Source organism: Streptomyces sp. SID5469, assembly GCF_009862865.1.
Classification (GTDB): domain Bacteria; phylum Actinomycetota; class Actinomycetes; order Streptomycetales; family Streptomycetaceae; genus Streptomyces; species Streptomyces avermitilis.
Map to the genome: position 1 here is coordinate 8,400,503 of NZ_WWIN01000001.1, position 56,212 is coordinate 8,456,714.

General features: G+C 72.8%; 52 protein-coding genes and 2 pseudogenes (2 of these 54 cut by a window edge). 24 read left to right on the plus strand and 30 right to left on the minus strand.

The genetic code is table 11. The features are described 5' to 3' along the window. Window positions 1–189, minus strand: the start of a protein-coding gene (locus GTY58_RS36550; RefSeq protein ID WP_037647145.1) for a DMT family transporter. It extends 669 nt beyond the left edge of the window; 189 of the gene's 858 nt are visible here — the first part of the coding sequence; the start codon lies at window positions 187–189; the stop codon falls past the left edge of the window. 102 nt (window positions 190–291) lie between these two features. On the opposite strand from GTY58_RS36550, the gene GTY58_RS36555 reads away from it, so the two are divergent. Then, window positions 292–864, plus strand: a complete 573-nt coding sequence (locus tag GTY58_RS36555) for an XRE family transcriptional regulator (RefSeq protein ID WP_037647007.1) — start codon at window positions 292–294, stop codon at window positions 862–864. Between the two features lie 43 nt (window positions 865–907). Further along, window positions 908–1,462, plus strand: a complete 555-nt coding sequence (locus GTY58_RS36560) for a YbaK/EbsC family protein (protein WP_010988437.1) — start codon at window positions 908–910, stop codon at window positions 1,460–1,462. A 55-nt stretch (window positions 1,463–1,517) separates the two neighbouring features. On the opposite strand, the gene GTY58_RS36565 is transcribed toward GTY58_RS36560, so the two are convergent. Beyond that, entirely contained in the window at window positions 1,518–2,693 is a 1,176-nt protein-coding gene (locus GTY58_RS36565; RefSeq protein ID WP_010988438.1) for a cation diffusion facilitator family transporter, read from the minus strand. 77 nt (window positions 2,694–2,770) lie between these two features. Here GTY58_RS36565 and GTY58_RS36570 point away from each other — a divergent pair, with 77 nt between their 5' ends. Beyond that, window positions 2,771–3,148 (plus strand): metalloregulator ArsR/SmtB family transcription factor, encoded by a 378-nt coding sequence (locus GTY58_RS36570; protein WP_010988439.1) that lies wholly within the window; start codon window positions 2,771–2,773, stop codon window positions 3,146–3,148. Between the two features lie 158 nt (window positions 3,149–3,306). Here GTY58_RS36570 and GTY58_RS36575 read toward each other — a convergent pair whose 3' ends face one another. Beyond that, the gene (locus tag GTY58_RS36575; protein ID WP_010988440.1) at window positions 3,307–3,867 is read right to left on the minus strand and encodes an NAD(P)H-dependent oxidoreductase; all 561 of its coding nucleotides are present in this window, start codon (window positions 3,865–3,867) and stop codon (window positions 3,307–3,309) included. Window positions 3,868–3,980: 113 nt separating this feature from the next. Here GTY58_RS36575 and GTY58_RS36580 point away from each other — a divergent pair, with 113 nt between their 5' ends. The 3 genes from GTY58_RS36580 (at window position 3,981) to GTY58_RS36590 (ending at window position 6,407) form a co-directional block, all read left to right on the plus strand. Continuing rightward, window positions 3,981–4,652, plus strand: coding sequence for a TetR/AcrR family transcriptional regulator (locus GTY58_RS36580; protein WP_010988441.1), 672 nt, complete (start codon window positions 3,981–3,983; stop codon window positions 4,650–4,652). A 27-nt stretch (window positions 4,653–4,679) separates the two neighbouring features. Next, window positions 4,680–5,231, plus strand: a complete 552-nt coding sequence (locus GTY58_RS36585; RefSeq protein ID WP_010988442.1) for a DinB family protein — start codon at window positions 4,680–4,682, stop codon at window positions 5,229–5,231. 138 nt (window positions 5,232–5,369) lie between these two features. Continuing rightward, window positions 5,370–6,407, plus strand: coding sequence for a cation diffusion facilitator family transporter (locus GTY58_RS36590; protein ID WP_037647009.1), 1,038 nt, complete (start codon window positions 5,370–5,372; stop codon window positions 6,405–6,407). Window positions 6,408–6,591: 184 nt separating this feature from the next. On the opposite strand, the gene GTY58_RS36595 is transcribed toward GTY58_RS36590, so the two are convergent. Beyond that, the gene (locus tag GTY58_RS36595; protein WP_010988444.1) at window positions 6,592–6,999 is read right to left on the minus strand and encodes a CoA-binding protein; all 408 of its coding nucleotides are present in this window, start codon (window positions 6,997–6,999) and stop codon (window positions 6,592–6,594) included. 209 nt (window positions 7,000–7,208) lie between these two features. Here GTY58_RS36595 and GTY58_RS36600 point away from each other — a divergent pair, with 209 nt between their 5' ends. Both GTY58_RS36600 and GTY58_RS36605 read left to right on the plus strand, forming a co-directional pair. Continuing rightward, a complete protein-coding gene (locus tag GTY58_RS36600) occupies window positions 7,209–7,901 on the plus strand; it encodes a cysteinyl-tRNA synthetase (RefSeq protein ID WP_037647010.1) in 693 nt (230 codons plus the stop codon). After that, complete coding sequence (locus GTY58_RS36605) at window positions 7,898–8,446, plus strand: histidine phosphatase family protein (RefSeq protein ID WP_010988446.1); 549 nt, start codon at window positions 7,898–7,900, stop codon at window positions 8,444–8,446. Before GTY58_RS36600 ends, GTY58_RS36605 begins: the two co-directional genes overlap by 4 nt. A gap of 47 nt (window positions 8,447–8,493) precedes the next feature. Here the strand turns inward: GTY58_RS36605 and GTY58_RS36610 are convergent, their stop codons facing one another. Beyond that, complete coding sequence (locus GTY58_RS36610; protein WP_171033149.1) at window positions 8,494–10,485, minus strand: amino acid transporter; 1,992 nt, start codon at window positions 10,483–10,485, stop codon at window positions 8,494–8,496. Window positions 10,486–10,768: 283 nt separating this feature from the next. Between GTY58_RS36610 and GTY58_RS36615 the strand changes: the two genes are divergently transcribed. The 4 genes from GTY58_RS36615 (at window position 10,769) to GTY58_RS36630 (ending at window position 17,695) form a co-directional block, all read left to right on the plus strand. Further along, a complete protein-coding gene (locus tag GTY58_RS36615) occupies window positions 10,769–11,395 on the plus strand; it encodes a YigZ family protein (RefSeq protein WP_010988448.1) in 627 nt (208 codons plus the stop codon). Between the two features lie 326 nt (window positions 11,396–11,721). Next, the gene (locus GTY58_RS36620; protein ID WP_010988449.1) at window positions 11,722–13,218 is read left to right on the plus strand and encodes a DEAD/DEAH box helicase; all 1,497 of its coding nucleotides are present in this window, start codon (window positions 11,722–11,724) and stop codon (window positions 13,216–13,218) included. A gap of 246 nt (window positions 13,219–13,464) precedes the next feature. Beyond that, the gene (locus tag GTY58_RS36625) at window positions 13,465–14,628 is read left to right on the plus strand and encodes an exonuclease SbcCD subunit D C-terminal domain-containing protein (protein WP_010988450.1); all 1,164 of its coding nucleotides are present in this window, start codon (window positions 13,465–13,467) and stop codon (window positions 14,626–14,628) included. Window positions 14,629–14,695: 67 nt separating this feature from the next. Continuing rightward, a complete protein-coding gene (locus GTY58_RS36630) occupies window positions 14,696–17,695 on the plus strand; it encodes an SMC family ATPase (RefSeq protein ID WP_010988451.1) in 3,000 nt (999 codons plus the stop codon). 18 nt (window positions 17,696–17,713) lie between these two features. On the opposite strand, the gene GTY58_RS36635 is transcribed toward GTY58_RS36630, so the two are convergent. Then, on the minus strand, window positions 17,714–18,160 hold the full coding sequence (locus GTY58_RS36635) for an Lrp/AsnC family transcriptional regulator (RefSeq protein WP_010988452.1): 447 nt from the start codon (window positions 18,158–18,160) through the stop codon (window positions 17,714–17,716). 163 nt (window positions 18,161–18,323) lie between these two features. On the opposite strand from GTY58_RS36635, the gene GTY58_RS36640 reads away from it, so the two are divergent. Together GTY58_RS36640 and GTY58_RS36645 are read left to right on the plus strand one after the other, a co-directional pair. Then, window positions 18,324–18,893: a rhodanese-like domain-containing protein gene (locus tag GTY58_RS36640; RefSeq protein ID WP_037647011.1), complete on the plus strand. Its 570-nt coding sequence runs from the start codon at window positions 18,324–18,326 to the stop codon at window positions 18,891–18,893. Window positions 18,894–18,981: 88 nt separating this feature from the next. Beyond that, window positions 18,982–19,203: pseudogene (locus GTY58_RS36645) on the plus strand (Imm21 family immunity protein); the annotation flags it as partial. Between the two features lie 133 nt (window positions 19,204–19,336). On the opposite strand, the gene GTY58_RS36650 reads toward GTY58_RS36645, so the two are convergent. Both GTY58_RS36650 and GTY58_RS36655 read right to left on the minus strand, forming a co-directional pair. Continuing rightward, a complete protein-coding gene (locus GTY58_RS36650) occupies window positions 19,337–21,028 on the minus strand; it encodes a DUF885 domain-containing protein (RefSeq protein WP_010988455.1) in 1,692 nt (563 codons plus the stop codon). Window positions 21,029–21,090: 62 nt separating this feature from the next. Continuing rightward, window positions 21,091–21,594, minus strand: a complete 504-nt coding sequence (locus tag GTY58_RS36655; protein WP_037647013.1) for an Lrp/AsnC family transcriptional regulator — start codon at window positions 21,592–21,594, stop codon at window positions 21,091–21,093. Here GTY58_RS36655 and GTY58_RS36660 point away from each other — a divergent pair. Further along, entirely contained in the window at window positions 21,556–22,962 is a 1,407-nt protein-coding gene (locus GTY58_RS36660; protein ID WP_237528940.1) for a PLP-dependent transferase, read from the plus strand. The two genes, GTY58_RS36655 and GTY58_RS36660, sit on opposite strands and share 39 nt — an antisense overlap. Window positions 22,963–23,160: 198 nt before the next feature. Here GTY58_RS36660 and GTY58_RS36665 read toward each other — a convergent pair whose 3' ends face one another. The 3 genes from GTY58_RS36665 to GTY58_RS36675 all read right to left on the minus strand — a co-directional run bounded on the left by GTY58_RS36665 (window position 23,161) and on the right by GTY58_RS36675 (window position 28,301). Continuing rightward, the gene (locus tag GTY58_RS36665; RefSeq protein WP_042493978.1) at window positions 23,161–24,582 is read right to left on the minus strand and encodes a GNAT family N-acetyltransferase; all 1,422 of its coding nucleotides are present in this window, start codon (window positions 24,580–24,582) and stop codon (window positions 23,161–23,163) included. Between the two features lie 363 nt (window positions 24,583–24,945). Next, window positions 24,946–26,532 (minus strand): alkaline phosphatase D family protein, encoded by a 1,587-nt coding sequence (locus tag GTY58_RS36670; RefSeq protein WP_037647016.1) that lies wholly within the window; start codon window positions 26,530–26,532, stop codon window positions 24,946–24,948. Window positions 26,533–26,786: 254 nt separating this feature from the next. Continuing rightward, entirely contained in the window at window positions 26,787–28,301 is a 1,515-nt protein-coding gene (locus GTY58_RS36675) for a PLP-dependent aminotransferase family protein (protein WP_078234938.1), read from the minus strand. A 47-nt stretch (window positions 28,302–28,348) separates the two neighbouring features. On the opposite strand from GTY58_RS36675, the pseudogene GTY58_RS36680 reads away from it, so the two are divergent. After that, window positions 28,349–29,137 (plus strand): annotated as a pseudogene (locus tag GTY58_RS36680) (EamA family transporter); the annotation flags it as partial. A gap of 93 nt (window positions 29,138–29,230) precedes the next feature. Here GTY58_RS36680 and GTY58_RS36685 read toward each other — a convergent pair. Continuing rightward, on the minus strand, window positions 29,231–30,061 hold the full coding sequence (locus GTY58_RS36685) for an alpha/beta fold hydrolase (RefSeq protein ID WP_037647019.1): 831 nt from the start codon (window positions 30,059–30,061) through the stop codon (window positions 29,231–29,233). A 259-nt stretch (window positions 30,062–30,320) separates the two neighbouring features. Here GTY58_RS36685 and GTY58_RS36690 point away from each other — a divergent pair, with 259 nt between their 5' ends. Further along, complete coding sequence (locus GTY58_RS36690) at window positions 30,321–31,205, plus strand: RNA polymerase sigma-70 factor (protein ID WP_010988463.1); 885 nt, start codon at window positions 30,321–30,323, stop codon at window positions 31,203–31,205. 250 nt (window positions 31,206–31,455) lie between these two features. Next, window positions 31,456–32,217: a GntR family transcriptional regulator gene (locus tag GTY58_RS36695; RefSeq protein WP_010988464.1), complete on the plus strand. Its 762-nt coding sequence runs from the start codon at window positions 31,456–31,458 to the stop codon at window positions 32,215–32,217. Between the two features lie 226 nt (window positions 32,218–32,443). On the opposite strand, the gene GTY58_RS36700 is transcribed toward GTY58_RS36695, so the two are convergent. From GTY58_RS36700 to GTY58_RS36710, 3 genes are all read right to left on the minus strand, one after another. Then, window positions 32,444–33,601: an ROK family transcriptional regulator gene (locus tag GTY58_RS36700; RefSeq protein WP_010988465.1), complete on the minus strand. Its 1,158-nt coding sequence runs from the start codon at window positions 33,599–33,601 to the stop codon at window positions 32,444–32,446. 99 nt (window positions 33,602–33,700) lie between these two features. Continuing rightward, window positions 33,701–34,363: a response regulator transcription factor gene (locus tag GTY58_RS36705; protein ID WP_010988466.1), complete on the minus strand. Its 663-nt coding sequence runs from the start codon at window positions 34,361–34,363 to the stop codon at window positions 33,701–33,703. A gap of 14 nt (window positions 34,364–34,377) precedes the next feature. Continuing rightward, window positions 34,378–35,556, minus strand: a complete 1,179-nt coding sequence (locus tag GTY58_RS36710) for a histidine kinase (RefSeq protein WP_010988467.1) — start codon at window positions 35,554–35,556, stop codon at window positions 34,378–34,380. Window positions 35,557–35,664: 108 nt separating this feature from the next. Between GTY58_RS36710 and GTY58_RS36715 the strand changes: the two genes are divergently transcribed. The 3 genes from GTY58_RS36715 to GTY58_RS36725 are packed head-to-tail and all read left to right on the plus strand — an operon-like array spanning window position 35,665 to window position 37,815. Continuing rightward, window positions 35,665–36,591: an ATP-binding cassette domain-containing protein gene (locus GTY58_RS36715; protein ID WP_010988468.1), complete on the plus strand. Its 927-nt coding sequence runs from the start codon at window positions 35,665–35,667 to the stop codon at window positions 36,589–36,591. A gap of 3 nt (window positions 36,592–36,594) precedes the next feature. Next, entirely contained in the window at window positions 36,595–37,317 is a 723-nt protein-coding gene (locus GTY58_RS36720; protein WP_010988469.1) for an ABC transporter permease, read from the plus strand. Window positions 37,318–37,374: 57 nt separating this feature from the next. Then, the gene (locus GTY58_RS36725; RefSeq protein WP_010988470.1) at window positions 37,375–37,815 is read left to right on the plus strand and encodes a hypothetical protein; all 441 of its coding nucleotides are present in this window, start codon (window positions 37,375–37,377) and stop codon (window positions 37,813–37,815) included. Window positions 37,816–37,840: 25 nt separating this feature from the next. Here the strand turns inward: GTY58_RS36725 and mug are convergent, their stop codons facing one another. From mug to GTY58_RS36775, 10 genes are all read right to left on the minus strand, one after another. Then, window positions 37,841–38,389, minus strand: a complete 549-nt coding sequence (gene mug, locus GTY58_RS36730; protein WP_078234939.1) for a G/U mismatch-specific DNA glycosylase — start codon at window positions 38,387–38,389, stop codon at window positions 37,841–37,843. Further along, window positions 38,386–39,825 carry an adenylosuccinate lyase gene (gene purB / locus GTY58_RS36735; RefSeq protein WP_010988472.1) on the minus strand — a complete coding sequence of 480 codons (1,440 nt, stop codon included), beginning with the start codon at window positions 39,823–39,825 and terminating at the stop codon, window positions 38,386–38,388. Before purB ends, mug begins: the two co-directional genes overlap by 4 nt. Window positions 39,826–39,884: 59 nt before the next feature. Further along, window positions 39,885–40,235, minus strand: a complete 351-nt coding sequence (locus GTY58_RS36740) for a DUF4326 domain-containing protein (protein WP_010988473.1) — start codon at window positions 40,233–40,235, stop codon at window positions 39,885–39,887. A gap of 21 nt (window positions 40,236–40,256) precedes the next feature. After that, window positions 40,257–41,039 carry an SGNH/GDSL hydrolase family protein gene (locus tag GTY58_RS36745; protein ID WP_010988474.1) on the minus strand — a complete coding sequence of 261 codons (783 nt, stop codon included), beginning with the start codon at window positions 41,037–41,039 and terminating at the stop codon, window positions 40,257–40,259. A gap of 297 nt (window positions 41,040–41,336) precedes the next feature. Next, window positions 41,337–42,350 carry a hemolysin family protein gene (locus GTY58_RS36750; protein WP_010988475.1) on the minus strand — a complete coding sequence of 338 codons (1,014 nt, stop codon included), beginning with the start codon at window positions 42,348–42,350 and terminating at the stop codon, window positions 41,337–41,339. Beyond that, on the minus strand, window positions 42,347–43,693 hold the full coding sequence (locus GTY58_RS36755; protein WP_010988476.1) for a hemolysin family protein: 1,347 nt from the start codon (window positions 43,691–43,693) through the stop codon (window positions 42,347–42,349). The genes GTY58_RS36750 and GTY58_RS36755 overlap by 4 nt, the downstream gene beginning before the upstream one ends. 148 nt (window positions 43,694–43,841) lie before the next feature. Beyond that, entirely contained in the window at window positions 43,842–44,267 is a 426-nt protein-coding gene (locus tag GTY58_RS36760) for a GNAT family N-acetyltransferase (protein WP_010988477.1), read from the minus strand. Window positions 44,268–44,388: 121 nt separating this feature from the next. Further along, on the minus strand, window positions 44,389–45,279 hold the full coding sequence (locus GTY58_RS36765; RefSeq protein WP_010988478.1) for an LLM class F420-dependent oxidoreductase: 891 nt from the start codon (window positions 45,277–45,279) through the stop codon (window positions 44,389–44,391). Between the two features lie 47 nt (window positions 45,280–45,326). Further along, window positions 45,327–47,894, minus strand: coding sequence for an FtsX-like permease family protein (locus tag GTY58_RS36770; RefSeq protein WP_010988479.1), 2,568 nt, complete (start codon window positions 47,892–47,894; stop codon window positions 45,327–45,329). 11 nt (window positions 47,895–47,905) lie between these two features. Continuing rightward, window positions 47,906–48,790, minus strand: a complete 885-nt coding sequence (locus tag GTY58_RS36775; protein ID WP_010988480.1) for an ABC transporter ATP-binding protein — start codon at window positions 48,788–48,790, stop codon at window positions 47,906–47,908. A 228-nt stretch (window positions 48,791–49,018) separates the two neighbouring features. Here GTY58_RS36775 and GTY58_RS36780 point away from each other — a divergent pair, with 228 nt between their 5' ends. Together GTY58_RS36780 and GTY58_RS36785 are read left to right on the plus strand one after the other, a co-directional pair. Continuing rightward, window positions 49,019–49,258, plus strand: coding sequence for a hypothetical protein (locus GTY58_RS36780; RefSeq protein WP_010988481.1), 240 nt, complete (start codon window positions 49,019–49,021; stop codon window positions 49,256–49,258). A 4-nt stretch (window positions 49,259–49,262) separates the two neighbouring features. Further along, window positions 49,263–49,637 carry a hypothetical protein gene (locus GTY58_RS36785; protein WP_010988482.1) on the plus strand — a complete coding sequence of 125 codons (375 nt, stop codon included), beginning with the start codon at window positions 49,263–49,265 and terminating at the stop codon, window positions 49,635–49,637. Window positions 49,638–49,653: 16 nt separating this feature from the next. On the opposite strand, the gene GTY58_RS36790 is transcribed toward GTY58_RS36785, so the two are convergent. Both GTY58_RS36790 and GTY58_RS36795 read right to left on the minus strand, forming a co-directional pair. Then, window positions 49,654–50,340, minus strand: a complete 687-nt coding sequence (locus GTY58_RS36790) for a class I SAM-dependent methyltransferase (protein ID WP_010988483.1) — start codon at window positions 50,338–50,340, stop codon at window positions 49,654–49,656. A gap of 112 nt (window positions 50,341–50,452) precedes the next feature. After that, a complete protein-coding gene (locus tag GTY58_RS36795) occupies window positions 50,453–51,139 on the minus strand; it encodes an alpha/beta fold hydrolase (protein WP_010988484.1) in 687 nt (228 codons plus the stop codon). 114 nt (window positions 51,140–51,253) lie between these two features. On the opposite strand from GTY58_RS36795, the gene GTY58_RS36800 reads away from it, so the two are divergent. Further along, window positions 51,254–53,479, plus strand: a complete 2,226-nt coding sequence (locus tag GTY58_RS36800) for a helix-turn-helix transcriptional regulator (RefSeq protein WP_010988485.1) — start codon at window positions 51,254–51,256, stop codon at window positions 53,477–53,479. Between the two features lie 3 nt (window positions 53,480–53,482). On the opposite strand, the gene bioD is transcribed toward GTY58_RS36800, so the two are convergent. The 3 genes in view from bioD to bioB are tightly spaced (at most 1 nt apart) and all read right to left on the minus strand, a layout consistent with a single transcriptional unit that may run on beyond the window. Continuing rightward, window positions 53,483–54,199, minus strand: a complete 717-nt coding sequence (gene bioD, locus GTY58_RS36805) for a dethiobiotin synthase (RefSeq protein WP_010988486.1) — start codon at window positions 54,197–54,199, stop codon at window positions 53,483–53,485. A gap of 1 nt (window position 54,200) precedes the next feature. Next, the gene (locus GTY58_RS36810) at window positions 54,201–55,490 is read right to left on the minus strand and encodes an adenosylmethionine--8-amino-7-oxononanoate transaminase (protein ID WP_037647024.1); all 1,290 of its coding nucleotides are present in this window, start codon (window positions 55,488–55,490) and stop codon (window positions 54,201–54,203) included. Further along, on the minus strand, window positions 55,483–56,212 hold the 3' portion of the coding sequence (bioB, locus tag GTY58_RS36815) for a biotin synthase BioB (RefSeq protein WP_010988488.1). 437 nt of this gene lie beyond the right edge of the window; the window shows 730 of its 1,167 coding nt (coding positions 438–1,167); its start codon lies off the right edge, out of view — the gene reads right to left on this strand; the stop codon is at window positions 55,483–55,485. Before bioB ends, GTY58_RS36810 begins: the two co-directional genes overlap by 8 nt.

A 56,212-nucleotide genomic window follows, 5' to 3' on the forward strand; every position in this document is an offset into this window, starting at 1 on the left:
GAACCAGAGCTGCGGACCCGCCTCGCTCCAGCCGCCGGTGGCGACGACGACGGCGCCGAGCACGACCACCGCGATCGACTGCGAGACGACGACCACCGTCAGCGCGGGTGTACGTCGGGTCAGCAGTCCGCCGCCGAAGTCGGCCAGGCCCCACAGCAGGCTGGTGGCCAGGGCGAAGAGTGCCGGCAGTGCGGCCATCGGGCGCCTCGCAGTACAGTTCGGTGAACAATCAGGTGCACCACACCATAGTTCATTGCATTGAACTCTGTCATCCAGAATATTGGACGGAATGTGTCGGACCTCGACCTGCTGACTCAGTCCCTGGCGCGCAATGTGAAGCGCTGGCGCACCGAGCGCGGCTTCACCCTGGACACGCTCGCCGCGCGGGCCGGGGTCAGCCGCGGCATGCTCATCCAGATCGAGCAGGCCAGGACCAACCCCAGCATCGGCACCGTCGTCAAGATCGGTGACGCGCTCGGTGTCAGCGTCACGACGCTGCTCGACTACGAGCAGGGGCCGAAGGTCCGTATCGTCCCGGCCGACCAGGCCGTACGGCTGTGGCACACCGACGCCGGCAGCTACAACCGGCTGCTCGCGGGCACCGAGGCGCCCGGCCCGCTGGAGATGTGGGACTGGCTGCTGATGCCGGGCGAGGGCAGCCCCTCCGACCCGCACCCGAACGGCTCGGTGGAGCTCGTCCATGTGACGGCCGGGGAGCTGACCCTCACCGTGGACGGCGTGGTGCACCACGTTCCGACGGGCGCGAGCGTCTCCTTCGAGGCCAACGTGCCGCACAGGTACGCGAATTCGGGTGACGCGCCACTGGAGATGATCATGACGGTGTCGGTCCCGCCGGTGCGCTGAGACGCCGTCCGGGAGGCGTGGGGGCTGCTGTTAGCGTGCCGTCATGCGCGCACCCATCGGAGACTTCGACCACGCCACGCCCGCCCCGGACAGCCTCGACGAACTCACCCGCCCGGTCGCCGACGCCGTACGCCACTGGCGCGGCAGCGTCCCCGCCGACCGGATCGTGTACGTCGACACCGAACCGGAGTGGGCCGACACGGCCGTCTTCCTGGAGCACTACGGCAAGGACCTGCTCGACCGGTCGGCCAACTGCGTGGTCGTCGCGGGCAGGCGGGGCGGCGAGACCGTGCTGGCCGCATGCGTGGTCCTCTCCGCCACGCGCGTGGACGTGAACGGCGCGGTCCGCCGCCGACTCGGCGCGCGCAAGGCCTCGTTCGCCCCGATGGACACGGCGACGGGGGAGACCGGGATGGAGTACGGCGGCATCACCCCGATCGGACTGCCGGGCGGCTGGCCGGTGTTGGTGGACTCGGCGGTCGTCGATCTTCCCTACGTCCTGGTCGGCAGCGGGCGGCGGAGGGGGAAGCTGCTGGTGCCCGGCAAGGCGTTCGCGGAGCTTCCGAACGCGGTGGTGCTGGAGGGGCTCGGGATCTGAGGGTCCGGGGCGGTTCGGGCTTGAGGGTGGGGCGGCTCGGGCTCTGAGAGTCCGGTCAGGCCGCCGTCACCGAGGGATCGGTGTGGTGGGCGAGCGCCAGATGGGGGTCCGTCTCGCCCGGCAGCGGTGCCGGATCGGCGTGCACCAGGGCGGCGGTGAGTCTCGGAACGGCGTGCAGGAGGGCGTGTTCCGCCTCGACCGCGATGTGATGCGCCTGGCGCACGCTCACCTCGCCGTCGACGACGACGGCCACCTCGGCCCGCAGCCGGTGCCCGATCCAGCGCAACCGCAGCTCACCGACGTCGCGTACGCCGGGCACCTCCTCCAGTGCCCGCTCGGCCCGGTCCACCAGCGCCGGGTCGACGGCGTCCATCACCCGCCGGAACACCTCGCGCGCCGCGTCCCGCAGCACCAGCGCGATCGCCGCCGTGATGGCCAGCCCCACCAGCGGGTCGGCCGCCGGCCAGCCGAGCGCGGCGCCGCCCGCGCCCACGAGCACGGCGAGCGAGGTGAATCCGTCCGTACGCGCGTGCAGCCCGTCCGCGACGAGGGCGGCCGAGCCGATCGCGCGGCCCACACGGATGCGGTGGCGGGCGACCCACTCGTTGCCCGCGAAGCCGATGACGGCCGCGAGGGCGACGACGGGCAGATGGTTCAGCGGTCGCGGCTCCAGCAGCCGGTCGATGGCCGCCCACGCGGTGAAGACCGCCGACGCCGCGATGGTCAGTACGATCGCGATGCCCGCCAGGTCCTCCGCGCGACCGTAGCCGTAGGTGAACCGGCGCGTCGCCGCTCGCCGGCCCAGGACGAAGGCGATGCCGAGCGGTACGGCGGTCAGCGCGTCGGCGGCGTTGTGCACCGTGTCGCCGAGCAGCGCGACCGACCCGGAGAGCACCACCACGACCGCCTGGGCGGCCGCCGTCACCCCGAGCACGGCCAGCGAGACCCAGAGCGCCCGCATGCCACGGGCCGAGGACTCCAGGGCGGAGTCGAGCTTGTCGGCGGTTTCGTGGGAGTGGGGGGTGAGGAGGTGGCGCAGACGCGGGAGGAGGGTGGTGGGTCTGTGGTGGTGAGCGTGGTCGTGGGCGGGTGCCCGGTCCGGTCCGTGGTCGCGGGAACGGTCGTGGGGCTGTGCGTCGGGGTGTGCGTGGGGGTGTGCGTGTGCGTGCGTGTGTGCCCGGTCCGGTCCGTGATCGGGGCCGTGGCTGTGGGCTTGGTGCCGGTCGGTCACGTGCGTGGTCCCTTCCGCCGGGCGGGGAGTGGACGCGGTCGCCTCCACGGAACCATTATGTGCGTATGAACGCACGCATGCACCTACCACCTGCGCATGGTGCGCACTCGCGCACGGGCGGCGAGCCCGAGGCGCACCCACGAACCCCCGGCGAGGAGCAGTTCGTACTCGCCGCCGAACTCCTCGCCCTGCTCGCGGACCGCACCCGTCTCGCCCTCCTGCACGCCCTGACTGGTGGGGAGGCGGACGTCTCGACGCTCACGCAGGTGTGCGGCGCGGCGCGTCCCGCCGTGAGCCAGCACCTGGCCCGGCTCCGGCTCGCGGGTCTGGTGAACACGCGCAAGGAGGGCCGCCGCGTGATCTACTCCCTGCGCGACGGTCATCTGCGCCGGGTCGTGGACGAGGCGCTGAGCCTCGCCGACCACCGCCTCAGCGACCGGCCCGCGCATGACTGAGCCGCGGGGCGGCGCCCGTGCCCGTGTCTGGCGGGCGAACGGGTGCCGAACGCGGCGGGGTCGCGCGTGGGCATGCGAGAACGGCCGTGGGCCGAGGCTTTCCGCCTCGGCCCACAGCCGTCGCGCGTATCGGGCCGGCTCGCTCGCCGGCCGGGTGATCAGGCCGCGGCGGGCGCGGCCTGCGAGCTGAGCTGCTCGATGACCTTGGTCAGGCCCTCGACGACCTCGGCGTCGTCGGCCGGGTGGAGCTCTGCGAAGCGGGTCACGGAGCCGGGGATGGACAGCTTGACGTCCTCCAGGACCGTGCCGCCCGCGATGCCCGCGGCCTTGCGGGTGTCGTCCTGCGCCCACACGCCGCCGAACTGGCCGAAGGCCGTGCCGACCACGGCGACCGGCTTGCCGGACAGCGCACCGGCGCCGTACGGGCGGGACAGCCAGTCGATGGCGTTCTTCAGGACGGCCGGGATCGTGCCGTTGTACTCGGGCGACACGAGCAGGAAGGCGTCGGTCGCGCCGGCCGCGGCACGCAGCCGGGCGGCGGCCGCGGGCACGTCGCCCTCGACGTCGAGGTCCTCGTTGTAGAACGGCACGTCGGCCAGGCCCTCGAAGAGCTCGATCTCGACGCCCTCGGGGGCGTGCTTGACGGCGGCCTCGGCGAGCTGGCGGTTGTGCGAACCGGCGCGAAGGCTGCCGACGAGCGCGAGGATACGTACGGACATGAGCTAACTCCCAGGATATGCGGTCAGAGCCAAGCGGACCGGGGTCCGTTTAATGTTGTAGCACCTAAACGGACCGAGGTCCACTTGTCCTGGTGGAGCGCTAACCTGAATCCATGACCCAGCTGCTCCCGCCCTTCCCCGCACCGCAGGACGACCCCGGCGGGCGAACGGACCTCACCCTGACGCCCGGTGGCGAGACGCCGCAGCTCAGGGCGGACGCCGCCCGCAACCGCAGCCGTCTGCTGGAGGTCGCCGCCCGCCTGGCGGCCGAGCGCGGCGCCGCGAACGTGACCATGGAGGCCGTCGCCTGCGGCGCGGGCGTCGGCAAGGGCACGGTCTTCAGGCGGTTCGGCGACCGCACGGGACTCCTCGAGGCCCTCCTCGACCACCACGAGAAGCAGCTCCAGGCCGCCTTCCTCACCGGCCCGCCGCCGCTCGGCCCGGACGCCCCTCCGGTCGAGCGGCTGCGCGCCTTCGGCTCGGCGGTGATCCGCCGCGAACACACGCACAGCGACCTGTACCTGGCCGCCCACGCGGAGGCGGCGCGACGCCACACGGCTCCGCCGTACCAGCTCCGGCTCACCCACGTCTGCCTGCTGCTGCGCCAGGCGCGGACGGAGGGCGACATCGAACTCGTCGCGCACACGCTGCTGGGCTACCTGGACACCATCCTCGTCGACCATCTGCTCACCCGGCGCGGCATGACCCTGGAGCGGGTCGAGGCCGGCTGGTACGACCTCGTCGACCGATGTACGGGCGGGCAGAGCCGATGTAGTACGGGGTGACGCCCCTCCGGCACCGATGATGGGGCCATGACCACCCCGGGCAGAAGAGCCGAGATGTTCGTCGCCGCCGACCGCGATCCCCGCGTCCTCGGCCCCGCGACCGGTACCGAACGCACCCTGCTCGTCGACTTCCTGGCCGCCCAGCGCGCGACGCTTGAGCTCAAGTGCTCAGGCCTGGAGGCGGAGTTGTCGCAACGCTCCGTGGCACCCTCCACCCTCTCGCTGCTCGGTCTGCTGCGCCATCTCGCCGACGTCGAACGCCGCTGGTTCCGTCAGGTCATGGCCGCACAGGACGCGCCGCCCCGCTTCTCCTCGCCGTCCGACCCCGACGGCGACTTCACCGGCGCCGTCCCCGACCTGTCCGTGGTCGCCGAGGCCTGGCGGGCCTGGCGCTCCGAGGTCGCCTTCGCCGAGGACTACGTCGCCGAGGCGCCCCACCTCGACGTCGAGGGCCACGACTCCTGGCGCGGCACCGTCTCCCTGCGCTGGGTCCTCGTGCACATGGTCGAGGAGTACGCCCGCCACAACGGCCACGCGGACCTGCTGCGCGAGCGGATCGACGGGGCGACCGGAGTGTGACGCAACGGTTTACGTTTCCGCAGGTCAGCGGCGTGTTAACGGAGATGACAACGGTCACCGGTGCAGCCTTTGCCGATCAGCACCGCGATGCGTTTGACTGCGGTGGAGGCACCCGACGCGAGGGGGAAGGCGCACGACATGAGCGACCACGGCCATGACCACGGCCCGCACGGCCATACCGGGCACTCCGGGCACTCCGGGCACGCCGGTCACTCCCACGGAGTGTCGGCGGACGCCGACCGCCGGTGGCTGGGGATCGCGCTCGCTCTGATCACCCTGTTCATGGCGGCCGAGGTGGTCGTCGGTGTCGTCGCGAGCTCGCTGGCCCTCATCTCGGACGCGGCGCACATGCTCACCGACGCCGCCTCGATCGTGCTCGCGCTGATCGCGATGCGACTGGCCGCGCGCCCGGCCAAGGGCGGCTTCACCTACGGACTCAAACGCGCGGAGATCCTCTCCGCCCAGGCCAACGGGCTGACGCTGCTCCTGCTGGGTGTCTGGCTGGCGTACGAGGCCGTACGACGGCTCGTCGAGCCGCCCGACGTCGAGGGCGGCCTGATGCTGATCACCGCGCTCGCCGGGATCGTCGTGAACGTGGCCGCCGCCTGGTGCATCTCCAAGGCCAACCGCACCTCGCTCAATGTCGAGGGCGCCTACCAGCACATCCTCAACGACCTGTTCGCCTTCATCGGTACCGCGATCGCCGGCCTGGTCGTCGTCGTGACGGGCTTCGCCCGCGCCGACGCCATCGCCACGCTCGTGGTCGTGGTCCTCATGGTCAAGGCCGGCTACGGGTTGCTGCGCGACTCCGGCCGGATCTTCCTGGAGGCCGCACCGGCCGACGTGGACCCGGACGCGCTCGGCGACAAGCTCGTCGCGCAGGCGGCCGTCGTCGAGGTCCACGACCTGCACGTCTGGCAGATCACCTCGGGGCAGGCCGCCCTGTCGGCCCACGTCCTGGTGCAGCCCGGCAGCGACTGCCACGCGGTCCGCCGCGACCTCGAGGAACTGCTGCGCCAGGACTACGGCATCACCCACACGACACTTCAGGTCGACCACATCCCGGAACAGCTCCTCCAGGTGGCCCTGCGCGGCGACCGGATCCCGCCGGACGGCGCGCCGCACTGCGAGGACGCCCACGGGCCGGTCCACCGGGAGGAGCCGCACGGACACTGACGCCGGCGCGCGGCACAGCGGTAGGCGGTAGGGGGGCGGACGGCCTTGTGCGGGCCAAGGCCCGGGAAGCCTGGGGCGGCGCGCCGGCCGGGGGCCCGGGCCGGCGCTCCGTCCGGCGCAGGGGCCCGGTCTGACGCAGGCACTCGGTCTGACGCAGGGACCCGGTCTGACGCAGGCGCCCGATCTAACGCAGGCGCCCGATCTCGATCGCCGGGCACCGGTCCATCACCATGTCCAGGCCCGCTTCCCGCGTCCGCTCGTACGCCGCCTCGTCGACGACCCCGAGTTGGTACCACACGGCCTTGGCGCCGATCGTCACGGCCTCGTCGGCGACGGGCCCCGCCAGATCGCTGTTGACGAACACATCGACCACGTCGACCGGGAACGGGATCGCCTCCAGGGACGGGTAGCCCTGCTCGCCGTGGACCGTCTCGGCCTTCGGATGCACCGGCACGATGCGCTTGCCGAAGCGCTGAAGGACGTCCGCCACCCCGTACGCCACCCGATGCCGGTTCGAGGACAGGCCGACGATCGCCCAGGTGTCACCGAGCTCGGTCAGGATCTTGCGGGTCGTTGCTGAGTCGCCGTACACGGCCGGTCTCCTTCGACGTCCTGCGGGCTCGTCCCGCACGAGGCTTGCTGTGCCTGGCAACAGCGGGCCGTTCGCCGGGATTCCCCCGGGTGTCGGAGGCGCACACGGGCGCGCCGGTGGGACGCGCGCGCGAGCTTGGACGGCGTACGCATGTCCGGAACGGTCCCCACCTCCCTGCGCCCGAGGGCCCTGGCGCCTACGCTCACCCCGTGCTGCGTATCACCGACGCCGGAACCGGCGAGCCCACCGACGTCCGACCAGGCCTGACCAGGATCCACGCGCATGTGGCGCGGGCCGACACGTCCGCCCTGCGCGTGCTGCTCGTCGCCGACGTGCTCGCCCGTGCCCTCGAACTCGGCGGGACCCCCGTCGTCATGGTCGCCGACCCGCCCGCCGAACTCCGGGCGCGCGCCGACGCGCTCGGCATCCGGCGCGCGGAGACCGACACCCTGGGCGGCGGGCGGATCCTGCACGTGCTCGGTCCCGAGGACCCCGTCGTGGACGGCATCCGCGTCGAGGTCGCCCCGGCGGGCGGTCCGGCCGACTCCGCCGAGTCTGCCGGGTCCTCCTCCGCCGTACGCCTCGCCCTGCTCGCCCACCCCCGCAGCAGCCCCGCCGACCTCGACAGCGGCGCGCTGACCGAGGCTCAGGAGACGCTCGCACGCTGGCGCAAGACCGTCGCCCTGTGGGCGAACCACCCCTCCAAGCCCATCCCCGAACACGTACGGCAGGAACTGCGCGCCGCCTGGGAGGACGACCTCGACCTCCCGGCGGTCCTGGACGTGCTGCGACGACTGGAGGGCGCCGACGACGTGCCGGACGGCGCCCGATTCGAGTCGTACGCCTACGCGGACCGGCTCCTCGGGCTCGAACTCACCCGGGAGATCGGGGCATGGGCATGAACGCGCCGCGCCCCGGCACGGGGCCGCTGCGCAGACTCGTGGTGCTTCGGCACGCCAAGTCCGCCTGGCCCGCCGGGGTTGCCGACCACGACAGACCGCTCGCACCGCGCGGCCGCCGGGACGCCCCGGCCGCCGGACGTGTGCTCGCCGAGGCCGACCTCCTGCCCGACCTCGCCCTGTGCTCCACCGCCGTACGCGCCCGCCAGACCTGGGAGCTGGCCGCGGCGCAGTGGGGCACCCCGCCGGCCGTACGGCTCGACGCGCGGCTGTACGCGGCCGACGCGCCGGACCTGCTCGCGGCGGTGCGCGAAGTGCCCGGCCAGGTGGGGACGTTGCTGCTGATCGGGCACAACCCGGGGCTCGAGGAACTGGTCCTCGAACTGGCCGGGGACGGCGTCGACGACACACTGGACCGCCTCGGCGTCAAGTTCCCGACCTCGGCGATCGCGGTCCTGGCCTGGCACGGCGAGTCCTGGCAGACCCTGGCCCCCGGCACGGCACTCCTGACGGAGCTGACCGTCCCCCGAGGCCACAAGCACCGCTGACCTAGGGCCCGTTGCGCGCGTGGCAGGCGCCACTTCCGGAACAGGCCCTAGCCCACGTGGACCCGGGGCCGGCGTTGCGGATCGGGTTCCGCGCGGCGCAGGACCTCCCGGGTGACCGGGGCGACCTCTCCGTCGCCGAAGACGAGGAAGCGCAGCAGTTGGCTGAACGGGTTGCCCTCGGTCCAGTTGAAGTAGGCGTGCGGGACCTCACCGGTGCGGTCCCGCAGCTGCATCAGGACGGCCGCGATGGTGTTGGGCACGGTCGCGCCCTCCACGCGCAGCCTGCGCACCCCGTGCTTCTCGTCGCCGTGGACGGCCAGATCGGCGGTGAAGTCCGAGGAGTCCGTGACGAAGACCTCCAGGAAGAGCACCGGACGCCCGTCCGGGATGTGGGTCTGCTCGCGCTGGCTGTACTCCTTGGCGCGGTACTCGCGCGTGCTGTGTTCCTGCGGCTCGTTGGCGATCAGCCGGAGAGGCCCGCTCGCCGCGGCCTCGTCGAGGAACCGGGAGGCCGTCTCGTCGAACGTGACGGCGGCGGCCCGCAGTTCGAAGGCCCGGCGCACACGGGAGGCGAACGAGGTGATCAGGATGGCCAGGATGAAGATCGCCGCGATCTTGATGCCGTCCGGCCGCTCGATCACGTTCGTGACCAGCGTGTAGGCGAAGACCGCGGTGATGGCACCGAACCCGGTCGCGGCGCCCCGGTGGCCGCGCTTGTGCACGGCGACCGTCGACGCGAAGGACGCGGAGAGCATCAGGACCAGGACGCCGGTCGCGTACGCGCCGCTCTGGTCGTCGACGTTCGCGTTGAACCACAGCGTGATGAAGACCGCGGCCGCCATGAAGACCAGCACCAGGGGGCGGACCGCCCGGGTCCATTCCGGGGCCATGCCGTACCGCGGCAGATAGCGCGGCACGAGATTGAGCAGTCCGGCGAGCGCGGAGGCGCCCGCGAACCAGAGGATCGCGATGGTCGCGACGTCGTAGACCGTGCCGAAGGCCTCGCCCAGGTGCTGGTGCGCGAGATACGCCAGCGCGCGGCCGTTCGCGGCGCCGCCGCTCCTGAACTCGTCCTGCGGGATCAGGATCGTCGTCGCCAGACTGGAGAGCAGCAGGAAGCAGCTCATGATCACGGCGGCCGTGGTGAGCAGCTTGCGGGTGTCGCGGATCCGGCCCGTCGGCTTCTCGTAGGTGTCCGTGGGGTCGCCCTCGACCTGCGGCATCACCGCGACGCCCGTCTCGAAGCCGGACATGCCGAGCGCCAGCTTCGGGAAGACGAGCAGCGCCACGGCGGCCATCGCGAGCGGAGAGGAGTGTTCCGTCGTCATCGCGTCGGTCCAGTCGCCGATCTTGACCGGGTGGCTCAGCACCTCCCACGCCGAGACGGCCAGAACGACGACATTGAGTGTGAGATAGGTCGCCACCAGCGTCACGGCGATGCCCATGGCCTCACGGAAGCCCTTGAGGAAGACCGCCCCCAGGGCCGTGACGAGGACGAGCGTGATCCAGGTGTTCGCGCCGTGCAGCCAGTGCGGAGCGAACGGATTCTCCACGACGTGCGCCGCGGCGTCGGCGCCGGAGAGCGTGATCGTGATCAGGAAGTCGGTGGCCGCGAACCCGAGCAGCACCAGGACGAAGATCTTCCCCGCCCACCAGGGCAGCAGCCGCTCCAGCATGGCGATGGAACCCTCGCCGTGCGGACTCTCGTGCGCGACCCGGCGGTAGACCGGCAGCGCGCCGAGCAGGGTCAGCGCGACCAGCACGAGCGTCGCCAGCGGCGACAGCAGGCCGGCCGCGAGCGCCGCGATGCCGGGCTGGTAGCCGAGCGTGGAGAAGTAGTCCACACCGGTCAGACACATGACCCGCCACCACCGGTGCCCCGCGTGCCCCTCGTCGGTCGTGGCGTGCGGGCCCGGGTGCCGGGCCGTCTGCTCGCTCAGGCCCTCCAGGAGCCAGGCCCGCCAGCGGGGCGTGGCGGCGGAGGGCCCTGGTTCGTCGGGCTCGGCGGTGTCCTTACTGTCCACCTGCGTGCCGCTCATGCTGCGATCTCCCTGACCTGGGGCCTTCGGACAACGACGAGCGAGTATCCACCACACGGCCGCCCGCACCCCCGCCGGGGGCGACCGGACGGCCCGGACGGACCGGACGGACCGGGCGGACCGGACGGACCGGGCGGACCGGACGGCGCGGCGGCAGTGCGCTGCGCACGCACGCGTGACACGTGCCCTGATCCGGCTGCCGCACGCGCGCGTGCGGTGCGCGTTCGATCCGTGGTGCGATCCGTCGTGCCGCCCCCGCGCGCGCACCGCATACGCTGGCGTGATGCAGGACGAGTACCGCACAGTCGCCCACGCGGGCGTGCACGAGACCGAGATCAACCGCTCCCGCTTCCTGTGCGCCCTCGCCCCGGCGGCCACCGAGCAGGAGGCCCAGGACTTCATCGCGGCCGTCCGCAAGGAGCACGCGGACGCCACGCACAACTGCTACGCGTACGTCATCGGCGCCGGTGCCGCCGTCCAGAAGGCGAGCGACGACGGGGAACCGGGCGGCACCGCGGGCGTCCCCATGCTGCAGATGCTGCTGCGCCGGGACATGCGGTACGTCGTCGCCGTCGTCACCCGCTACTACGGCGGGGTCAAGCTCGGCGCGGGCGGGCTCATCAGGGCGTACGGGGGAGCGGTGGGCGAGGCGCTGGACGTGCTCGGAACCCTCACGCGCAAACGCTTCCGGCTCGCCACGGTGACCGTCGACCACCAGCGGGCCGGCAAGGTGCAGAACGACCTGCGGTCGACCGGACGCACGGTGCGTGACGTGCGTTACGGGGAGGCGGTCACGATCGAGATCGGCCTCCCGGACGCCGACGTGGACGCCTTCCGCTCGTGGCTCGCCGACGCCACCGCCGGCACGGCCGGCTTCGAACTGGGCGGCGAGGCATACGGGGACGCCTAGCGACACAGCGACACAGCGATACAGCGATACAGCGACACAGGGATACGGGATACGGGGACAGTGAACGGGCGCTCCGCCCAGTCGGCGGCCTGTGCTGATTTCCGGAGTCATGGCGACTTGTGTGCATCCCGGCCGGTTCGGGCCGCAGTGGCACGTTCAGGACATTCGCCGTGCGTGGTCATGGCATCATGGGTGAAAAGTAGTACTCCGCCGCGTCGGCGCGGTCGGCTTCTTTTTTTGTCTTGCACCCGGCTCGTTCCTGCAATTCATTCGGCTCGTGCCCGCCGAGAATTCCTCGATGCGTGCCCTGTCGAGGAAGGTTCTCCATGAACCGTTCAGCTCGCACGAACGACCGCTTCTCCAACACCCGTAAGAAGGATGGCTCCGCCGGTTCCGGCCGGGGCGCCCGCTCGGGTGGCAACGGGCGCCGTCCCTCCACACCGCAGGGGGAGTTCGCGTTGCCGGTCACCGTCACGCCGGCCCTCCCCGCGGCTGCGACGTTCGGCGAGCTGGACCTCCCCGCCGAGTTGCTGAAGACGCTCACCAGCCTCGGCGTGAACGAGCCGTTCCCGATCCAGGCCGCCACCCTGCCGAACTCCCTGGCGGGCCGCGACGTCCTGGGCCGCGGGCGGACCGGATCGGGCAAGACGCTCGCCTTCGGCCTGGCGCTACTCGTGCGCACGGCCGGACAGCGTGCCGAGGCCCGGAAGCCGCTGGCCCTGATCCTCGTCCCCACGCGCGAGCTGGCCCAGCAGGTCACCGACGCGCTCACTCCGTACGCCCAGTTGCTGAAGCTGCGGCTGGCCACCGTGGTCGGCGGCATGTCGATCGGCCGGCAGGCGAGCGCACTGCGCGCCGGGGCCGAGGTCGTCGTCGCGACTCCAGGCCGCCTCGCCGATCTCATCGAGCGCAAGGACTGCCGGCTGGACCGGGTGAGCATCACCGTCCTGGACGAGGCCGACCAGATGGCCGACATGGGCTTCATGCCCCAGGTCACCGAACTGCTCGACCAGGTACGCCCCGACGGCCAGCGGATGCTGTTCTCGGCCACGCTGGACCGCAACATCGACCTCCTGGTCCGTCGCTACCTCCATGACCCGGTGGTCCACTCGGTCGACCCGTCGGCGGGCACGGTCACCACGATGGAGCATCACGTGCTGCATGTGCACGGCACCGACAAGTTCGCCACCGCCACCGAGATCGCCGCCCGCGACGGGCGCGTGCTCATGTTCCTGGACACCAAGCACGCCGTCGACCAGTTCACCAAGCACCTGCTGGGCAGCGGCGTGAAGGCCGCCGCCCTGCACGGCGGCAAGTCGCAGCCCCAGCGCACCCGCACCCTGGCGCAGTTCAGGACCGGCGACATCACGGCGCTCGTGGCGACCAATGTCGCGGCCCGCGGCATTCATGTGGACGATCTCGACCTCGTCGTCAACGTCGACCCGCCGAGCGACCACAAGGACTACCTGCACCGCGGCGGCCGTACCGCGCGCGCCGGTGAGTCCGGCAGTGTCGTCACCCTGGTCCTGCCCAACCAGCGCCGTGAGATGGCGCGGCTGATGTCCGATGCCGGCATCAGGCCGCAGATCACTCAGGTCCGCTCGGGTGAGGCCGAGCTGAGCCGTATCACCGGCGCCCAGGCGCCCTCCGGTGTCCCCATCGCCGGCAGCGGGCCGGTCACGGAGCGCCCCAAGCGCGGCGGTGCCCCCTTCCGGGGTATGGGCACTCGCCCGGGCCGCGCCGGTGGTGAGTCCCGCCGGTCCGCCGAGGCCCGGCAGACGGCCGAGGCCCGCAAGGCCGCCCGGATCCGTCGCGGCGCGTAGCCCGAGCGCAGCTGAACGCCCGCGGGACCGCCCGCCCGAACGCCCGTCGGCCGCGCCGCAATTCAGGTCAATGTGGACATCTATGGCTATAGGTGGCGGATGTCAGGGGCGGACCGGGATGTGTGAGGAATCGGGTGCCGACAGGCGTTAGCGTGGTCGGTGCTGACGGTGAGGCCCGTGCTGGTCGGCGCCGGTTCCAGGGGCGTAGGGCGTAGTAAGGGGAAGCATGCAGGTCGGAGCGGTGTCTTGAGGATTCTGCACACGTCCGACTGGCATCTGGGCCGGGCGTTCCACCGGGTGAACATGCTCGGTGCCCAGGCCGGTTTCATCGGCCATCTCGTCACGACCGTGCGTGAGCGCGGCGTGGACGCGGTGGTCGTGTCGGGGGACGTGTACGACCGGGCGGTGCCGCCGCTGGCCGCGGTCGAGCTCTTCGACGACGCCCTGCACCGGCTGGCGGACCTGGGCGTGCCCACGGTGATGATCTCCGGGAACCACGACTCGGCGCGCCGACTGGGCGTGGGCGCCGGCCTCATCGGCCGCGCCGGCATCCATCTGCGGACCGAGGTCTCGGCGTGCGGTACGCCCGTGCTGCTGTCCGACACCTTCGGCGACGTCGCGTTCTACGGGCTGCCGTATCTTGAACCGGCCCTGGTGAGGGACCAGTTCGGGGTGGAGAAAGCGGCCCACGAGGCCGTGCTCGCCGCCGCCATGGACCGGGTCCGGGCCGACCTCGCCACGCGCCCGCCGGGCACCCGTTCCGTCGTCCTCGCCCATGCCTTCGTCACCGGCGGCGAGGCCAGTGACAGTGAGCGGGACATCACGGTCGGCGGGGTGGCCGCCGTGCCCGCCGGGGTCTTCGACGGCGTCGACTACGCGGCGCTGGGACATCTGCACGGCAGCCAGACCATCACCGAGCGCGTGCGCTACTCGGGCTCCCCGCTGCCCTACTCCTTCTCCGAGGCCGAGCACCGCAAGAGCATGTGGCTCGTGGACCTGGGGGCCGACGGCTCGATCGAGGCGGAGCGGGTCGACTGCCCGGTGCCCCGCCCGCTCGCCAGGATCCGTGGGCCACTGGAGGAACTGCTCGCCGACCCCGGGCTGACGCGCCACGAGGAGGCGTGGGTCGAGGCCACGCTCACCGACCCGGTGCGCCCCGCCGAGCCCATGGCGCGACTGACCGAGCGTTTCCCGCACACGCTCAGCCTCGTCTTCGACCCGGAGCGGGCACCGGAGGACCCGGACGTCTCGTACGCGCGGCGCCTGGCTGGCCGCAGCGACCAGCAGATCGCGGAGGACTTCGTGGCCCATGTGCGCGGCGCCGGACCCGACGCGCGCGAACAGGCCGTGCTGCAGGACGCGTTCGACGCCGTCCGCGCCGACGAGGCGGTCCGGGAGGTCGCCCGCTGATGCCCGCGACCGCCGGACACCCACGGCGCCCGGTGCGGCGACCGCACTCGAACACGGAGGGGAGCCGATGAGGCTGCACCGCCTGGACATCACCGCCTTCGGCCCCTTCGGCGGCGCCCAGACCGTCGACTTCGACGACCTCTCGGCCGCCGGGCTCTTCCTGCTGCACGGACCGACCGGGGCGGGCAAGACGTCCGTCCTGGACGCCGTCTGCTACGCGCTGTACGGGGCCGTGCCGGGCGCCCGCCAGAGCGGCCAGGGCATGACCCTGCGCAGCGACCACGCCGCGCCGTCCACCCGTACCGAGATCCGGCTCGAACTCACCGTCGCCGGACGCCGGCTGGAGATCACCCGGCAGCCGCCCTGGGCGCGCCCCAAGAAGCGCGGCGCCGGTACGACGACCGACAAGGCCCAGAGCCGGCTGCGCGAACACGACGCGGCGGCGGGCTCCTGGAAGGACCTCAGCCGCTCCCACCAGGAGATCGGTGAGGAGATCACCCAGCTGCTCGGCATGAGCCGGGAGCAGTTCTGCCAGGTCGTGCTGTTGCCCCAGGGCGACTTCGCACGCTTCCTGCGCGCCGACGCGGAGGCGCGCGGCAAACTGCTCGGCCGCCTCTTCGACACCCACCGCTTCGCGGAGGTCGAGAAGCGGCTCGCCGAGCGGCGGCGGGCGGTCGAGGCCGAGGTGCGGGCCGGGGACGCCACGCTGCTCGCCGACGCGCACCGCATGCAGCAGGCCGTCGGGGACGTCGTCGAGGTGCCGCTGCCCGACCTCGCGCCCGGCGACCCAGGACTCGCCGAGACCGTCCTCACCTGGGCCGCCGTCGCCCGCTCCACCGCCCGCGAGCGGCTGACCCTGGCCCACTGCGCGCGTACGGCGGCGGAGTCCGCGCAGGCCGCCGCCGACCGCGTACTCGACGACGTACGCGAAGTGGCACGCCTTCAGCGCAGGTACACCGAGGCGCGCGAGCGCGCCGCGCTGCTGGAGGAGCGCTCCGACGCCCACCGGGAGGCGCAGACGCGGATGGAGCGTGGCCGCAAGGCCGAGGCGGTGGCCCCCGCGCTCGATCTGCGCGACGCCGCCGAGGCCGAGCACCGGCGCGCGGCCACGGACGAGGCACGCGCGCGCACCGCCCTGCCCGAGACGTTCGCCGACGCCGGCGCGCCCGGCCTCGCGGCGGCGGCCCGCAAGGCGGCCGAGGAACTGGGCGGCCTGGAATCCGCCCGCCGGGCCGAGCGCCGGCTCGGTGAACTCACCGAGGAGCGTGCCTCCCTGGACCGCCAGGAGCGCGCCGACGACGACGTCCTCCAGGACGCCGAGAGCTGGCTCGCCACCTGGGAGGCGACCCGCGCCGACCTCCAGGCCGGCATCGAGTCCGCGCAGGAGGCCGCGACGCGCGCCGAGCAGCTCGCCGTGCGCCGCGACCCCGCCCAGGCCCGCCTCGCGGCCGCCCGTCGGCGCGACCGGCTCTCCCAGGACACGGACGAGGCCCGGGCCCGTGCCCTCGCCGCCCGCGAGCACGCGACGGACGCCCGGGTCCACTGGCTCGACCTGAAGGAACAGTGCCTTCAGGGCATCGCCGCGGAACTCGCCGCCGGTCTCGTCGACGGCGCTCCCTGCGCCGTGTGCGGCTCCCTCGACCATCCGGCGCCCGCGCGGAAGATCACCGGGCATGTCGACCGGGAGACCGAGGAGCGGGCCCTCACCGCCTACCAGCGCGCCGACGAGACGGCCACCGTGGACGAGCGGCGACTCGGCTCCGTACGCGAGGAGCTGGCCGCCGCGACCGCGGAAGCGGGCGACGCGCCGACCGCCCACCTCGCCCAGGAGGCAGCGGAGCTGGAGCGGCAGCATGCCGAGGCGCGCGCCGCCGCCTCCGGGCTGCACACCGCGCGGCAGCGGCTCGCACAGGCCGAGCTCGAACACGAACGGCGGGTCGCCGACCAGCAGCAGGCCGCCCTGCGCGCCGCCGCCCGGGTCTCCCACCGGGACACGATCGACCGGGAAAGGGCCTCGCTGGAGGAGGAGTTGGCAAAGGCCCGGGGCGCCGCCGACAGCGTCGCCGCGCGTGCCGCGCAGCTGGAGCGCCGGACCGCCCTGCTCACGGACGCCGCGGACGCCGTGCGCACGGCCGAGGACACCGCGCAGCGCCTCAAGGACGCCGACGCGCGCCTGGCCGACGCGGCCTTCCGCGCCGGGTTCGACACCCCGGGGGACGCGGCCGCCGCGCTCCTCGACGACGCGGCCCACCGCGACCTCCAACGGCGCCTCGACGCCTGGCAGTCCGAGGAGGCCGCCGTACGCGCGGTGCTCGCCGAGGCCGACACGGCCGCCGCCGCGCGGCAGCCGGCCGCCGGCCTGGCCGCCGCCGAAGAGACCGCCGAGCTGGCCGCCCGGCGGCTGCGGGACACCGCCTCCGCCCAGGACGCGGCCGCTCGGCGCTGCGCCGAACTGGACCGGCTGTCCACGCGCGCGCTCACGTCCGTACGCCGGCTGGCGCCGCTGCGCGAGGAGCACGACCGGGTGGCCCGTATGGCCGGACTGGCCGCGGGTACCTCCGCGGACAACGAGCGGAAGATGCGCCTGGAGTCCTACGTCCTCGCCGCCCGTCTGGAACAGGTGGCGGCGGCCGCGACCGCGCGCCTGCGACGCATGTCGTCGGGGCGCTACACGCTCGTCCACTCCGACGACCGGGCCGGACGCGGACGCAGCGGTCTCGGGCTGCATGTCGTGGACGCCTGGACCGGCCGCGAGCGGGACACGGCGACGCTCTCCGGCGGCGAGACCTTCTTCGCGTCGCTGGCTCTCGCCCTCGGCCTCGCGGACGTCGTCACCGACGAGGCCGGCGGGGTGCGCCTGGACACCCTGTTCATCGACGAGGGATTCGGCAGCCTCGACGACCAGACCCTCGACGAGGTCCTCGACGTACTCGACTCCCTGCGGGAGCGGGACCGCAGCGTCGGCATCGTCAGCCATGTCGCGGATCTACGACGGCGCATCACCGCGCAGCTGGAGATCGTGAAGGGGCGGACGGGTTCGGTGGTACGACAGCGGGGCGGGCTGTGACGCCCGGCGGCCCCGGGGTCAGCGACCCAGCGGGCGTCGGGGCAGCGGTGACGAGTACACGACGCTCGTCGTCACGGACCCCAGAGCGCCGATCTTGCCCGACACCTCTTCCAGATGGCGCATCGAGCGCGCGGCGACCTTGATGACGAAGCAGTCGTCGCCGGTGACGTGGTGCGCCTCCAGGATCTCGGGCGTCACGGCGACGAGGTCGTGGAAGGGCTTGTAGTTCCCGTTCGGGTAGCGCAGCCGGACGAAGGCCAGGATCGGCAGGCCCAGGCTGTCCGGGTCGACGACCGCCGCGTATCCCTGGATCACGCCGGCCTCCTCCAGCCGCCGCACCCGCTCGGTGACCGCGCTCGAGGACATGGAGACGGCACGGGCCAGCTCGGCGAAGCTGGCCCGTCCCTCGCGCTGGAGGACATCGAGGATGCGCCAGTCGGTGGCGTCCGGGGAATACGTGGTCATTCCCGAGGAATAGCAGGGGAATCCCCGGCAGATCAAGAGTGACGCCGTGAATCACTCCTTCAGGACGGGGATCACCGGCCGTAGATTCTCAGCCATGAGGGTCCCGTACGGCCGGAGCAGGCGAACGCACCGGAACGGCGGGGCAGGGAGGGAAGGCACCACGATGACCACCACGACGACGCCCACCACGACGACCCCCACATCGCCCCCGACCGTGAAGGCCCCGACCGTGAAGGCCCCCACCGCGAAGACCGCCACCGCGAAGACCGCCGACAACCCCGTACTCCGCGTCGCCCCCGCCTCCCCGGCCGCGGCCGCCGCCTACTTCGGCGCGAGCCTCGCCTTCCACGCCGACGTGTCCGATGTCGCCACCGCACTGGCGGCCGGCGGCGACCCCGGCTTCGTGGTTCTCGACTCGCGCTCCACCGCGTCCTGGGACCAGGGCCATGTGCCCGGCGCCGTCCATCTGCCCACCGCGCTCATCCCGGAGCAGGCCGAGCAGCTCCTGGACAGGTCCGTACCGGTCGTCACGTACTGCTGGGGCCCCGGCTGCAACGGCGCGACCCGGGCCGCCCTGGCCCTCGCCGAACTCGGCTTCCAGGTCAAGGAGATGCTGGGCGGCTTCGAGTACTGGGTGCGCGAGGGCTTCGAGTACGAGACCTGGGAGGGCCGCGACCACCGCGTCGCCGACCCGCTGACGGCGCCGGTGGACGCGGACGACTGCGGCTGCTGAGGCGACCGGGCGTCGTACCACCGCGGGCGGACCCCGCGACGCACGGACGCCGGAAGGCGGCCGCGGCCCCTGCATGTAGGTTCTGCGCATGGCCAGTTGCACGGATGCGGGTGTCGGCGCGGTCGCGTGGGTGGAGTCGGGCGGCGGCCCGCTCATCGCCGTACCCGAGGTGGTGCTCCCGTTCTGGGCGGGGGCGGACGGCGACGAACTGTCCACCGACTACGACCGCGCCTGCGACGTCGACGCGTTCATCGGCCTCGTCCCTGTCGGCGACACCCGGGCCCTGGTCCTCGGCGACGACCCCGGGTCGTGATGATGACCTCCGGACAGGACGGTTTCAGACGCTGACCGCGGCCGGGCTCGCGCCGGTGACGCGAACCCGGCCGCCGCCGAAGGGCTGCGACAGCCGACGAACCGTCACAGCCGCGACAGCCGACGAACCATCACAGCCGCGACAGTTCGTCGACCAGGTCGTCCAGGCCCAGCGAGCCCTGGGACAGGGCCGCCATGTGCCATGCCTTCGCGTCGAAGGCGTCGCCATGACGCTTCTTCGCGTTCTCGCGGCCCAGCAGCCAGGCCCGCTCGCCGAGCTTGTAGCCGATGGCCTGACCCGGGATGGAGAGATAGCGGGTGAGCTCGCTCTCCACGTAGTCCGCCGGGCGGCTGCTGTGCGCGGCGAAGAACTCCTCCGCCAGCTCGGGAGTCCAGCGCCCACCCGGGTGGAACGGCGAGTCCGCCGGGATCTCCAGCTCCAGATGCATGCCGATGTCGACGATGACGCGGGCCGCGCGCATCATCTGGGCGTCCAGATAGCCGAGCCGCTGCTCCGCGTCCGTGAGGAAGCCCAGCTCGTCCATCAGCCGCTCCGCGTACAGCGCCCAGCCCTCGCAGTTGGCGCTGACCCCGCCGACCGTGGCCTGGTAGCGCGAGAGGTTCTCCGCGACGTGCGCCCACTGGGCGAGCTGGAGGTGGTGGCCGGGGACGCCCTCGTGGTACCAGGTCGACACGAGGTCGTACACCGGGAAGCGGGTCAGGCCCATCGTCGGCAGCCAGGTACGCCCGGGGCGCGAGAAGTCCTCCGAGGGGGCCGTGTAGTACGGCGCCGCCGCACTGCCGGGCGGCGCGATGCGGGACTCCACCTTCCGTACCCGCTCGGCGAGTTCGAAGTGCGTGCCGTCGAGCGCCTCGATCGCCTGGTCCATCAGTGCCTGGAGCCAGTCGCGTACCTCGTCGACGCCCTCGATGTGCGCGCCGTGCTCGTCGAGGTGCGCGAGCGCCACCCACGGGGTCTCGGCGCCCGGCAGGATCTTCTCGGCCTCGGTCTTCATCTCGGCGAGGAGGCGGTGGTACTCGGCCCAGCCGTACGCGTACGCCTCGTCGAGGTCGAGGTCCGTACCGTTGTAGTAGCGCGACCAGCGCGCGTACCGTTCACGGCCGACCGTGTCCGGCGCGCCCTCGATCGTCGGCGCGTAGACGTCGCGCATCCAGTCCCGCAGGGACACCAGGGCCCCGGTCGCGGTGCGCGCGGCCGCGTCCAGCTCCGTGCGCAGCGACTCGGGGCCCGACGCCACGAAGTCCTCGTACCAGCCGCGGCCCTGCCCGTCCGTGTCCGACCACTCGGTGAGCTGCCCGATGAACGTCGCGGTGGGGCGCGGCCCCGCGTACAGCTTGCGCTCCAGGCCGAGGGCGAGTGACTCCCGGTAGCCCGCCAGGGCGGCGGGCACGGCGCGCAGCCGCTCGGCGACCGAGGCCCAGTCCTCGTCCGTGTCCGTGGGAGTGATCGTGAAGACCTCGCGCACCGAGTGCGCGGGCGAGTCCATGTTGCCGACCGCCCGCAGCCCCTCGTCGGCCTCGTGGACGGCGAGTTCCGCGGTGAGGCGCTCACGCAGCAGCCGGGCGCAGCGGCGCTCGATGTCGCTGTCCGCGCCGGGCTGCCGCTCCGCCTCGTCGAGACGTGCCAGCGTGGTCCGCGTCAGCTTCGCCAGGGCCTCGTGGCCCGCGGGCGAGAAGTCCGGCAGCTTGCCGGCGCTTGCCTTGTCACCGAGATACGTACCCGTGACCGGATCGAGGGCGATGAGGTCGTCGACATACGCGTCGGCGACCTCGCGGGGCAGCGGGCTCTTCGTCTCTGACATGCGGACATCCTTATACGGAGAGCTGGTCCGCGTCAGGCCGATATGCCGGGTCGGGCGCGGTGTCAGCCTGATTTCGCCGAGGGCGTGACCTGCGGCCCGGGCGGCAGCAGCGGACCGCAGTCCCACTGCTGGAAGATCAACCGGGTCTCGACCCGGGCCACTTCGCGCTGCGACGTGAACTCGTCGAGGACCAGCCTCTGCAGATCCGCCATGTCGGCGACCGCGACATGGACGAGGTAGTCGTCGGGGCCGGTGAGGTGGAAGACGGTACGCGACTCGGGCAGCGCCCGGATCCGGTCCACGAAGGGGCCCACCAACTCCCGCCGATGCGGCCTGACCTGCACCGACAGCAGCGCTTCCAGCCCCCGCCCCAGTTTCGCCGGGTCCAGTCGCAGTTGATGGCCGAGAATGACTCCCGCGCGGCGCAGCCGCGTCACCCGGTCGAGACAGGTCGAGGGCGCCACCCCGACCTGCGCCGCGAGGTCGCGGTACGTCGTCCGGGCGTCGTTCTGCAACAGCCGCAACAAATGAAGATCCACCGGATCGAGTACGACGGATTCGCCCATGCGCCGAACGTAACACGACCTTCTTCGCCCGGACCCCGGCCGCTGTTCAGGCTTCCCGGCATGAACTTCGGCAGCTACGACACATACGTGGATGAAACCGCGGACGCAGCGGACGCAGCGGACGCAGTGGACGACGGCCGGGGCGCCGGCGGCTTCGGGGGCGGGCCCGCGGTGCGGGCGCTGGACACCGAGGCCGTGCACGCCGGGCGGGACGACCTCGCCCGGCAGGGTCTGCACGCCGCGCCGATCGACCTGTCCACGACCTACCCCTCGTACGACAGCCGTGCGGAGGCGGCCCGCATCGACGCCTTCGCCGCCGACGGCGCGGAGCCGGCCGGGCCGCCCGTCTACGGCCGGCTGGGCAACCCGACCGTGGCCCGCTTCGAGACCGCCCTCGCCCGGCTCGAGGGCACGGACAGCGCGGTCGCGTTCGCGAGCGGCATGGCGGCGCTGAGCGCGGTGCTGCTCGTACGGAACGCCATGGGCCTGCGGCATGTCGTCGCCGTACGGCCCCTGTACGGCTGTAGCGACCATCTGCTGACCGCCGGACTGCTCGGCTCCGAGGTGACCTGGGTCGACCCGGCGGGCGTCGCGGACGCCCTGCGCCCCGACACCGGTCTTGTCATGGTGGAGTCACCGGCCAACCCGACGCTGGCCGAACTCGATCTGCGGGCGCTCGCCCACGCCTGCGGCTCCGTACCGCTGCTGGCGGACAACACCTTCGCCACCCCCGTGCTGCAACGCCCCGCCGAACACGGCGCCCGGCTCGTGCTGCACAGCGCCACCAAATACCTGGGCGGCCACGGGGACGTGATGGCCGGAGTGGTGGCCTGCGACGAGGAGTTCGCCCGGGGGCTGCGCCAGATCCGCTTCGCGACGGGCGGGGTGCTCCATCCGCTCGCCGGCTATCTGCTGCTGCGCGGTCTCTCGACGCTCCCGATACGTGTACGGGCCGCCTCCTCGAACGCCGCCGAACTCGCCCGTCGGCTCGCCGCCGACCCGCGGGTCGCCCGCGTCCACTATCCCCGCATCGGCGGCGCCATGATCGCCTTCGAGGTGTACGGCGATCCCCATGAGGTCATCGCCGGGGTCCGCCTGATCACCCCCGCCGTGAGCCTCGGCAGCGTCGACAGCCTCATCCAGCACCCGGCGTCCATCAGCCATCGCATCGTGGACGCGGCGGACCGCCGGGGTGCCGGAGTGAGCGACCGGCTGCTGCGGCTGTCGGTGGGCCTCGAGGACGTCGAGGACCTGTGGGCGGACCTGGACGGGGCGCTGGGGACGGACCGGCTCCCCGAGACGGCGGGAGCGGGCCGCGAACCGTCGCGGACCGCGCTCCGGCTCCCGGAGCGGGCCGCGGACCGATAGCCCTCCTGGAGCGGGCCGCGGGCCGCGGCCCGGGGACCGGGGGCCGGGGTCGCCCGCCCTCCCCGTCGGGGGTTCGGGAGGTGCCGGGGACCCGGCCACGCACACCGGCCCGGCGCGATGCGCCGGGCCGGTCCGTCCGATCTGCTGCGTACCGCTGCGTACCGCTGCGTAGGACCGGTGCGTAGGGCCGGTGCGCGCCTAGTCCCTCGTGCCGTGCCCGGTGTGCTGCCCCAGCGCCGGGTCGTACGGCGGCTGCGGGGGCACCGCGGCCGCGTCCAGGCGGGCCGTGATCACCAGGGTGCCCTCCTCGATCTGGTAGTCGAGGGGCAGGTCGAGGCCGCGCATCGCGGCGACCATGCCGGTGTTGGACGCCTGCGTGACCGCGTACACGTTCTCGCAGCCCGCCTCGACCGCCATCGCCACCAGACGGCCGAGCAGTTCAGCGCCGATGCCGCGCCGCTGCCAGTCGTCCTCGACGAGCAGCGCGATCTCGGTCTCGTCGCCGTCCCAGAGGAGATGGCCGAGCCCGACGATGCGGCCCGACGCGGTCTGCACGGCGAGCGTGCGCCCGAAACGCGGACTGAGCAGGTGGTTGAGGTAACGGTCCACGTCGCCGAGCGGGCCGTGATAGCGCATGCTCAGCGTGCGCGGCGAGCAGCGCTCGTGCATCGCCTTCGCCGCTGCGAGGTCCGAGACGTCGGCCCGGCGCACGGTGATCGCGCTGCCCTCGGGAAGCTGTAGTACGTCGTGGCTGCGCGGAATGCGCGGACCGAGCCGCGCGTCCAGTTCCACCAGCGCCCGCGCCCGCGCGAACTCCGTCGGGGTGAACGGCAGATACGGCCGCTCCACCGTGATCACTCCGCCTTCCGGCGCCCGTAGCCGCAGCACCGTGCCCTCCAGGGCCCCCTCGACGGGCGCGCCCTCGTTCACGCGGCCGGAGCCGGGGGAGGCGGCGGGCAGCGAGCGGATCGTGCACCGGCCGAGCAACTGCCGCAGTGCGAGCGGGAGTTCCGCCGCGTCCAGCGCCGTGCGGGTGGCCAGTCCGAGCACGCGTGTCGGCGCGTCCACCAGGTCGTGCGCGTCCGCGCGCTCGATCCAGGTCCCGGTGCCGCCGGCCCGCGAGATGGCGTACGTGACCTCCGCCCCGGCCAGCTGCGCCGGAGCACGCAGCAGGAACTCGTCGACCGTGCCCTGCGCCAGCGGATGCGTCTGCAGGCTGAGGATGTCCACCCGCTGTCCGGCCAGCGCCGTGCACAGCGCGGCCAGCGAGCCCGGCTCGTCCTGCACCGTCGTCCGCATCCGCCACAGCACGGTCGCGCCCGCGACCGCGTTCGCGTCGGACGGCCCGGCCTGCTGCCTCTCGGCGGGCGGCCGGGGGCCGGTATCGTCCACCGGCGGGGCGTGCCCAGGGCGCCGTGCCCACCATGTGTGGAATCCGGCCGTCGCGGCGAGCACGACAGCCGTGATCACCAGCAGGGCGGGGCCGTCGGGGGCGTGCCCGATCAGATTGGCCACCGCGTCCGCCACCGCCACCGCCGTGAACAGCGCGGCGAGTTCGACGACGTCCCGCCGCCAGTGGTGGACCGGACGCCCGTGCTTCGCACGGGTCACATCAGACATGTCTGGAGTCATGCAGCCACTGTGGAGGAACGGTGTTGCGTGATCACAAACGCTCTGTGACCGATCGGTAAAGTGTGATTCTGCACCTTTTGTTGTTCTTTTGAATACTTCTTGGCGCCGAGTGTGCGAGCTGCGCGCCCTGTCTGGTCAGAGCGGTGGCGTGGCCCGCAGGAGCGGGGACATACGGCAGCCGCGCACCGGGGGATGACTCCGGTGCGCGGCGTGATGATCGAGAGTACGCGAGTCGGCGGGCCGCCGTCGCACACCGACCGCCGGGCGGATCAGGGGCGGGCCGCGCCAGGTGAGGCGACAAGTCGACGACCGGCCGGGCGAGTTACCGGCTGATGCTCGCCCGCCCCGCTGTCACTGCCCCACGCGCCCCGGCTGCAACACCTGTGTGAACAGCACCGTCCCGTCCTGCTCGCGCAGCCGGACCGTCAGCTCCCCGCTGTCGCCGTCGATGTCGACCTCGCCGAAGAACTGGTATCCGCCGGCGGGAGAGACGTTCGACGCGGTCGGCGCCTTCACGAACACCCGCTCCGGACCGAACGTGTCGTCCAGCGCGCTCGCCGGGAACGCACCGGCGTTCAACGGGCCCGAGACGAACTCCCAGAACGGCTCGAAGTCCGTGAACGCGGCCCGTGACGGCTGGTAGTGCTGTGCCGAGGTGTGGTGCACATCGGCCGTCAGCCAGACCGTGCCGGTGACCCGCCGGTGCTTGATGAACCGCAGCAGCTCGGCGATCTGGAGCTCCCGGCCGAGCGGCGCGCCCGGGTCGCCCTGGGCCACGGCTTCGATGTTCGGCTTCCCCTCGGTCGTGTCGGGCACGACCAGGCCCAGCGGCATGTCCGCGGCGATCACCTTCCACACCGCGCGCGACGTCGCCAGCTCCCGCTTGAGCCACCCGAGCTGCTCGGCGCCGAGGATGCCCTGCGGGTCGGTGGTCTGCCGGCCGGGCGAGTTCGCGTTGCGGTACGTACGCATGTCCAGCACGAAGACGTCCAGCAGCGGACCGTGCCGCACGACCCGGTTCACCCGCCCTTCACCGGCGCCGGGGTGCAGCGTCGAGATGGGGAAGTACTCGCTGAACGCCCGGCGGGCACGGCCGGCCAGGACGTCGACGCTCTTCTCCGTGTAACGGGTGTCCGAGTCCGCGATCACCTCGCCCGGGTACCAGTTGTTCCGCACCTCGTGGTCGTCCCACTGGATGATCGAGGGGACCTGGGCGTTGAACCGCTTGAGGTTCTCGTCGAGCAGGTTGTACCGGAAGTTGCCGCGGAACTCGGCCAGGGTCTCGGCCACCTTGGACTTCTCCTCGGTGGTGATGTTCCGCCAGGTGCCGCCGCCCGGCAGCGCGGCGGTGGCCGAGATCGGCCCGTCGGCGTAGATGCTGTCGCCGCTGCACAGGAAGAAGTCCGGGTCGAGCCCGGCCATCGCGTCGTAGATCCGGTAACCCCCCAGGTCCGGGTTGATGCCCCAGCCCTGCCCCGCCAGGTCGCCCGACCACAGGAAGCGCACCCCGCCGCGCCGCCCGGGCGGCGTCGTGCGGAAGGTGCCGGTGACCGGCTCACCGGTGCGCCGCGGATCGTCCGGGTCGGCGAGGAGCACCCGGTAGTGGATCTGCTCGCCCGCGGGCAGCCCGTGCAGCCGCGTCGTGCCGGTGAAGTCCGTGTTCGCGCCGACGAGCGGGCCCTGCCACCTGCGCGGGCTGCGGAACGCCTCGGTCGCGGAGGTCTCGACGATCATCCGGGCCGGGCGGTCGGACCGTACCCAGACGAGACCGGAATGGGCCGTCACGTCTCCGGCCTGGACGCCCCACCCCGCCTTCGGCCGCCCCGAGAGGGCGAACGCCGGTGCCGAGCCGGGCATGGCGGGCAGAGTCAGGGCCGCCGACGCGGCGAGGGAGCCGCGCAGCACGCTGCGACGGCCCGGCAACGGGAGTAGTGACATCGATGAGCCTCCAGGGACGGATTCCGGCCGGTGTGCAACGCCACAACTACTGGTGCGCCGCAGCGCACATGGAAACCACAAGTGAACAACCGACCCCGGCGCCGACGGAACCGGGGTGACGCGAACGTGTCACGACAGCAGGACGCCGGCCGCGAAGCGCTTGTCGGCGTGTGGCGGTGTGCGTCGGCGTGTGTCGGCGTGCGACGGCCGCGAGGCGCTGGTCGGCGCGCCGTCGACACGGCCCTGACGTCGGGTCAGCCGCGCACCGCGTCCGACATCAGCCGTACCCCCGCACGGATCCGCGCGGGCGGCAGATGCGCGTAGCCCAGCACCAGCCGTACCGCGTCGTCCGGTGCCGTCCCGTACGACGCCAGCGGCCGCACCGCGACTCCGGCCGCGGCCGCCCGCTTCAGGAACCGGTCCACCGGCCCGTACCGATCGGGCAGCGAGGCGATGACATGCAGGCCCGCCGCGATCCCGGAGACCTCCGCCCCCGGAAAGTGCTCCTCCAGAGCGGATACGAGAGTGTCGCGCCGCTCCTTGTAGGCGCGCTGGCAGCGGCGCAGCTGGCGGTCGTAGTCGCCGCCTTCCACGAACCGGGCCAGGAGCGCCTGATCGACGACCGGGTTCCCGAGGTCCATGGTCCGCTTCCGCTCCACGACCTCCTCGGCGATCGAGGCGGGGACGAGCAGCCAGCCGAGCCGCAGTCCGGGGGCGAGCGACTTACTGATCGAACCCGTGTACGCGACATGCTCGGGATCGAGTCCCTGGAGGGCGCCCACGGGGGCACGGTCGTAACGGAAGTCCCCGTCGTAGTCGTCCTCGACCACCAGCCCGTTCACCGAGCGTGCCCAGTCCAGCAGTTCGGCGCGGCGGCGCGCCGAGTAGGCGATTCCCGAGGGGAACTGGTGGGCGGGCGTGGTCACGACCGCTCGTACGCCCGAGTCGCGCAGCGGCCCGGTGGCCAGCCCCTCCTCGTCCAGGGGCAGCGGTACGGTGCCGATGCCGGCCGACGCGTAGAGGGCACTGTGTTCCGGGCTTCCGGGATCCTCGACGCCCACGGTCGTCGTCCCGCGCGCGTGCAGCACGAATCCGAGCAGGGTGGTCGCCTGCGCCACTCCGGAGACGACCACGATCCGCTCGGGGTCCGCGACGACGCCCCTGCGCCGTGCCAGCAGCTCGGCAAGGGCGGTACGCAACCGGGCCAGGCCGCGCGGATCCGGGTAGCCCAGCGCGTGGTGGGGGAGCTCCGCGAGCACGGCGCGGTGTGCGGCCGCCCAGGCCGTACGGGGAAACAGGGACAGGTCCGGAGTGCCGGGCAGGAAGTCCGCGCGGGCACCGGGGGAGCGCGGGGCGAAGTCACGCGCGCGTGGGTGGGCGGCGCGGGCTGCGCCGCCCACCCAGGTTCCGGCGCCCCGGCCGCTGCGCAGATACCCCTCCGCGGTCAACTGCTCGTACGCCTCCGTCACCAGGCCCCGGGACACGCCGAGGTCCGCGGCGAGTTCACGGCTCGACGGCAGCCGGGTCCCGGGCGCGAGCCTCCCGGAGCGGACGGCCGTACGCAGGGCGGCCTGGAGACCGCGCCCACGCGCGCGTGCCGGCGCCGCGGCGGCCGGCAGGAGCAACTCCCAGGCGGCGGCCCACGGTGCGGACCCGGACGACACGGACTCGCCCGCCCCAGACACCTGTCCGGACGGCGCCGGCCCGGACTCGCCCGGCACCGCCCCGAGCCCGCCCGGCACCTCCGCATTGGTCCCCGATGACGTCATGGAAGTGGACCTTAAACCGGACCGGTTCCGTTCGTAGCGTCGCCGTCATGAACGCGACCACCACCCGCGGGGCTCTGCTCGCCGCCCTCGCCTGTGTCCTCGTCGGAGGCTCCTTCACCGCCAACAGCGTCCTCGGCCACTACCCGTACGCGGGCGGCCAGTTCCTGCGCTACGGCCTCGCCTGCCTGCTGCTCCTGCCCCTGGTCGGCCGGGGCGGCACGGCGCCGCTGCGCTGCCTCACGTCCCGTCAGTGGGTACGTCTGGCCGCCCTCGCGGCCGTCGGCATGGTCGGCTTCAACCTCTCCGTGATCGCCGCCGAGCGCTCCGCGGAGCCGGCGGTGCCGGGCGTCTTCGTGGGCTGTGCCCCGGTGGTCGTGGCGGTCGTCATGCCCCTTGTGGAGGGACGCCGTCCGCAACGCCTCGTCCTGTGCGGTGCGTCGCTCGTGGCCGTCGGCGCCTTCACCGTGCAGGGCTGGGGTCGTGCGGACGGTGCGGGGATCGCCTTCTCCTTGAGCGCGCTGGCCGGTGAAGTCGGGTTCGCCGTGCTCGCCGTGCCCGTGCTGCGTCCGCTCGGCCCGAGGCTGCTGTCGGCCGTCGTCTGCGCGATGGCCGCGGCCGAGTCCGCGGCGGTGGGACTCGTCGTGGACGGCACGGCATGGCTGCGCACCCCGGACCGCACCGAGGCCGCCGCACTGCTGTGGCAGGCGGCGGTCGTCACGGTCGTCGGCTTCGTCTGCTGGTACATGGGCATGCAGCGCATCGGCGCCGAGCGCGCGACCCTCTTCTCCGGCCTCATCCCCGTCGCGGCGGCCTGCACGGCGCCCCTGGTCGGCACCGGCTCGTACGGCGCCGTCCAGGCCGCGGGCAGCGGGCTGGTCGGAGCCGGAGTCGCCCTGGGTTCGGGCGCGTTGCGGCGCGGCGCCGGGCGCTCAGCGACTGCCGTCCAGGACGACCCGCGCGACCAGCGCCGGATCGTCGTTCATCGGGACGTGCCCGCAACCGGGCAGCCGCACCAGCCGGGCCCTGGGGATGATCTGCTTCGCCCGCACCCCCTGGCGGCGGACCAGGAGCCGGTCCTTGGTACCCCACGCCACGGTGACCGGCACGGCGGGGATGTCGTCCGTGAACTGGACGGTGGTGCCCGCCTTGAGGGTCTCGGAGAACGCCGCGGCGTTGGCCAGGGCGAGCGTCTCGGCGACGACCGCCTCGGGTGAACGGCGCCCCGGGCGGGCGTAGATGGTGCTCGTCAGCGCGGCGCGGCCGACCGCCGTACGGGACAGCCGCTCGACCACCGGAAGCGGCAGCTGCCGTGCGCCCTGTCGCATCGCCATCAGCACCCCGAAGGCGTACCGCCGCTCGACCGGCGTCCAGAAGCCGGCGGGCGAGAGCGCCGTCACGGACCGCACGAGCTTCTCCCGGCCCAACTCCAGGGCCAGCAGACCGCCCAGGGAGTTGCCCGCCACATGCGGACGCTCGATCCCCAGTGCCTCGCACAGGGCGCCGAGCACGGGCACCACCGTCGACAGGTCGTGCCTGAGCCCGTCGGGCAGCGCGGGGGACTCGCCGAAGCCGGGGAGGTCGACCGCGATGACGTCCCGCTCCGTCGCCAGGATGTCGACGACCGGGTCCCAGGCCTGCCGGTGGTGGCCGATGCCGTGCAACAGAAGCAGCGGCTCGCCGGCGCCCACGCGCGCGTAGGAGACGGTCGCGGTCCGCGGGCCGCGCGGAGAGGGGACACTGAACGAGACCGTGGCGGACATGGGCCGCTCCTTGTCTGGGGACGCACTGACGGACGCTTTCGTAGACAGCTTGTCAGCAACTGCTACCGACGGGTAGCCCCCGGTCACCGTCAACCACGCGCGCGTAGCCCTTCAACGCGCCCTGCGCGCCTCCAGGTTGAACTCCGCGTCCCCGAAGTGCCGGAAGAGGTCCGGGCACGGGTGGACCCCGCGGCCATTGTGCTCCGGCCGACACCGGTTCCGCCTGGACACGGCGGGAGGCGTCGGATGGGATGGAAGCGTGACCACCGACGCCGCGACCGAGGTCTTCGTAGAGCACCGCCCCGTCCTGATGGGTGTCGCCTACCGCATGCTCGGACGGGTGGCCGACGCCGAGGACGTGGTGCAGGAAGCCTGGCTGCGCTGGTCGGGCGCCGACCGCTCCGATGTGCGCGAGCCGCGCCGCTACCTGGTGCGCATCACCACCCGGCTGGCCATCGACCGGCTGCGCCAGTTGCGGTCGCGCAACGAGGCGTACGTGGGGCCGTGGCTGCCCGAGCCCTACCTGACCGACTTCGGCGACACCGTGCCGGACGCGGCGGAGCGGGCCGTGCTCGCGGACTCCGTCTCCCTGGCCGTTCTCGTCGTCCTGGAGTCGCTGTCGCCGCTGGAGCGCGCGGTCTTCGTGCTGAGGGAGGCCTTCGGGTTCCCCTTCGCGGACATCGCGGTCACCCTGGAGCGCAGCGAGGCCGCGGTACGGCAGCTCGCCGGACGCGCCCGCAAACACGTGGACGAGGGGCGGCCGCGGTACGAGGTCGACCCCGCCGAGCGCCGCGACCTGACCGAGCGGTTCCTCGCCGCCGCGGCCGAGGGCGATCTCGAGGGGCTCATGTCGATGCTCGCCCCGGACGTCCGACTGGTCGGCGACAGCGGCGGCCGCGCCCGGGCACCCCGGCGGGTCCTGGAGTCCGCCGACAAGGTCGGGCGCTTCCTCGTCGGCGTCACCCGGAAGGGCGTCGCGGACGTGTCGTTCCGCTCCCTTGAGGTCAACGGCGGTCCGGCGCTGCTGGTCCTGTCCGCGGGCAAGCCCGACAGTGTTTTCCAGCTGGACGTGGCCGACGGCCGTATCCAGTGCGTCTACATCATCCGCAATCCCGAGAAGCTGGTGTCCCTCTCCGCCGGCTAGGGCAGGCGCGTACGACCACGAGGAGCCCCCGTTCTCATGAACGGGGGCTTCCGCTGTGTGACGCGGACATCGCGCGGCGCGAACGCCCTGTGAACGCTCAGCGTCGGCGTACCCGCGCAATCCCCAAGCGATCGAGGATTGGTCTTGACCAAGGGTGGGGGCGGCCCTATGGTCGCAGAGAAAGTGCAACAACCTTTAATAAACAAGGGCGCTAAAAAGCCGCCGGGCCACGGCGATTGCGGAGGACAGGGTGGGGACCACGCAGCTGGAATCGGTACCGGAGCCTAAGTACTGGCATCTCAAGACCGTGCTCAGTGAGGCACTCGACTCCGAGTTCTCGGTGGGCGAGATCCTGCCGAACGAGCGTGACCTCGCGGCCCGCTTCGGCGTCGCCCGCGCCACGCTCCGCCAGGCTCTGGAACAGCTCGAACTGGAAGGCCGGCTCCAGCGCCGCCGGGGTGTGGGCACCACGGTCGCCCCGCCCCGCATGGGGGTGGCCGTCGGGTCCGAGCAGCACACCTGGCCGGGCGCGGCCGGTGACGCCTGGCAGCCCGTGGACTGCACGGTGGCGGCCCCGCCCCCCGCGGTCGCCGGCGTCCTGGAGACCGGCCGGAACGAGCAGGTGCACACCGTACGCCGCTCCCGCGTCACTCACGGACACCCCGTCGCCGCCGAACTGCTCTACATCCCGGACTTTTCGGTGCCCGACCTGTCGGCCATCGACGCACCCTCCGGCGCCGCACGCGCGCGTGCCGTGCTGCGCGAGTTGCAGCGCCTGGAGCTGGAGGGCCAGGACCGGGCCGTGGAGCTGGGCTCGGCCCGCGCCGAGGACGCCAAGGAACTCGACCGGCTGCCCGGCGCGCCCGTCCTCGTCGTCACGACCCGCTTCTTCGCCGAGGGCCGTGCGGCGGCGGTCTCCGTCGCCACGTATCGCGCTGACACATGCCGACTGACCTTCGGTGACTCGGGGGGCGTGGAGATACACCACGACCCGGAGCGCCGGGCTTCCTGAACGGTCCGCGGGACCGGCCACCGAGCCCGCCCGCACCCGCGGCGCCCCGGACAGCCGGACACCCGGTCAGCCGGACAATCCAAGCCGCACCCGTCGCGCCCCGGACAACCCGGGGCGCGACGCTTTTTCCGGACGCGCCGCCTCTTACCCGTGGGGCCTACCCATACGGCTTACCCACAGGGCTTGTCCGAGCGGCCTGGCCAAAGGGCTTACCCCAAGGGCCCGTTCAGCGCCGCGCCGTCACCGTGCCCTCCACCGCGAACAGCTGCTCCTCCACGTGGTCGAGGGCCAGACGCAGCGCCCCGGTCGCCACCGCCGCCTCGCCCAGCATCGACAGGGTCACCTTCGGCGGGCGCAGACAGTAGCGGGCCAGCTCGCGCCGCAGCGGGTCCAGCACGCCGTCCAGGCCCGCCGCCCAGCCGCCGATCACGACCAGTTCGGGGTCGAGGGCCAGGGCGAGGGCCGCCACGTCGTGCACAAGGCGCTGGATGAAGCGGTCGACGGCCGCACGGGCCCGCTGATCCCCCTCGCGCGCGTGCGCGAAGACCTCGGCGACCGCCCGCTCGTCGAGCGGATGCAGGGGCTCGTCGGTGGTCGACAACAGCGTCTCCGGGGTCGCCCCGCGGCCCAGCAGATGCAGCGCGCCGATCTCCCCGGCCGCGCCCCCGTAGCCCCGGTGCAGCCGCCCGCCGATCAGTGCGCCGGCCCCCGGGCTCAGCCCGGCCAGCACGAACACGAGGTCGTCGGACTCGGTCGCCGCGCCCTTCCAGTGCTCGGCGACCGCCGCCGCGTTGGCGTCGTTCTCCACCAGCACCGGGCACTTGAAGGAACGGTTCAGCCGCTCGCCGAGACGCAGCCCCGTCCACTCCGGCAGCGCCGTCCCCAGCCGTACGGTGCCGTCCGCCTCGATGATGCCCGGGCTGCCGACCCCGACGGCGCGCAGGGAGCTGCGGGCGACGCCTGCCCGGCGCAGCAGCTCGGCGACCGCCGTACGCAGCCGCTCCAGCCGCTCGTCCGCCGAGGCGGTCTCGTCGACGTCCTTGGCCATGGCGCCCAGGACCCGGCCGTCCAGGTCCGCGAGGAGCGCGGCCACCCGGTGCGGGCCGATCTCCAGACCCAGCAGATGACCCGCCTCGGCCCGGAACCGGAAGCGGCGGGCGGGCCGCCCCTGGCGCCGGGCGGCACCTTCCTCGGCGGCCTTCTCGACCACGAGCCCGGCCTCGATCAACCCCTCCACGACACCCTCGACGGTGGGCCGGGACAGTCCGGTCACCCGGGTGACCTCGGTGAGCGTCGCGCAGTCGGCGGCACGCAGCGCGTGCAGCACCACCGCGGAATTGATCCTTCGAAGCAGAGAGGGGTCCCCGCCGGTCAGCCGCCCCAACGTCCGTCCTCCCAGCTCGTGCGCGTGTTGGCCGGATCGTACTCGGCGCGGCGGACCCCGGCGAGTGCCGGGCCCGGCCTTCCTGCCGCCGGGCCGCCGTCAGCCCGGCGCCACGAACCCCGACTCGTACGCCGCGATCACCGCCTGGGTACGATCGCGCGCCCCCAGCTTGGCCAGGACGGCGCTCACATGCGACTTCACCGTCTCCGTCCCGACGACCAGCTGCCCGGCGATCTCCGCGTTCGACAGCCCCCGGGCCATCAGCCGGAGTACCTCCCCTTCACGGTCGGTCAGCGCGGCCCGCTCCATCACCGCGCGGGCCGCCCGGTTCCCGCCGCCGTCCCCGTGCTCGGCGGCCAACTGCCGTACCGAGGCCGGGAACAGCAGGGACTCGCCCTCGGCGACCAGCCGCACCGCGTGCACGATCTCGGCCGGCCGCGCCCGCTTCAGCAGAAAACCGTCCGCTCCCGCGCGCAGCGCCTCGTACACGTACTCGTCGTTCTCGAAGGTCGTCACCACGAGGATCTTCGGCGGCCGGTCGACGGTGCGCAGCACGGCGCGGGTGGCCTCGATCCCGTCCATCAACGGCATGCGTACGTCCATGGCGACGACGTCGGGCCGCAACTGCCGCACCAGGGGAATCACCGCCGCACCGTCCGCCGCCTCGCCGACGACCTCGATGTCGGGCTGCGCCTCCAGGACGGCGCGCAGACCCGCGCGGACGAGGGGCTCGTCGTCGACGAGCAGAACGGTGACCGGCACCCGGCCAGCGTAGATCAGCGCAGCGGCAGCTCGACATGCACCTGCCAGTCACCGTCGGCCGGACCCGTCCGGGCCCGGCCGCCGAGCAGTGCGGCCCGCTCCCGTATGCCCCGCAGCCCGCTGCCCCGCAGTCCGCCGCCCGGGCCGGGCCCGGGCGGCCTCGTGGTGAGCGGATTGCGGATCTCCAGGGTGACGTCGGCGTCCTGGACCGCGATACGGACGTGCACCGGGACGCCGCCCGCGTGCCGGATCACATTGGTCAGGGACTCCTGGAGGATGCGGTAGCCCTCGCGGGAGACCGGGCCCGGGACCGACTCCACGGGGCCGGACCACTCGGCCTCGACCTTCGCTCCCGAGGCGCGCGCCGACTCGAGGAGCCGGTCGGCCTCGGCCAGCGTCGGGCGGCTGCTCGCGGGCCGCTCCGCCTCGCGCAGCACGCCGAGCACCCGCTCCAGGTCCTCCAGCGCGGCCCGCCCGGTCTCCTCGATGGCGTCCAGCGCCCGGTCGGTGAACCGCGGATCGCCCGCCGCGCGCGCGGCGCCCGCCTGCACCACCGCCACGGTCAGGGCGTGACCGATGGAGTCGTGCAGCTCGCGGGCGATACGCGTGCGCTCCAGGAGGTGCTCGGTGCGCTCCTCGAGGGCGGCGAGTCGCTCACCGGCCGAGGGGCCGAGCAGACCGCGTGCCACGGCGGTGATCAGCTCACCCAGGCCCACCACCGCCCCGTACAGGACGAGCAACGTCAACGGGATCAGCAGCGCGTACGCCCAGTGGGGATCCGACACCCGGAACAAAGGGTTGTCGACCGGTGCCGGGCCGGTGGCGGACCTGACCAGATCCACGGCGATCGTCGGCAACCAGACGGTCGCTCCCAAGGTCACCGCTCCGAGCGCCATACGCACCTCGAGCCACAGCACCGTCCGCAGCCGGTCGCCCCAAGTCGCCGAGGGCGCGGCCGAGATGGCGGCGTTCCGGCCGCCCCGGTCGCCCGGAGCCAGCAGCAACTGCGCCTGCACGCCCTCGCCCAGCCGCACCGCCGGGATCAGGCCCAGCGGAATGAGCACGAGCGCGGGCATCCACCACCGCCGCATGTCGATGAACAGCCACACGCTTTCGAACAGCATCGGCACCCACAGGTGCAGCAAGCGCGTGTACGTGGTCCCCCGGCTCAGGGGGCGCAGGAAGCGGCCCATGGGGGCATCGTGCCAGCCGCCCCCGACCACGGACCTCCCCCGGGCGGGGGAGACGATCTCCACCGGCGGGGGAGGCCCCGGCCCCCCGACCGAGGCCACGCTGAGGCCATGACCAGCATCGACGTCCAAGACCTCACCAAGGAGTACGGCACCGGACGAGCCGTGGACCGGCTCACCTTCCAGGTGCTTCCGGGGCGCGTCACCGGCTTCCTCGGCCCCAACGGCGCAGGCAAGTCCACCACCATGAGGCTCGTGCTCGGACTCGACCGTCCCACGTCCGGCACCGCCACCGTCGGTGGCCGCCCCTACGCCGCGCTCCATGAACCCCTGCGTCAGGTGGGAGCGTTGCTCGACGCACGGGCCGCCCACGGGTCACGTACCGCCCGGGCCCACCTGAGGGCACTGGCCGCGAGCAACCGCATCCCCGACCGCCGCGTCGACGAGGTGCTGGAGGAGACCGGGCTCGCGTCGGTGGCGCGGCGCCGGGTGAAGACGTACTCGCTGGGCATGCGGCAGCGGCTCGGCATCGCCGCAGCCCTCCTCGGCGACCCGCCCGTCGTGCTGCTCGACGAACCGTCCAACGGCCTCGACCCCGAAGGCATCATCTGGATCCGCGAGCTGCTGCGCCGCCTCGCCCGCGAGGGCCGCACCGTGCTGGTCTCCAGCCATCTGATGAACGAGACCGCGTCCTTCGCCGACCAGCTCGTCGTCCTGGGACGCGGCCGGCTGCTCGCCGACCTGCCGATGCGGGAGTTCATCGACGCGCGCGTGCAGCCCCGGGTACGGGTGCGCACCAGCGACGGCGCCGTGCTGGGCGCACTGCTCGCCCGGCACGGATACGAGGCGGCCGAGGCCGAGGACGGACGGTGGACCGTGCGGCACGCGCGCGTGGCGGACATCGGGCGCCTCGCCTCGGACGCGGGCGTCTCCATCCTCGAACTCGCCGCGGAAGAGGGCACCTTGGAGCAGGCCTATCTCGACCTGACGGCCGCCGAGGCCGAGTTCACGACCCCGACGCAGCCGCAGGAGGCCTGAGCCATGCCCTTCGCACCCGCACTCCACGCCGAGTGGATCAAGATCCGTACGCTGCGGTCACTGGTCGGCGGACTGCTCGCCGTCTTCCTGGTGACCGTCCTCTTCTCCGCGCTCGCCGGGCTCGACTCCGAAGGCCCGGACTTCGACCCCCTGTTCTCGGCGTTCTTCGGCGTCAACTTCGGGCAGATCGCCGCGATCGCGTTCGGTACGACGGCCGTTTCGGCCGAGTTCGAGGGCGGGGCCCTTCAGGTGTCGCTGGCCGCGATGCCCCGTCGCGGCCGCTGGTTCGCGGCCAAGGCCGTCGCGATCGGCGTCCCCGTCCTCGCCGTCGGCCTGGTCACGGGGTTCGTGAGCCTCGCGGTGGGCAAGGCCGTCCTCGGGGCCGAGGCGAGCGGGCTGACCTGGGACGAAGGGCTGCGTGGAGCTCTCGGCTGCGCCCTCTACCTCACGTTGATGGCGCTGTTCGCCGCGGGACTCGCGGCCCTGCTGCGCAGCGGAGTCGCCACGCTGAGCGTGCTCGTCCCGTTCCTTCTCATCGTGTCGTTCGTGGTCGGGGGAGCCTCGGGCACCGCCGCCGACCTGCTGCCCGACCAGGCGGGCCGGCTCGTCCTCCACGAGACGTCCGACAGCGTCCTCGGACCCTGGACCGGTCTGGCGGTGACCGCGCTGTGGGCGGCGGCCGCGCTGTTCGCCGGGGCATGGAGCGTACGCCGCCGGGACGCCTGACCTCACGCACCTGGTGACGCCACACCCATTGTCAGAGGCGACGGGTTTACTGGATCCATGACCATCGAGCAGTGCCTCGCCACGATCGACCTGCTGTGCGCCCGCCCGTTCCCGGCGGAGCACGGCAGGACGGACGTGGGCTCGGGGGGACCGGGCTATCACATCGCCGAGTTAGGGACGAGCGACGGTTACGGGGCGGAGGACTGCTGGGACCGGGCCGAGACGGCGGAGGAGTGCTACGAGCGCGGAGAGGAGGTACGCGATCAGCTGACCGGCCGGTGGGGGCCGTCCGACCACATCGGCCTCCAGACCGTCCAACTGCGCACGGAGACCGAGGACATACCCGAGCCCTGGGTGCACCTCAGCGCACGCGTGGGCGACATCCACCTCTGGCGGACGGAGGGGAACGGCCGCTGGATCGCCCTCGGAGTCGCCGACCGCGACGAGGCGGACGAGATACGGCTCCTGGTCGTCGTCACGGAGATCGACCCTCCCTGACGCCGGCTCACGAGCCGATGCCGGCTCACGCGTCCCGCGCGGCCTCCCGCAACCGTCCGAACTCCTCCGCCATCGTCGCCGCCGTCCAATGCGCGTTCAGCCCGCTGGGGTTGGGCAGCACCCACACCCGACTGGCGCCGATCGTCCGCTCCTGCGGTCCCACCCGCGCCTTCCGGTCGTCGAAGGCCGCCCGGTACGCGGTCACCCCCACCACCGCGAGCCACCGAGGACGCAGCCGCTCCACCTTGGCACCGAGCAGCCGCCCGCCCTCCCGGTACTCCTGCGCGGTCAGCTCGTCGGCACGCGCGGTCGCGCGCGCCACCACGTTCGTGATCCCGAGGCCGTACGAGAGCAACTCGCCCTGTTCCGAAGGCTTCAAGAGCCGCGGGGTGAAGCCGGACAGGTGCAGCACGGGCCAGAAGCGGTTGCCGGGGCGGGCGAAGTGATGGCCCGTCGCCGCCGTCATCAGGCCCGGATTGATACCGCAGAACAGAACACTGAGGCCGTCCGCGACGACGTCCGGTACCAGACGGTCGCGGGCGGCCTCCAGCTCCGCCGGGGTGAACCGGGTCAGAGGATCGCCCCCGGGGTGTAGGCCGCCGCCTCGGGGTGCTGCTTCACGATCTCCTCGATGCGGCCGACGACCACGGCGACCTGGTCGGCGGCGGCGCCCGTGAAGGACAGCTTGTCCGCCATCAGCTCGTCGAGCTGGGCACGGTCCAGCGGGATGCGCCCGTCGGCGGCGAGCTTGTCCAGCAGCTCGTTGCGCTCGGCGCCCTGCTCGCGCATGGCGAGGGCGGAGGCCACGGCGTTCTCCTTGATGGCCTCGTGCGCGACCTCACGGCCGACACCCGCACGCACCGCGCCCATCAGCACCTTGGTGGTCGCGAGGAACGGCAGGTAGCGGTCCAGCTCACGGGCGACGACCGCCGGGAACGCGCCGAACTCGTCGAGCACCGTCAAGAACGTCTCCAGCAGACCGTCGAGCGCGAAGAACGCGTCGGGCAGCGCGACCCGGCGCACCACCGAGCAGGACACGTCGCCCTCGTTCCACTGGTCGCCCGCCAGCTCGCCCGTCATCGAGGCGTAGCCGCGCAGGATGACCATGAGGCCGTTGACGCGCTCGCAGGAGCGGGTGTTCATCTTGTGCGGCATCGCGGAGGAACCGACCTGGCCCGGCTTGAAGCCCTCGGTCACCAGCTCGTGCCCGGCCATCAGCCGGATCGTCTTCGCCAGCGACGAAGGCGCCGCGGCCAGCTGCACCAGCGCGGTCACGACCTCGTAGTCGAGCGAGCGCGGGTAGACCTGGCCGACCGAGGTGAACGCCTGGGAGAAGCCCAGGTGGCGGGCGATCCGCTGCTCCAGCTCCGCGAGCTTGGCCGCGTCGCCGCCGAGCAGGTCGAGCATGTCCTGAGCGGTGCCGACCGGGCCCTTGATGCCGCGCAGCGGGTAGCGGCCGAGGAGCTCCTCGACGCGGCCGTACGCGACGAGCAGCTCGTCGGCAGCGGTCGCGAAACGCTTGCCGAGGGTGGTGGCCTGCGCGGCGACATTGTGCGACCGGCCGGCCATGACCAGCTCGGCGTACTCGCCCGAGAGCTTGCCGAGCCGGGCGAGGACGGACACCGTGCGGTCGCGCATCAGCTCCAGCGAGAGCCGGATCTGCAGCTGCTCCACGTTCTCGGTGAGGTCACGGGACGTCATGCCCTTGTGCACGTGCTCGTGCCCGGCGAGGTCGTTGAACTCCTCGATCCGCGCCTTGACGTCATGCCGGGTGACCTTCTCGCGCTCCGCGATCGAGGCGAGGTCGACCTGGTCGAGGACGCGCTCGTAGTCGGCGATCGCCGCGTCCGGCACCTCGATCCCCAGGTCCTTCTGGGCCCGCAGTACGGCGAGCCAGAGCTGTCGCTCCAGCTTCACCTTCTGCTCGGGGGACCATAGCGTGGCGAGCTCGGCGGAGGCGTAGCGTCCGGCGAGGACGTTGGGGATACGGGGCTTGGCAGGCGCAGTCACGTGTATGGATTCTACTGGCGATTCGTGCAGGCCAGCGCCGCGGGGTTGTTTGTCGGAAGCTACGAAGGCGGCGCGGCCCCGTCCGCGATCTCCGCCAGCACGTCCCCGTGGCACAGCTCGGGTGCGCACCAGCACGCCAGCGTCCTGCCCCGCAGCGCCGGCACCTGGGCCAGCAGCTCGGGGTGCTCCACGAGGTACGCCCGGTACTTGGCCATCACTTCGGCGCGGGTGCCGTCGCGCTTCCGCGTGGGGGTGTCAGGGGCGAACGGGTTGTACAGCGGGTGCTGCGGCAGGTCCCAGTGGCCCATGGTCCAGCGGCGGCCGATGTACACCAGGTCCTCGGGCGCGTCCTCCAGCCGGGGGCCGAAGTCGTGGATGCGGCCCTTCAGGTTGATCACCACGGTGGTCACGCCGGGCTCCCTCCGGAGTGGTTATGCCGCCGGTCCCTCGTACGGCAGCAGCTCGGCCCGCTTGGCCGGGAGCCCGTCACCGGACGAGCGCCCCGTCAGCCGCCGTACGATCCACGGCAGCAGATGCTGCCGGGCGAAGCGGACGTCCACGATCCGGCGCGCGGCCCATCCCGGCGGCAGTGTGGCCGGCATGGGTGTGTGCCACTCCGTATCCTCCGCCTCGTACCCGAGGGTCTGCCACACGGCCTCGGCGACCCGCCGGTGCCCCTCGGCCGTGAGGTGCAGCCGGTCGAAGTCCCACAGGCGGGGATCGGCGAGCGAGGGCGCTCCGTAGAGGTCGACGACGAGTGCGCCGTGTCGGGCCGCGAGGTCGTCGACGCACGCGAACAGCTCCTCCATGCGAGGCCGGAAGCGCTCGAGGACCGGGCCCTGGCGGGCCGGGCTGCGCATCAGGACCAGCTGCTTGCAGGAGGGGGCCAGCCGCTCGACGGCCTCCTCCAGGAGACCGCGTACGCGGCCCATGTCGCACTTGGGCCGCAGCGTGTCGTTGAGGCCGCCGACCAGCGTGATCACATCGGGCTGCATGGCGGCCGCCACGTCCACCTGCTCGGCGACGATCTGGCCGATCAGCTTGCCCCGCACGGCGAGGTTGGCATAGCGGAAACCGGGCGTCCGCGCGGCCATCCGGCCGGCGAGGACATCGGCCCAGCCGCGGTAGGAGCCGTCGGGCAGCAGGTCCGACATGCCCTCGGTGAAGGAGTCGCCGATCGCGACAAGACTGGTGTGGTTGGCGTTCGTCTGCATGGCGTAGGAGATGGTAACCCGCGCCCATACCCGCCGGTCGGTCGGCCGCCGCGAACGCCCTGCCCGGGCATGCGTGGCTGCGACCGGTCGGTCGGCCGCCGCGAACGCCCTGCCGGGCATGCGCCGTCGGGAACGTCCTGCCGGGCATGCGCCGCCGCGCACGCCCCGAGGCTCTCGGCCTCGCTCGCGCAGGGAGGGATCCCCTTGCCCCCCGCCCGGCCCCGCTCACCCGTGCCTACAGGATTCCGCCGGCTTCCTCCGGCCTGATCCGCGGACCGGCCCCGGCCCCGGGACCCCTCACGCGGGCTGCCCGAACAGCTGCCGCAGCACGTCCTCCATCGTCACCATCCCCGCCAGCCGTCCGTCCGACCCGAGGACCGCCGCCAGATGCGTACGGCTGCCGCGCATCGCCGTGAGTACGTCGTCCAGCGGCGTGGTCTCCCGGACGCGGGCGATCGGCCGCATGTCCCGCACCGCGAACGGCACATCGCGGGGCGTGGCGTCCAGCGCGTCCTTCACATGCAGATAGCCGACGATCCGGCGGCCCTCGTCCACCACGGGAAAACGCGAGAAGCCGGACTCGGCCGAGAGCCGCTCCAACTGCTCGGGCGTGATGCCCACGCGCGCGTAGACCACGCGCTCCAGCGGAAGCACGACGTCGCGCACGGGCCGGCGGCCCAGCTCCAGTGCGTCGTGCAGGCGCTCCTGGGCGCGGTCGTCGAGGAGCCCGGCGTCGACGGAGTCCTTGACCAGCCGGGCCAGTTCGTCGTCCGAGAAGGTCGCCGTGACCTCGTCCCTCGTCTCCACACGCAGCAGCTTGAGCAGCCCGTTCGCGAAGGCGTTCACGGCGAAGATCACCGGTCGCAGCGTCCGGGCCAGGGTGACCAGCGGCGGGCCGAGCAGCAGCGCGGAGCGCACCGGCTCGGCGAGCGCGATGTTCTTCGGCACCATCTCGCCCAGCAGCATGTGCAGATAGGTCGCCAGGGTGAGCGCGATGACGAACGACACCGCGTGGCCCGCACCGGCCGGCACGCCCACCGCGTGGAACACCGGCTCCAGCAGATGCGCGATCGCAGGCTCCGCGACGACACCGAGGACCAGGGTGCACAGGGTGATACCCAGCTGCGCCGCCGCCATCAGCGCCGACACGTGCTCCAGCCCCCACAGCACGCTGCGGGCCCGCCGGTCGCCCTCCTCGGCGTACGGCTCGATCTGGCTGCGGCGCACGGAGATCAGCGCGAACTCGGCCCCCACGAAGAAGGCGTTCACGACCAGGGTCAGCAGGCCGATCAGCAGCTGTACGGCAGTCATCGCTCCCTCTCATGGGACACCGAAGAGGCTTCGTCCTGCGCGCCGGGCGCGTGCAGCAGTACCCGCGCCGCCCGCCGCCCCGACGCGTCCACCACGTCGAGCCGCCAGCCGGCGACCTCGACGGTGTCGCCCTCGGCCGGGATACGGCCCAGCTCGGCCGCGATCAGGCCGGCGAGTGTCTCGTACGGCCCGTCCGGCGCCCGCAGCCCCACCCGCGCGAGCTGGTCGATGCGGGTCGCGCCGTCGGCCGAGTACAGCGCGCGGCCGTCGTCGTCCGTGCCGGCCGGGGCCAGGTCCGGTGTCTCGTGCGGGTCGTGTTCGTCGCGGACCTCGCCGACCACCTCTTCGACGATGTCCTCCAGCGTCGCGACCCCGGCCGTGCCGCCGTACTCGTCGATGACGATGGCCATGGTCCGTTTCCCGCCGAGGCGGTCGAGGAGCCGGTCGACGGTGAGGGACTCCGGTACGAAGAGGGGCTCGCGCATCACGCGTGAGACAGGGCGGCGGGTCCGCTCTTCGGCGGGGACGGCCACGACGTCCTTGATGTGCGCGATACCGACGACCGAGTCGAGGTTGCCGCGGTAGACGGGGAAGCGGGACAGCCCGGTCGCCCGGGTCGCGTTCGCCACGTCCTCGCAGGTCGCCTGGACGTCGAGCGCGACGACCTGGACACGCGGGGTCATCACGTTCTCCGCGGTCAGGTCGGCGAGATTGAGGGTGCGGACGAACAGCTCGGCGGTGTCGGCCTCCAGCGCGCCCGCCTTCGCGGAGTGCCGGGCGAGTGCCACCAGCTCCTGCGGCCCGCGCGCGGAGGCGAGCTCCTCCGCCGGTTCGAGTCCGAAGCGGCGTACGACGTGGTTCGCCGTGTTGTTGAGATGCGTGATGAACGGGCGGAACGCGGAGCTGAACAAGCGCTGCGGAGTTCCCACCCGCTTGGCCACGGCCAGCGGCGAGGAGATCGCCCAGTTCTTGGGCACCAGCTCGCCGACCACCATCAGGAACACCGTCGACAGGGCCGTACCGATGACCAGGGCCACCGAGTTGGACACGGAGGGCGAGACGCCGACCGACTCCAGCGGGCCCGCGATCAGTTTCGCGATCGACGACTCCGAGAGCATGCCGACCACCAGGTTGGTGACGGTGATCCCGAGCTGTGCCCCGGACAACTGGAACGTCAGGTTGCGTACGGCCTTGAGGGCGCCCGCCGCGCCGCGCTCGCCGCGCTCCGCGGCCCGCTCCAGCTCGCTGCGCTCGACCGTGGTCAGCGAGAACTCCGCCGCTACGAAGGCGCCGCAGGCCACCGAGAGCAGGATCGCCACCAGCAGGAGGAGCACTTCGGTCATCGGGTCACCTCCGTCCCATGGTCGGCCAGGGAGGCGGAGACCGCGCGATGTCGGCTACGGGGAGGTTCGCCCATGGGCGGACGCTCACACCCTTCCAAAGGGGGGACGGCTGGATCTTCTTCCCATGGTAAAGGATCGGCAAAGTGGTTCAGTCGGCGAGCGGCTTCACCCACCGTCGCCACTGCTCCTCGGGCGTGTACCCCGCCGCCCGCCAGGCATGGTGCGCGGTCTCGTTCCGGCGCAGCACCATCGCGTCCCCGCGGCGCCCCCCGAGCCGTACGAACCGTTCCTCCGCGGCGGCGAGCAGCGCGGACCCGATGCCGAGGCGGCGGCGCTGAGGATGGACCGCCAGCCGGTACAGATGGCAGCGCCATCCGTCGAAGCCCGCGATCACCGTGCCGACCAGCTCCCCGTCCCGCTCGGCGAGGATCAGCGCCTCCGGGTCGCGGGCGACCAGTCGCTGCACCCCGTCCCGGTCGTCGCTGATGCTCGTGCCCTCGGCCGCCGTCTTCCAGAAGGCCAGCACGGCGGAGAGGTCCTCGGGGGCGGCGGCCCGCATGCGCAGCTCAGTCATACGGCGATCCCAGCACGCACGCCGGACCGGGACGCGGAATTCCACCATCCGGACGGCGCCGGCCCACCCCTCGTCGGCCGCTTGCCCGCGCCGTGCGGCGCCGCCCGGCACCGACCCGCCCCTACGCGCCCCGCAACGCCTCGATCACCGGCGCGAACGCCTCCATGTACGGCTCCAGGACCGTCAGATACGAGAACCCGTACCGCTCCCGTTGTGCCAGCACCTGCGCCGTGATCTGCGCCGGCGTCCCGACCAGGACGATCGGCAGCTCCAGTACCTGCTCCTCGGTCAGCTGCGGTACGCGCTCGCGCAGGCCCTGGACGGCGGCGGCGCGGTCCTCGGTGACGGCGACCATCTGCACCAGCAGGTTCAGCTCGGCCGGCTCCGCGCGGTCCGCCGCCAGCCGCCGGTATCTGGCGACCCGCTCGTCCAGTTCCCCGGCCGTGACCGGCGCCAGCTTCCCCGTCGTGCTGCCCGGTACCAGATGCGCGCCCGCGAAAGCCGCGATGTCGGCGTGCTCGGCGGTGAGCCGCAGCATCCGGTCGCCGTTGCCGCCGATCAGCAGCGGCACCCGGGGCTTCTGCACGATCCCCGGCCGGTGCTCCGGGGAGCCGAGCAGCCGCTCCAACTCCTCGACCGTGCGCACGAGATGGTCCACCCGCTCGCGCGGCGAACCGTAGGGAAGGCCCGCCGTGTCGTGTTCCGCCTGTACGTACCCGGTGCCGAGACCGAGTTCGAGGCGTCCGCCCGTCAGCGCGTCGGTGGTCGCCACCTCGCGCGCCAGCAACGCAGGGTTCCAGAAGCCGGCGTTGAGCACGAATGTGCCGAGGCGCACCCGCTCCGTGGCCTCGGCCGCCGCGACGAGCGCGGGGAACGGCGCCGGCATGCCGAGGTGGTCGGGGACCAGGATCACGTCGTAGCCGAGTTCCTCGGCCCGGCGGCACTTGGCGCGCCACTCCTCGGCGGGTGCGGGGTCGAGCAGGTTGACGCCGAAACGGAACGGGCGTGCCATGAACTCTCCTCGGCGGGACGGCTACTTGGGCGCGTGACGGGAGTACATCAGTCGTGCGCTATGGCCGCCAGCACATTCATGCGGGATGCACGCAACGCCGGGAGCAGTGCCGCCACGATGCCCACGACCGCCGAGCCCACCACGACCGCCACGATCGTCGTCCACGGGATCGCGAGTACCCGCATGCCCTGGAGGGCGAGCACCTGCTGCACGCACACGCCCCACACCAGCCCCAGCGCAAGGCCCAGAACCGCGCCGAACACGGCGATCACCACCGACTCCAGGCGGATCATCCGGCGCAGCTGCCGCCGGGCGAGCCCGATCGCGCGCAGCAGCCCGATCTCCCGGGTGCGCTCCACGACCGACAGGGCCAGGGTGTTGACCACGCCGAGCACCGCGATGACGATCGCGAGGCCGAGCAGCGCGTACACGAGGTAGAGCAGGACGGCGATCTGGTCGTGCACGAGCTTCTTGTAGTCGGCCTGGTCGCGGACCTGGACCTGCGGATACGGGTCGAGGGTCCGCTCCAGCCGCGGGCGCAACCGGTCCGCGCCGGTGCCCGACCCGGCGTTCACGTACAGCGCGGAGTCCTGGCCGCCGGGCAGGTACTTCTCGACCGTCGCGATCCCGAAGTACAGCCCGCCCTGCATGCCGAAGCCGTCGGAGCCCTCCTGGTCGGTGAGCGCGGCAACCTTCAGTTCGGTCTTTCGGCCGCCCGGGAACTCGACGGCGACCGTGCTGCCGATCCGTGCGTCGTGCTTCTTCGCGAAGTCCGCGTCCATGGCGATGCCGCCGCCCGCGAGCGCCGCCGCCGTATCGCCCTGGGTGTACGTGATGTGGGCGACGTCGTCGAGCCGGTTGTCGTAGCCCGCGGCGGTCGTCTCGACGCGCTTGTCGTCCGGCAGCCGGACCGCGACGGGGGTGAACCGCTGCCGTACGACGAGTCCGACGCCGTCGGTGGCCCGCACCTTGTCGGTGACCTCCTGCGGGAACGGCAGGAAGTTGCTGTTCTGCACCACGAAGTCGGCGCCCAGCGTCTTGTCGATCTGCTGGTCGAAGGACGCGGACATGGACGCGCTCGCCACCGACATCCCGCCGACCAGCGCGAGGCCGACCATCAGGGCGGCCGCCGTGGCACCGGTGCGGCGCGGATTGCGCAGGGCGTTGCGCTGACTCATCCGTCCGACCGGGCCGAACAGCGCGGGGAAGGCCGCGCCCAGCACCCGGATCACCGGCCGCACCAGCAGCGGGCCCGCGATCACGGTCGCGATGAGCGTGAGGACGACGCCGAGTCCCAGCAGGGACGCCGCCGACGCGGTCTTCGACGAGGTCGCGCACCCCGCGAGCGCGGCCGCCCCGAGCACGCCGACGACGGTGCCCACCACGCCGCGCACCTTCAACGGCCGCCCCACCCCGGCGATCTCGGCGTCCGCGAGGGCCGCCATCGGGGAGACCCCGGCGGCGCGCCTGGCCGGGAGGTACGCCGCGAGGAAGGTGACGCCGACCCCGACGACGTAGGCCGTGACGGGCGTCGCCCAGCCGATGACCATCTCGGTGGACTTGAGGTTCATGCCGAACGCGCCCATGAGCTTGATGAGTCCGGCCGCGAGCCCGATGCCCGCGGCGAGCCCGAGCGTCGAGCCGACCAGCCCGAGCAGCAGCGCTTCGGTGAGCACGGAGCGGCGCACCTGCCGCCGGTCGGCGCCGAGGGCACGCAACAGGCCGAGTTCGCGGGTGCGTTGGGCGATCAGCATCGAGAAGGTGTTGACGATGAGGAAGACGCCGACCAGGACGGCGATTCCGGCGAAGCCGAGCATCACGTACTTGATCACGTCGAGGAATCCGCCGAGGTCGGCCGCGTCGGAGGTGGCCTGTTCGTCCGCGGTCTGCACGTCGTAGGTACCGGAGCCGAGTTCGGCGGCGATGCGCCGTTTGAGCTGGGCGTCGCTCACCCCCTTGGCGGCGTCCACGGAGATGCTCGTGGCGGCGTCGGCCCTGCCGAGCAGTTTGGTCTGCGCGGTCGGGGTGTCGAGGAAGACGAGCGCGGCCCCGGGGTTGGTGGTGGTGAACGTGGCGATGCCGACGATCCGCACCTTGAACGACCCGGGCTGCGCCAGCACGGTCAGCGTGTCGCCGATGCGTACGTGCTTCTTCTCGGCGGTGTCCGCGTCCAGGAGTGCCTCACCGCTGCCGTGCGGGGCGTGTCCTGAGGTCAGCCGCACCGGGCTGCGGTCGGTGGGGTCCCAGTTGGTGGCGATGGTGGGGGCGCCTGTGGTGGACCCGACCGGCTCGTTCCTGACGTCCACGACCGTGATGTTCTGGACCGCCGCGTCCACATGGGTGGCGGCCACGCCGTCGACGCTCTTCAGGCGCTCCGCGAGCGCGGCGGGCACGGTCTCGGTCGCCCCGGTCGGGACCTGCGAGGTGAGGTCCTCCTTGGGCTGCACGGTGACATCGGCCGCTGTCGAGGCGAACAGCCGGTCGAAGGTGCGGGTGACCGTGTCCGAGAAGATCAGGCTGCCCGCGACGAACGCCACGGACAGGACGACGGCCAGCGCCGACAGGAGCAGCCGCCCCTTGTGCGCGAGGAAGCTGCGGAGAGTCGCTTTGAGCACGGCGTCCTGCCTCAGTCCTGGTCGGGGGTGCCGTCGGCGGAGTCGCCGCCGGGCGGGACGGCGCCGGGCGGGACGGCGCCGTCGGAGGCGGCGTGGTTCGTGTCGGACTCGGGCGTCTGGGAGGGTCCCCCGGAGAAGAGGCGCATCCGCTCCAGCACCGCCTCCGCCGTCGGCCGTGCCATCTCGTCCACGATCCGCCCGTCCCCGAGGAAGAGCACCAGGTCGGAGTGGGCGGCCGCGCCGGGGTCGTGCGTGACCATGACGACGGTCTGCCCCAGTTCGTCGACCGCCTCGCGCAGGAAGCCCAGCACTTCGAGGCCCGCCCGGGAGTCGAGGTTGCCGGTCGGCTCGTCGGCGAAGATCAGCTCGGGGCGGGAGGCCAGGGCCCGGGCGCAGGCGACGCGCTGCTGCTGCCCGCCGGACAGCTGCGCGGGCCGGTGCCTCAGCCGGTCCCGCAGGCCGAGGGTGTCGATCACCTGGTCCAGCCACTTCTGGTCGGGCTTCTGGCCGGCGATGTCCATGGGCAGGGTGATGTTCTCGACCGCGTTGAGCGTCGGGATCAGATTGAACGACTGGAACATGAAGCCGATCCGGTCCCGCCGCAGCCGGGTCAGCTCGCCGTCCTTCAGCCCCGTGATCTCGGTGTTGCCGAGCCACACCTGTCCGGCCGAGACGCTGTCGAGCCCGGCCAGACAGTGCATGAGGGTGGACTTTCCGGAGCCCGAGGGCCCCATCACCGCGGTGAAGCGGCCGCGCGCGATGTCCACGTCGACCGAGTCGAGGGCGAGCACGGTCGTCTCGCCCGAGCCGTACGCCTTCGTCAGGCCGCGGGTGCGGGCGGCGAACCCGTCCGCCTCCGGGCGGCCGGGGGCGTGCTCCGCAGCAGGTGTGGACAACGCCGCCTCCTAGGTCGTGGACGTCCCGATTACCTTGTGTTCCCCGTCCGGGCCGATGTCTCCCCGGTCCGGGCCGAGGGTAGTGTGACGCAGGGCACACCCGATATCCCCCTGAGGTGCCGGACCTTCTCCACCCCAGGTCGGGCCCCTGATACCGGTGTAAGGGACACGCTCCATCCCGGGGTGGAGCCCTTGCCGGTGCTAGCACCACGGCGCTAGCTTCGAGGTATGGCGAAGACTCAGCTGAACGTGAGGGTCGACGAGGGCACCGCCCGCGCCGCCCGCGAGCGAGCCCTGGAGCGCGGCATGAGCGTGAACCGTTACATCGAAGAACTGGTCCGACAGGACACCGGGGAAGCGGGCCACACCTTCGTGGAGGCCGCCGCAGACTTCATGAAGCAGTACGAGACCGTCTTCGCCGAGGAGTTCGGCGCGGACCGCGAGGGCACGCGCGAAAGTCGTCGTTGATCCCTTGGAGAATCTCAGAATCGACCTCGCCTGGCTCCTCATGATCGCCGAGCAGAAGACGCCCGGAGATCCCCAGGTCACCGACTGGGGAGCCCTCGTCGCCGCCGTCAGCCGGCACGAGGCGGAGATATTCGGCATCCCCGTCTACGACACGCCGCACGCCCGCGCCGCCGCCCTGCTCCAGCTGCTGTTGCACGTGCCGGCCCTCGAACGCTCCAACGCCCTGTTCGCGTCCGCCGTCGCCTACGCCTATCTCGTCGCGGGCGGCGCCAAGGTCGTCACCTCGCCCGAGCAGGTGCGCGAGCTCGCCCGGCTGGTGAAGAGCGGGGAGGCCGGCGTCGACGACATCGCGCGCGAACTGCGGCAATGGAGCCTGTGAGCACCCGCGGGCACGCTCAGTCCGCGGACCCGGGCCGCCACGCGGTGCCGAGGACGCAGTACGAGGTGGGCAGCCGCGGCCCCTTCTCCGGCAGCAGCATCCGCCGGTAGGGGCCCAGCTCGAACCCGGCCTCGCGCACCGCGCTGACGGCGTCCCGCGTGAGGTGACAGCCGCCGTTGAGACGCGGCCACACCGTGCGGTCGAGGGCGCGCTGGGTTGCGGCCATCGCGCGCCCGCCGCCCGCGCCGTGCTCGAAGAACCGCAGCGTGCCCCCGGGCCGCAGCACCCGCCGCAACTCGCCGAGCGCCCGCGACACGTCCCGGACGCTGCACAGCACCAGGGAGACGACGGCCGCGTCGAAGGCCTCGCTCTTGACCGGCAGCGCCTCCGCCGCACCCGGCACCACGTCGACCGGCACATCGCAGCGCAGCGCCGCCTCGACCGCCAACTGCCGCAGCAGCCGCTCGGGTTCGATCGCGACGACCTCCGAGACGGCCCCGGGATAGTGCGCGAAGTTGAGACCGTTGCCCGCGCCGATCTCGATGACCCGGCCGCTGAGCCCGGCCAGCAGCCGGTCGCGTACGCCGCCCATCCCGAGCCGGGTCTCGGCGGTGACGCTGATCCGGGCGTAGGAGCGGGCGAACAGCGGATGGTGCACGGCGTCCCGCGACGCCTTGCCCGATCCGGCGGACCGCAGCGGCATGAGGACCTCCCTGGAGGACGGGCCTTACCCGCATTGTCCCCCGTACGGGCTGCGCCCACCCCCGCTGTGCGGCCCCCGTCGCGCGGGGGCCGCACCGGGCGCTGCCGGCGGCTCAGCCGACGAAGGTCCGCACCTGCTGGTAGACGCCGTAGTCGTTGTTCATGTCGGTGTGCGAGACGCACCCGACCTCGACATTGGTCGCGCCGCTCAGGATCGCGCTGGTGTCCGGGGTGAGCAGGTCGTCGCAGTTCGACCAGTAACTGGCGTACGCCACGCCGCCCGGCGTCTCGTCACCGGAGTTGAGGGAGGTCAGGAACGAGCTTCCGGTGTACATCTCCGAACAGGACGTGTAGAGCCACTTGCACCACGAGGCGACGGTCGTCCCGTGGTTCACCCCGGCGGTGGAGACGAAGTCGTCGACGTACGACGTCCCGCCGAGGTTCTTGAGGTAGTAACGGGCACTCAGCGCGCCCATGGAGTGCACGACCAGGTCGACCTTGGACGCGCCGGTCCTCGCGAGCACGCTCCTGACCTCGGTGGCCAGTTGCTGCGCGGTCGTCACATTCGACTGGGACCAGTCGTACGACCACGCGTCCAGCTCGGAGGCGGTGTAGCCGTCGGCCTCGAAGTCGGCGATCCAGTCGTCCCAACTGCTCGCCGAACTGCTGATGCCGTGGACGAAGATGACGGGGTCGTGGGTCGCGGCTCGAGCGGGGACCGCGGCCAGGGAGAGCGACAGAAGGATCGAAGCGACCGCGGCCGAGAAGACCGCGGTGACGCGCCGCACGCGGCGTTGCATGGTGCCTCCTGAAACGGGTGGGGTCTCTGGAGTGTCAGCCGGGTTCTACGCGCGCCGCATCGGTGAAATCGCCGGTCTTTACGGACCAGTTAACCCGCCAGTAACGTCAAACGCGTGGTGACTTCGGTGAACCCCTCGCCCCTTCCGCGGACTTCGACACCGCAGGTCACGCACGCGTGGCCGCGCCTGGACCCGCCCCTTCCCGAAGGCGTACGGGTACGGGTGCTGCGCGCCGCCCACGGAGACCCGCGCGCCGCCCTGGAACTCGCCTCCGTACTGAGCACCCGTCAGCTGACCGGCCTCGACCCGCTCCCGGCCGACCCCGCCTCCCTCGTCCCCGCAACTCTGCGGGCCCACCGCCGGGAGATCCGCGCCCTGCCCGACGACACCCGGCTGCTGCTCCTGCTCGCCGCCGCCGACCAGTACCCGGTCGCCACCCACGCCTTCCTGCGGGCGGTCGCCGCGGCCCGGCTCGACACCCGGCCCCTGGACGCCGCCGAGACCGCGCAGCTCGCGCACACCACGCCCGGCGGGATCGTCTTCCGCGACCCGTGGACCAGGATCGCCGCATACGAGACCGCCTCCGCGGCGGACCGGCGCGAGGCCCACCAGCTGCTGGGCCGGGTCCTGAGCGGCGCGGGTGAGGCACCCCGCCGGTTCTGGCACCGGGGCGCCGCCGCGCTCGGCCCCAGCAGACGGCTCGCGGCGCAGCTGGGACCGGCCGCGGCCCAGGCGCGCCGGGCCGGCGAACACGCCCTGGCCTGCGCCCTCGCGGAACGCGCCGCCGCACTCACCCCGGACCCGCACGAGCGGCCCCGGCTGCTCGCCCGCGCGGCGGCCGACGCCTGGCAGTCCGGCGACGGCGACCGGGCCCGCCGGCTGATCGCGGCCACGGACAACGACGCGCTGGGCGGTCTGCTGGCGCTCCGCGCGGGGAACGCCGGCGACGCCTTCGACGCGCTGCTCGCGGCGGCGGCCCGGCACGCGGCCGCCGCCCACGCCCTGCCACCGGGCGCCCCCGACCCCGCCGTCCACCTCCTCGCCCGCGCCACCGAAGCCGCCATCTACACCGGGGACCTGCGCCGCTGCCGGGAGGCGGCCGCCGTGGCGGACCGGCTCGGGATCGTGCCATCGGGCACGCTCGGCGGACTGGCGGCCGCGTTCGAGGGCCGCTACGCCGACGCCCGCGACCTGCTCCAGGCCGCCGCCGGGCGCTGCGGTCCCGGCGGCGATCCCACCCTGCTCATCCATTCCGGCATCGCCGCGCTGCTCCTCGGCGACCACACCGGCGCCGCCACCGCCACCGCGCGGGCGGCCGCCTCCGCCCGCACCAGGGGCGAGACGGTCACCGTCCCGCAGGCCATGGAGTTCCGGGCCTACGCCGAGTTCTGGACCGGGCGCCCGCGGGCCGCCGAGGCGGGCGCCCTGGAGTCGCTGCGCCAGGCGTACACCACCGGGCAGGACAACGGCGCCTGCCATCTGCAGGCCGCCCTCGCCATGTTCGCCGCCCTCACCGGCGACGCGGAGGTGTGCCGCGACCGGGCCGAGGCCGCCCGCTCCTACGCCCTGCCACGCGGCCTCGGTCTGCCGGCCGCCCTCGCCCTGTTCGCCCTGGCCTTCCTCGACCTCAGTACCGGCCGCTTCGCCGCCGCCGCGGCCCGGCTGCGCGCCCTGGCCGCTTTCGGCCCCGGCCACGGCCACCGCGCCATCCGGCACCTGGCCACCCCCCACTACGTGGAGGCGGCCGTCCGCACCGGCGACACCCGGGTCGCCCGCGCCGCCCACGCCGACTACGACCACTGGGCGCGCACCATCCGCAACCCCGACGAGCTGGCCCTGAGCGCCCGCTGCCGAGCCCTTTTGGCCGGCGGCCCCGAGGCCGTGGACCACTACCGCACGGCCCTCGACCTGCACGCCTGCGGTACCCGGGACTTCGAACGCGCCCGTACGGAGCTGCTGTTCGGCGGCGCACTGCGCCGGCTGCGCCGCCGGGCGGAGGCGCGTGACCGCCTGCACAGCGCCCTGGCGGCCTTCGAGCACTTCGGCGCCCCGCAGTGCGCGGCGCAGGCCCGGGCGGAACTCCGTGTTCTCGGCGGTCTGGGCGGTCTCGGCGAACCGTCCGCACCCGCCCGCGGCGCGGACGACCTGGCCGCCCGGTTGACCGCCCAGCAGCTGATGGTCGCCCGCATGGCCGCCGAGGGAGCCACCAACCGGGAGATCGCCGCCCGCCTGCTCCTCAGCCCACGCACCATCGACCACCACCTCCGGGGCGTCTTCGCCCGGCTGGGGATCCGGTCGCGCATCGAGCTGGTACGGCTCCTGGGCGAGACGGACGTGTGAGGCCTACGGCACGAACGCCGAGGCGAACGTGTCCGCGTCCCACGTTCCGCCCAGTCGGGGCGCCAGCCAACCCGGCGCCCCCGCACGGAAGCCGACGGGCGAGTGCGCGCCGGCCCCCGCCGGAATCGCGCCGAGCAGACCGGCTCCGGCCACGGCCGGCAGGTCGGCGAGGTTGCAACGGGAGGCGAGGTCGGGCGACTCGGGCCAGCTCCCGATGACGACACCCGCGAAGCCGATCTCCCGGCGCCGCAGTTCACGTGCCGTCAGCTCCGTGGTGTTCAGCGTGCCCAGTCCCGCCGACGCCACGACCAGCACCGGCGCGTCCAGCAGCCGGGCCGCATCCGCCAGGGTGCCGTCCGCGTCGTCGAAGCGCACGAGCAGCCCGCCCGCCCCCTCGACCAGCACGAGATCGTGCTCCACCGCCAGCTTCGCCGCGGCCTCGGCCACCTCGTGCGGCCCCACGGGCGGCAGACCGGCCCGCCGGGCGGCGGTCGCGGGCGCCAACGGCTCGGGATAGCGGGCGAGTTCGAGCGTCGTCACCGCACCCGCGAGACGGGCCACCTCGTCGGCGTCCCCGCGCTCGTCGGGCCGTACGCCCGTCTGCGCGGGCTTGAGCACGGCCACGGACCGCCCGGCCGCGACGGCGACCGCCGCGACGGCGGCCGTCGTGACCGTCTTGCCGACCTCCGTGCCGGTCCCCGTGATCACCAGTACCGACATGTCACCCTTCCCTTGCCGCCGCGCACACCGCGCCGGCGATCCGTGCCACATCCGCGTCACCCGTGACGTACGGCGGCATCGTGTAGACGAGGTCGCGGAACGGCCGCAGCCACACGCCCTCGCGCACGGCGGCCCGTGTCGCGGCCGCCATGGCCGCCTCGTCGAGGGGGCGGTCGAGCTGAACGACACCGATGGCCCCGAGGACCCGTACGTCCCGCACTCCGGGCAGGTCGGCCGCGGCGGCGAGCCCCTCGCGCAACCCCGTCTCGATCCGCTTGACCTCGGTCTGCCAGTCCTGCCCGAGCAGCAGGTCGATCGAGGCGTTCGCCACCGCGGCGGCGAGCGGGTTGCCCATGAAGGTGGGCCCGTGCGCGAGCACCGGCACCTCCCCCCGGGAGATCCCGTCGGCCACCCGCGCCGTGCACAGCGTCGCCGCCAGCGTCAGATAGCCGCCGGTCAGCGCCTTGCCCAGACACATCACGTCCGGCGTCACCCCGACGTGGTCCGCCGCGAACAGCGCGCCGGTGCGCCCGAAACCGGTGGCGATCTCGTCGAACACGAGCAGCACGTCGTGCGCGTCGCACGCCTCGCGCAGCACCCGCAGATAGGCGGGGGAGTGGAACCGCATCCCGCCCGCGCCCTGCACCACCGGCTCCACGATCACCGCGGCCAGTTCGTCGGCGTGCCGCTCGATCAGTTCGCGCAGCTGATCCGCGTACGACTCCTCGTAGGCGACCGGCGGCGCGTCGGCGAACACCTGGCGCTGGAGCACGCCCTGCCACAGCTCGTGCATCCCGCCCTGGGGGTCGCACACGGACATCGGCTGCCAGGTGTCGCCGTGGTAGCCGCCGCGCCAGGTCAGCAGCCGCTGCTTGCCGGGACGGCCGAGCGACCGCCAGTACTGGAGGCACATCTTGACCGCGACCTCGACCGAGACCGAGCCGGAGTCGGCGAGGAAGACGTGCTCCAGACCCTCGGGCGAGATGTCGACAAGACGCTTCGCGAGGCGCACGGCGGGCTCGTGGGTGAGCCCGCCGAACATGACATGGCTCATCCGCGACAGCTGCTCGCGCGCCGCTTCGTTGAGCACGGGGTGGTTGTAGCCGTGGATCGCCGACCACCACGACGACATGCCGTCGATCAGTTCGCCCGTTCCGTCGGCCATGCGCAGCCGCACCCCGCTCGCCGCCTCGACGACGAGCGGTTCCTGACGGCCGGGCATCGGCCCGTACGGGTGCCAGACGTGCCGCCGATCGAGGTCGAGCAGCTCGGCCAGGGACAGGTCAGGCATTGGGCGCGAGGTCCGTTCCGGCACCCCGGCGGCGTACGGCGACCAGGTCCGTACGGGCCTCGTCGGTCCGCGGCGCGGGAGCGGAACCGCAGGCTCCGCCGCCCTCGTGCGACCCGCACCCCGCGCTCTGCTCAGACCCGCAGCCGCCGGCCGGCGCCCGGTGCTCCGGCAGCGTCACCTGGTCGGCCCCCTCCACCTCGAACCCGGCGTCCGCGATCATCTCCAGGTCCGCCTTGCCCGCCTGGCCCTCGCTGGTGAGGTAGTCGCCGAGGAAGATCGAGTTGGCGAGGTGCAGCGCGAGCGGCTGCATCGTACGGAGGTGGACCTCGCGGCCGCCCGCGATGCGGACCTCGACGTCCGGGCAGACGAACCGGACCATCGCGAGGATGCGCAGACACCGCTGAGGCGTCAGGTTCCACTCCTTGGCGAGCGGGGTGCCCTCGAACGGGATCAGGAAGTTGACCGGAACGGAGTCCGGGTCCAGCTCGCGCAGCGAGTAGACCACGTCGACCAGGTCCTCGTCCGTCTCGCCCATGCCGGCGATCAGCCCCGAGCAGGCCGACAGGCCCGCCGCGTGCGCCTTCTGTACGGTCTCCACCCGGTCGGCGTACGTGTGGGTGGTCGTGATGTCCCCGTACGTCCCCTCGGACGTGTTGAGGTTGTGGTTGTAGGCGTCCGCGCCCGCCTCGCGCAGCCGGTCGGCCTGGCCGTCGGAGAGCAGA

Bases quoted from the DNA above. Each gene is read 5' to 3' on its own strand.
- GTY58_RS36745 (WP_010988474.1), bottom strand. From the start codon at position 41,039: ATGCAGACGAACGCCAACCACACCAGTCTTGTCGCGATCGGCGACTCC.
- GTY58_RS36605 (WP_010988446.1), top strand. From the start codon at position 7,898: ATGAACGCGCCGCGCCCCGGCACGGGGCCGCTGCGCAGACTCGTGGTG.
- GTY58_RS36715 (WP_010988468.1), top strand. From the start codon at position 35,665: ATGACCAGCATCGACGTCCAAGACCTCACCAAGGAGTACGGCACCGGA.
- GTY58_RS36790 (WP_010988483.1), bottom strand. From the start codon at position 50,340: ATGCCGCTGCGGTCCGCCGGATCGGGCAAGGCGTCGCGGGACGCCGTG.
- GTY58_RS36710 (WP_010988467.1), bottom strand. From the start codon at position 35,556: ATGGGCCGCTTCCTGCGCCCCCTGAGCCGGGGGACCACGTACACGCGC.
- GTY58_RS36585 (WP_010988442.1), top strand. From the start codon at position 4,680: ATGACCACCCCGGGCAGAAGAGCCGAGATGTTCGTCGCCGCCGACCGC.
- GTY58_RS36655 (WP_037647013.1), bottom strand. From the start codon at position 21,594: ATGGGCGAATCCGTCGTACTCGATCCGGTGGATCTTCATTTGTTGCGG.
- GTY58_RS36590 (WP_037647009.1), top strand. From the start codon at position 5,370: ATGAGCGACCACGGCCATGACCACGGCCCGCACGGCCATACCGGGCAC.
- GTY58_RS36640 (WP_037647011.1), top strand. From the start codon at position 18,324: ATGACCACCACGACGACGCCCACCACGACGACCCCCACATCGCCCCCG.
- GTY58_RS36615 (WP_010988448.1), top strand. From the start codon at position 10,769: ATGCAGGACGAGTACCGCACAGTCGCCCACGCGGGCGTGCACGAGACC.
- GTY58_RS36560 (WP_010988437.1), top strand. From the start codon at position 908: ATGCGCGCACCCATCGGAGACTTCGACCACGCCACGCCCGCCCCGGAC.
- GTY58_RS36765 (WP_010988478.1), bottom strand. From the start codon at position 45,279: ATGGCACGCCCGTTCCGTTTCGGCGTCAACCTGCTCGACCCCGCACCC.
- GTY58_RS36720 (WP_010988469.1), top strand. From the start codon at position 36,595: ATGCCCTTCGCACCCGCACTCCACGCCGAGTGGATCAAGATCCGTACG.
- GTY58_RS36780 (WP_010988481.1), top strand. From the start codon at position 49,019: ATGGCGAAGACTCAGCTGAACGTGAGGGTCGACGAGGGCACCGCCCGC.
- GTY58_RS36675 (WP_078234938.1), bottom strand. From the start codon at position 28,301: ATGACGTCATCGGGGACCAATGCGGAGGTGCCGGGCGGGCTCGGGGCG.
- GTY58_RS36570 (WP_010988439.1), top strand. From the start codon at position 2,771: ATGCACCTACCACCTGCGCATGGTGCGCACTCGCGCACGGGCGGCGAG.
- GTY58_RS36750 (WP_010988475.1), bottom strand. From the start codon at position 42,350: ATGACTGCCGTACAGCTGCTGATCGGCCTGCTGACCCTGGTCGTGAAC.
- GTY58_RS36760 (WP_010988477.1), bottom strand. From the start codon at position 44,267: ATGACTGAGCTGCGCATGCGGGCCGCCGCCCCCGAGGACCTCTCCGCC.
- GTY58_RS36575 (WP_010988440.1), bottom strand. From the start codon at position 3,867: ATGTCCGTACGTATCCTCGCGCTCGTCGGCAGCCTTCGCGCCGGTTCG.
- GTY58_RS36620 (WP_010988449.1), top strand. From the start codon at position 11,722: ATGAACCGTTCAGCTCGCACGAACGACCGCTTCTCCAACACCCGTAAG.
- GTY58_RS36635 (WP_010988452.1), bottom strand. From the start codon at position 18,160: ATGACCACGTATTCCCCGGACGCCACCGACTGGCGCATCCTCGATGTC.
- GTY58_RS36670 (WP_037647016.1), bottom strand. From the start codon at position 26,532: ATGTCACTACTCCCGTTGCCGGGCCGTCGCAGCGTGCTGCGCGGCTCC.
- GTY58_RS36650 (WP_010988455.1), bottom strand. From the start codon at position 21,028: ATGTCAGAGACGAAGAGCCCGCTGCCCCGCGAGGTCGCCGACGCGTAT.
- bioD (WP_010988486.1), bottom strand. From the start codon at position 54,199: ATGTCGGTACTGGTGATCACGGGGACCGGCACGGAGGTCGGCAAGACG.
- GTY58_RS36630 (WP_010988451.1), top strand. From the start codon at position 14,696: ATGAGGCTGCACCGCCTGGACATCACCGCCTTCGGCCCCTTCGGCGGC.
- GTY58_RS36660 (WP_237528940.1), top strand. From the start codon at position 21,556: ATGAAGATCCACCGGATCGAGTACGACGGATTCGCCCATGCGCCGAAC.
- GTY58_RS36725 (WP_010988470.1), top strand. From the start codon at position 37,375: ATGACCATCGAGCAGTGCCTCGCCACGATCGACCTGCTGTGCGCCCGC.
- GTY58_RS36580 (WP_010988441.1), top strand. From the start codon at position 3,981: ATGACCCAGCTGCTCCCGCCCTTCCCCGCACCGCAGGACGACCCCGGC.
- GTY58_RS36755 (WP_010988476.1), bottom strand. From the start codon at position 43,693: ATGACCGAAGTGCTCCTCCTGCTGGTGGCGATCCTGCTCTCGGTGGCC.
- GTY58_RS36795 (WP_010988484.1), bottom strand. From the start codon at position 51,139: ATGCAACGCCGCGTGCGGCGCGTCACCGCGGTCTTCTCGGCCGCGGTC.
- GTY58_RS36685 (WP_037647019.1), bottom strand. From the start codon at position 30,061: ATGTCCGCCACGGTCTCGTTCAGTGTCCCCTCTCCGCGCGGCCCGCGG.
- GTY58_RS36665 (WP_042493978.1), bottom strand. From the start codon at position 24,582: ATGTCTGATGTGACCCGTGCGAAGCACGGGCGTCCGGTCCACCACTGG.
- GTY58_RS36810 (WP_037647024.1), bottom strand. From the start codon at position 55,490: ATGCCTGACCTGTCCCTGGCCGAGCTGCTCGACCTCGATCGGCGGCAC.
- GTY58_RS36610 (WP_171033149.1), bottom strand. From the start codon at position 10,485: ATGAGCGGCACGCAGGTGGACAGTAAGGACACCGCCGAGCCCGACGAA.